The organism is Ferrimonas aestuarii (genome assembly GCF_005116665.1).
GTDB classification, from domain to species: domain Bacteria; phylum Pseudomonadota; class Gammaproteobacteria; order Enterobacterales; family Shewanellaceae; genus Ferrimonas; species Ferrimonas aestuarii.
In genome coordinates, this window is record NZ_SWCJ01000008.1 from 1 (window position 1) to 57,671 (window position 57,671).

50 protein-coding genes and 1 pseudogene are annotated in these 57,671 nt (G+C 51.7%); 33 read left to right on the forward strand and 18 right to left on the reverse strand.

Translation table 11 applies throughout. The features are described from left to right. Positions 1-187 precede the first annotated feature (187 nt). Together FCL42_RS11695 and hda are read left to right on the forward strand one after the other, a co-directional pair. A complete protein-coding gene (locus FCL42_RS11695) occupies positions 188-1,261 on the forward strand; it encodes a DUF2066 domain-containing protein (protein ID WP_136863603.1) in 1,074 nt (357 codons plus the stop codon). 64 nt (positions 1,262-1,325) lie between these two features. Continuing rightward, positions 1,326-2,033 (forward strand): DnaA inactivator Hda, encoded by a 708-nt coding sequence (hda, locus tag FCL42_RS11700; protein WP_136863604.1) that lies wholly within the window; start codon positions 1,326-1,328, stop codon positions 2,031-2,033. 210 nt (positions 2,034-2,243) lie between these two features. On the opposite strand, the gene FCL42_RS11705 is transcribed toward hda, so the two are convergent. The 4 genes from FCL42_RS11705 to bepA are packed head-to-tail and all read right to left on the reverse strand — an operon-like array spanning position 2,244 to position 6,386. Continuing rightward, a complete protein-coding gene (locus FCL42_RS11705; protein WP_136863605.1) occupies positions 2,244-4,151 on the reverse strand; it encodes a hypothetical protein in 1,908 nt (635 codons plus the stop codon). A gap of 16 nt (positions 4,152-4,167) precedes the next feature. Beyond that, positions 4,168-4,536, reverse strand: coding sequence for a DUF2069 domain-containing protein (locus FCL42_RS11710; RefSeq protein ID WP_169308371.1), 369 nt, complete (start codon positions 4,534-4,536; stop codon positions 4,168-4,170). Position 4,537: 1 nt separating this feature from the next. After that, positions 4,538-4,879, reverse strand: a complete 342-nt coding sequence (arsC, locus tag FCL42_RS11715) for an arsenate reductase (glutaredoxin) (protein ID WP_136863607.1) — start codon at positions 4,877-4,879, stop codon at positions 4,538-4,540. Between the two features lie 58 nt (positions 4,880-4,937). After that, positions 4,938-6,386 (reverse strand): beta-barrel assembly-enhancing protease, encoded by a 1,449-nt coding sequence (gene bepA / locus FCL42_RS11720; protein WP_229359849.1) that lies wholly within the window; start codon positions 6,384-6,386, stop codon positions 4,938-4,940. A 274-nt stretch (positions 6,387-6,660) separates the two neighbouring features. On the opposite strand from bepA, the gene FCL42_RS11725 reads away from it, so the two are divergent. From FCL42_RS11725 to FCL42_RS11740, 4 genes are all read left to right on the forward strand, one after another. Beyond that, on the forward strand, positions 6,661-6,897 hold the full coding sequence (locus tag FCL42_RS11725) for a sulfurtransferase TusA family protein (RefSeq protein WP_136863609.1): 237 nt from the start codon (positions 6,661-6,663) through the stop codon (positions 6,895-6,897). A gap of 6 nt (positions 6,898-6,903) precedes the next feature. Next, positions 6,904-7,971: an AI-2E family transporter gene (locus FCL42_RS11730; RefSeq protein ID WP_136863610.1), complete on the forward strand. Its 1,068-nt coding sequence runs from the start codon at positions 6,904-6,906 to the stop codon at positions 7,969-7,971. Between the two features lie 3 nt (positions 7,972-7,974). After that, positions 7,975-8,643: a 7-carboxy-7-deazaguanine synthase QueE gene (gene queE / locus FCL42_RS11735; RefSeq protein ID WP_136863611.1), complete on the forward strand. Its 669-nt coding sequence runs from the start codon at positions 7,975-7,977 to the stop codon at positions 8,641-8,643. Between the two features lie 272 nt (positions 8,644-8,915). Then, positions 8,916-9,236 carry an NrfJ gene (locus tag FCL42_RS11740; RefSeq protein ID WP_136863612.1) on the forward strand — a complete coding sequence of 107 codons (321 nt, stop codon included), beginning with the start codon at positions 8,916-8,918 and terminating at the stop codon, positions 9,234-9,236. 110 nt (positions 9,237-9,346) lie between these two features. Here the strand turns inward: FCL42_RS11740 and FCL42_RS11745 are convergent, their stop codons facing one another. Beyond that, complete coding sequence (locus FCL42_RS11745) at positions 9,347-10,714, reverse strand: L-serine ammonia-lyase (protein ID WP_136863613.1); 1,368 nt, start codon at positions 10,712-10,714, stop codon at positions 9,347-9,349. A 300-nt stretch (positions 10,715-11,014) separates the two neighbouring features. On the opposite strand from FCL42_RS11745, the gene ycfP reads away from it, so the two are divergent. Then, positions 11,015-11,554, forward strand: a complete 540-nt coding sequence (ycfP, locus tag FCL42_RS11750; protein WP_136863614.1) for an alpha/beta hydrolase YcfP — start codon at positions 11,015-11,017, stop codon at positions 11,552-11,554. Between the two features lie 64 nt (positions 11,555-11,618). On the opposite strand, the gene FCL42_RS11755 is transcribed toward ycfP, so the two are convergent. Then, positions 11,619-12,782 (reverse strand): hypothetical protein, encoded by a 1,164-nt coding sequence (locus FCL42_RS11755; protein WP_136863615.1) that lies wholly within the window; start codon positions 12,780-12,782, stop codon positions 11,619-11,621. A gap of 239 nt (positions 12,783-13,021) precedes the next feature. Between FCL42_RS11755 and FCL42_RS11760 the strand changes: the two genes are divergently transcribed. Continuing rightward, positions 13,022-13,282 carry an acylphosphatase gene (locus FCL42_RS11760; protein ID WP_229359850.1) on the forward strand — a complete coding sequence of 87 codons (261 nt, stop codon included), beginning with the start codon at positions 13,022-13,024 and terminating at the stop codon, positions 13,280-13,282. Between the two features lie 97 nt (positions 13,283-13,379). Here FCL42_RS11760 and FCL42_RS11765 read toward each other — a convergent pair whose 3' ends face one another. Next, on the reverse strand, positions 13,380-14,723 hold the full coding sequence (locus FCL42_RS11765; RefSeq protein ID WP_136863742.1) for a cytochrome C biosynthesis protein: 1,344 nt from the start codon (positions 14,721-14,723) through the stop codon (positions 13,380-13,382). A gap of 237 nt (positions 14,724-14,960) precedes the next feature. Next, complete coding sequence (gene rne, locus FCL42_RS11770) at positions 14,961-18,251, reverse strand: ribonuclease E (RefSeq protein WP_136863617.1); 3,291 nt, start codon at positions 18,249-18,251, stop codon at positions 14,961-14,963. 533 nt (positions 18,252-18,784) lie between these two features. Here rne and rluC point away from each other — a divergent pair. Together rluC and FCL42_RS11780 are read left to right on the forward strand one after the other, a co-directional pair. Then, a complete protein-coding gene (gene rluC, locus FCL42_RS11775) occupies positions 18,785-19,753 on the forward strand; it encodes a 23S rRNA pseudouridine(955/2504/2580) synthase RluC (protein ID WP_136863618.1) in 969 nt (322 codons plus the stop codon). A 34-nt stretch (positions 19,754-19,787) separates the two neighbouring features. Beyond that, positions 19,788-20,432, forward strand: coding sequence for an HAD family hydrolase (locus FCL42_RS11780; protein ID WP_136863619.1), 645 nt, complete (start codon positions 19,788-19,790; stop codon positions 20,430-20,432). Positions 20,433-20,523: 91 nt separating this feature from the next. Here FCL42_RS11780 and FCL42_RS11785 read toward each other — a convergent pair whose 3' ends face one another. Continuing rightward, complete coding sequence (locus tag FCL42_RS11785; RefSeq protein WP_136863620.1) at positions 20,524-21,492, reverse strand: DUF5692 family protein; 969 nt, start codon at positions 21,490-21,492, stop codon at positions 20,524-20,526. A 167-nt stretch (positions 21,493-21,659) separates the two neighbouring features. Between FCL42_RS11785 and FCL42_RS11790 the strand changes: the two genes are divergently transcribed. Continuing rightward, on the forward strand, positions 21,660-22,544 hold the full coding sequence (locus tag FCL42_RS11790; RefSeq protein WP_136863621.1) for a LysR family transcriptional regulator: 885 nt from the start codon (positions 21,660-21,662) through the stop codon (positions 22,542-22,544). A 67-nt stretch (positions 22,545-22,611) separates the two neighbouring features. Here FCL42_RS11790 and FCL42_RS11795 read toward each other — a convergent pair whose 3' ends face one another. Next, complete coding sequence (locus FCL42_RS11795; protein WP_136863622.1) at positions 22,612-23,901, reverse strand: citrate synthase; 1,290 nt, start codon at positions 23,899-23,901, stop codon at positions 22,612-22,614. Between the two features lie 398 nt (positions 23,902-24,299). On the opposite strand from FCL42_RS11795, the gene sdhC reads away from it, so the two are divergent. From sdhC to sucD, 8 genes are all read left to right on the forward strand, one after another. Next, positions 24,300-24,674 carry a succinate dehydrogenase cytochrome b556 subunit gene (gene sdhC, locus FCL42_RS11800; protein WP_136863623.1) on the forward strand — a complete coding sequence of 125 codons (375 nt, stop codon included), beginning with the start codon at positions 24,300-24,302 and terminating at the stop codon, positions 24,672-24,674. Further along, complete coding sequence (gene sdhD, locus FCL42_RS11805; RefSeq protein ID WP_136863624.1) at positions 24,668-25,015, forward strand: succinate dehydrogenase, hydrophobic membrane anchor protein; 348 nt, start codon at positions 24,668-24,670, stop codon at positions 25,013-25,015. The genes sdhC and sdhD overlap by 7 nt, the downstream gene beginning before the upstream one ends. Then, complete coding sequence (sdhA, locus tag FCL42_RS11810) at positions 25,016-26,770, forward strand: succinate dehydrogenase flavoprotein subunit (RefSeq protein WP_136863625.1); 1,755 nt, start codon at positions 25,016-25,018, stop codon at positions 26,768-26,770. Positions 26,771-26,782: 12 nt separating this feature from the next. Further along, positions 26,783-27,490 carry a succinate dehydrogenase iron-sulfur subunit gene (locus FCL42_RS11815; protein ID WP_136863626.1) on the forward strand — a complete coding sequence of 236 codons (708 nt, stop codon included), beginning with the start codon at positions 26,783-26,785 and terminating at the stop codon, positions 27,488-27,490. A 186-nt stretch (positions 27,491-27,676) separates the two neighbouring features. Continuing rightward, positions 27,677-30,487, forward strand: coding sequence for a 2-oxoglutarate dehydrogenase E1 component (gene sucA / locus FCL42_RS11820; protein ID WP_136863627.1), 2,811 nt, complete (start codon positions 27,677-27,679; stop codon positions 30,485-30,487). A gap of 21 nt (positions 30,488-30,508) precedes the next feature. After that, a complete protein-coding gene (gene odhB, locus FCL42_RS11825) occupies positions 30,509-31,705 on the forward strand; it encodes a 2-oxoglutarate dehydrogenase complex dihydrolipoyllysine-residue succinyltransferase (RefSeq protein WP_136863628.1) in 1,197 nt (398 codons plus the stop codon). Between the two features lie 89 nt (positions 31,706-31,794). After that, entirely contained in the window at positions 31,795-32,961 is a 1,167-nt protein-coding gene (gene sucC, locus FCL42_RS11830) for an ADP-forming succinate--CoA ligase subunit beta (RefSeq protein WP_136863629.1), read from the forward strand. Next, positions 32,961-33,833 carry a succinate--CoA ligase subunit alpha gene (sucD, locus tag FCL42_RS11835; RefSeq protein ID WP_136863630.1) on the forward strand — a complete coding sequence of 291 codons (873 nt, stop codon included), beginning with the start codon at positions 32,961-32,963 and terminating at the stop codon, positions 33,831-33,833. Before sucC ends, sucD begins: the two co-directional genes overlap by 1 nt. A gap of 84 nt (positions 33,834-33,917) precedes the next feature. Here sucD and FCL42_RS11840 read toward each other — a convergent pair whose 3' ends face one another. Then, on the reverse strand, positions 33,918-34,490 hold the full coding sequence (locus FCL42_RS11840) for an acetate uptake transporter (protein ID WP_136863631.1): 573 nt from the start codon (positions 34,488-34,490) through the stop codon (positions 33,918-33,920). A gap of 441 nt (positions 34,491-34,931) precedes the next feature. On the opposite strand from FCL42_RS11840, the gene FCL42_RS11845 reads away from it, so the two are divergent. The 4 genes from FCL42_RS11845 to glnS all read left to right on the forward strand — a co-directional run bounded on the left by FCL42_RS11845 (position 34,932) and on the right by glnS (position 39,841). Beyond that, the gene (locus FCL42_RS11845) at positions 34,932-35,162 is read left to right on the forward strand and encodes a FeoA family protein (protein ID WP_136863632.1); all 231 of its coding nucleotides are present in this window, start codon (positions 34,932-34,934) and stop codon (positions 35,160-35,162) included. 2 nt (positions 35,163-35,164) lie between these two features. After that, positions 35,165-37,411, forward strand: coding sequence for a Fe(2+) transporter permease subunit FeoB (gene feoB, locus FCL42_RS11850; protein WP_136863633.1), 2,247 nt, complete (start codon positions 35,165-35,167; stop codon positions 37,409-37,411). A gap of 80 nt (positions 37,412-37,491) precedes the next feature. Further along, positions 37,492-38,037, forward strand: coding sequence for a NapC/NirT family cytochrome c (locus tag FCL42_RS11855; RefSeq protein WP_229359852.1), 546 nt, complete (start codon positions 37,492-37,494; stop codon positions 38,035-38,037). Positions 38,038-38,167: 130 nt separating this feature from the next. Next, positions 38,168-39,841, forward strand: coding sequence for a glutamine--tRNA ligase (gene glnS, locus FCL42_RS11860; RefSeq protein ID WP_136863635.1), 1,674 nt, complete (start codon positions 38,168-38,170; stop codon positions 39,839-39,841). Positions 39,842-39,950: 109 nt separating this feature from the next. Here the strand turns inward: glnS and fur are convergent, their stop codons facing one another. Then, entirely contained in the window at positions 39,951-40,373 is a 423-nt protein-coding gene (fur, locus tag FCL42_RS11865) for a ferric iron uptake transcriptional regulator (protein ID WP_136863636.1), read from the reverse strand. 233 nt (positions 40,374-40,606) lie between these two features. Between fur and cobB the strand changes: the two genes are divergently transcribed. Further along, positions 40,607-41,338 (forward strand): Sir2 family NAD+-dependent deacetylase, encoded by a 732-nt coding sequence (gene cobB / locus FCL42_RS11870; protein WP_136863637.1) that lies wholly within the window; start codon positions 40,607-40,609, stop codon positions 41,336-41,338. Positions 41,339-41,389: 51 nt separating this feature from the next. Here the strand turns inward: cobB and pepE are convergent, their stop codons facing one another. Beyond that, entirely contained in the window at positions 41,390-42,097 is a 708-nt protein-coding gene (pepE, locus tag FCL42_RS11875; protein ID WP_136863638.1) for a dipeptidase PepE, read from the reverse strand. Between the two features lie 478 nt (positions 42,098-42,575). Between pepE and htpX the strand changes: the two genes are divergently transcribed. After that, positions 42,576-43,451, forward strand: coding sequence for a protease HtpX (gene htpX, locus FCL42_RS11880; RefSeq protein WP_136863639.1), 876 nt, complete (start codon positions 42,576-42,578; stop codon positions 43,449-43,451). 236 nt (positions 43,452-43,687) lie between these two features. Then, positions 43,688-44,005: a cytochrome c3 family protein gene (locus FCL42_RS11885; protein ID WP_136863640.1), complete on the forward strand. Its 318-nt coding sequence runs from the start codon at positions 43,688-43,690 to the stop codon at positions 44,003-44,005. A 51-nt stretch (positions 44,006-44,056) separates the two neighbouring features. On the opposite strand, the gene bcp is transcribed toward FCL42_RS11885, so the two are convergent. Together bcp and FCL42_RS11895 are read right to left on the reverse strand one after the other, a co-directional pair. Continuing rightward, positions 44,057-44,524 carry a thioredoxin-dependent thiol peroxidase gene (bcp, locus tag FCL42_RS11890; protein WP_136863641.1) on the reverse strand — a complete coding sequence of 156 codons (468 nt, stop codon included), beginning with the start codon at positions 44,522-44,524 and terminating at the stop codon, positions 44,057-44,059. Between the two features lie 2 nt (positions 44,525-44,526). Continuing rightward, on the reverse strand, positions 44,527-45,081 hold the full coding sequence (locus tag FCL42_RS11895; RefSeq protein WP_136863642.1) for a glycine cleavage system protein R: 555 nt from the start codon (positions 45,079-45,081) through the stop codon (positions 44,527-44,529). Between the two features lie 400 nt (positions 45,082-45,481). On the opposite strand from FCL42_RS11895, the gene dapA reads away from it, so the two are divergent. The 3 genes from dapA (at position 45,482) to FCL42_RS11910 (ending at position 48,056) form a co-directional block, all read left to right on the forward strand. Further along, entirely contained in the window at positions 45,482-46,360 is an 879-nt protein-coding gene (gene dapA, locus FCL42_RS11900; protein ID WP_136863643.1) for a 4-hydroxy-tetrahydrodipicolinate synthase, read from the forward strand. An 18-nt stretch (positions 46,361-46,378) separates the two neighbouring features. Continuing rightward, on the forward strand, positions 46,379-47,464 hold the full coding sequence (bamC, locus tag FCL42_RS11905) for an outer membrane protein assembly factor BamC (RefSeq protein WP_136863644.1): 1,086 nt from the start codon (positions 46,379-46,381) through the stop codon (positions 47,462-47,464). Positions 47,465-47,594: 130 nt separating this feature from the next. Beyond that, positions 47,595-48,056 carry a globin family protein gene (locus tag FCL42_RS11910; RefSeq protein WP_136863645.1) on the forward strand — a complete coding sequence of 154 codons (462 nt, stop codon included), beginning with the start codon at positions 47,595-47,597 and terminating at the stop codon, positions 48,054-48,056. Positions 48,057-48,070: 14 nt separating this feature from the next. On the opposite strand, the gene FCL42_RS11915 is transcribed toward FCL42_RS11910, so the two are convergent. Next, the gene (locus FCL42_RS11915) at positions 48,071-48,346 is read right to left on the reverse strand and encodes an HU family DNA-binding protein (protein WP_136863646.1); all 276 of its coding nucleotides are present in this window, start codon (positions 48,344-48,346) and stop codon (positions 48,071-48,073) included. A gap of 599 nt (positions 48,347-48,945) precedes the next feature. Between FCL42_RS11915 and FCL42_RS11920 the strand changes: the two genes are divergently transcribed. From FCL42_RS11920 to rplY, 3 genes and pseudogenes are all read left to right on the forward strand, one after another. Beyond that, a complete protein-coding gene (locus tag FCL42_RS11920; RefSeq protein ID WP_136863647.1) occupies positions 48,946-50,439 on the forward strand; it encodes a L,D-transpeptidase family protein in 1,494 nt (497 codons plus the stop codon). A gap of 124 nt (positions 50,440-50,563) precedes the next feature. After that, positions 50,564-51,115 (forward strand): DUF882 domain-containing protein, encoded by a 552-nt coding sequence (locus FCL42_RS11925; RefSeq protein ID WP_136863648.1) that lies wholly within the window; start codon positions 50,564-50,566, stop codon positions 51,113-51,115. A 199-nt stretch (positions 51,116-51,314) separates the two neighbouring features. Next, a pseudogene (rplY, locus tag FCL42_RS11930) lies at positions 51,315-51,599 on the forward strand (50S ribosomal protein L25); the annotation flags it as partial. A 351-nt stretch (positions 51,600-51,950) separates the two neighbouring features. Here the strand turns inward: rplY and FCL42_RS11935 are convergent. Further along, positions 51,951-55,769, reverse strand: coding sequence for a S8 family peptidase (locus tag FCL42_RS11935; protein ID WP_136863650.1), 3,819 nt, complete (start codon positions 55,767-55,769; stop codon positions 51,951-51,953). A gap of 171 nt (positions 55,770-55,940) precedes the next feature. Between FCL42_RS11935 and FCL42_RS11940 the strand changes: the two genes are divergently transcribed. Continuing rightward, the gene (locus FCL42_RS11940) at positions 55,941-56,846 is read left to right on the forward strand and encodes a LysR family transcriptional regulator (protein WP_136863651.1); all 906 of its coding nucleotides are present in this window, start codon (positions 55,941-55,943) and stop codon (positions 56,844-56,846) included. A gap of 63 nt (positions 56,847-56,909) precedes the next feature. Here the strand turns inward: FCL42_RS11940 and FCL42_RS11945 are convergent, their stop codons facing one another. Then, on the reverse strand, positions 56,910-57,557 hold the full coding sequence (locus FCL42_RS11945; RefSeq protein ID WP_169308372.1) for a UPF0149 family protein: 648 nt from the start codon (positions 57,555-57,557) through the stop codon (positions 56,910-56,912). Between the last annotated feature and the right edge of the window lie 114 nt (positions 57,558-57,671).

Here is a 57,671-nt window from a genome sequence, read left to right on the forward strand (position 1 = left end):
ACCTATAACAACTTGAGACCGCACCTTAGCCTGGGAATGAAAACCCCAAACGAGGTGCATGGAAAAGCCAGTTGCTGATGCAACTGGCTCTAACTGAAAAGTGTCAACGCATTTCAGGACGACACAGGGCAATATAGCAAAAGGTTGTGATACACTTTTTGACTTAAGTTTGTGAGTAGGACCTAACGTGAAATCACTGTTTTATCTCGTTTCAATGCTGTTGCTGGCGGCCAGTGTGCAAGCGGTCGAAGTGACCCAGTTGTATCAAACTGAAGTGACGGTTAATGACCGTTCTCGGGGAGAGCGTCAGCGAAACTACCCAAAGGCGTTGACGCAAACTCTGGTAAAACTGACCGGTGATGCCCAAATCGGCAGCGATCCCCGCGTTAAGAAGATGCTGGCCTCTGCAACAGGCTACGTGAGCAAGTTCGAGTACCTCTCCAGTCCACTGCGGTTGCAGGTGAATTTTGACCCGTCGCAACTGCTAAAGACCATGCGGCAGCAGCGACTGCCGATCTGGGGCAACCAGCGGCCTTTGACTCTGGTGTGGTTGGCTACGGAAGATGAGTCCGGCGATCGCCAGATGTTTTCTGAGCAGTTACCGCCGGCCACATTGGCACAGTGGCAACAAAGCGCTGACGATAAGGGCTTGCCGTTGTCTCTACCCCTGATGGATCTGGAAGATGCCATGCGGGTGAGTGTGAATGACGTATGGGGCTTCTTTGTGGATCCCATTGCCGATGCCAGCCAGCGCTATCGTGCGGATTTCTTTGCGTTGGCCAAATTGTCGCCAACCGACGAGGGCTGGGAATATTGGGTAACCTTGTATCCTTACGAGGCCCCCGCTTCTGAAGATCGGTATGGTTTTGGCAACGTTCGCCGCAGCGTGATGCAATCCAGCGGTGTGTTGGCGGATGACGTGGCAGCCAAACACGCACTGCAGGCAGATATCGCCGATTACTTCGCCCGCCGTTATGCCTCCGTTGCTTCTGAAGAGAAGGGTCAAAAGCAGCTCACCTTTGTGCTTTCCGGTCAGATGGAGGAGCTGATTGAAATTGAGCGCTATCTGAATCAACAAAGCAGTATCTCCAGCGCTACCTTGGTGTCACTGAAAGATAACCAAGTGAGCTTCGAGATTGAGGTGGTGGGTTCGCTGCAGGCGCTGAGACAGATCTTAGAGCTCGATCCTAAGGTGGAAGCGCTGCCAACTGACGATCAATTGGTCGAACGGTCTCTGTATCGTTGGATTGGCCAGCCCTGAAATTGGGTGGCTCCCGTCGCCATGATACAATGAGTTCAGTTTATTACAGGAAACCAAGTAACACGTGAAATCCAGTTCTCCCATTCAGCTTTCGCTGCCGGTTCATCTACCTGACGATGAGACCTTTGGCAGTTACTACCCGGCGGCCAACCAGCAACTGTTGGAAGCCATCAGGCAAGTTGCCGAAGGGCAGGGGGAAACGGTCACCTACCTTTGGGGCTTACCTAAATCTGGACGAACCCATCTGTTACACGCCGCCTGTGCTCATGCCAGGGAGCTAAAACGGCAAGCGTTTTACCTACCTTTAGGGATTCACGCCAGCATGTCTCCAGCGGTGCTAGAGGGGCTAGAAAATCAATCGCTGATCTGTCTTGATGACATCGATTCTGTGGCTCGAAACCCGTTTTGGGAAGAGGCGATTTTTGACCTTTACAACCGCATTGCCGAGCAGGGGCGCTGCCGTTTGATTGTCTCTGGTCGTGCTGCAGCAGGTCAGGCTGGCTTCCTGTTGCCGGATCTGGTGTCGCGCCTAAACTGGGGCGTTCACTATCAGGTACAAACCTTGACCGACGATGAGAAACTGACTGCGCTGCAACGCCGAGCCAAGGCTCGCGGCTTGGAGCTTCCTGAAGACGTAGGGCGATTTTTGTTGACGCGATTGGCGCGGGACCTGCGTACGCTGTTTGAAGTGTTGGACCGATTGGATAAAGCGTCGATGCAGGCGCAGCGTAAGCTGACCATTCCTTTCGTCAAAGAGACGTTGCACCTTTAATACCAATTCAACTAAAGATCTAGTCATTATTGCTTGTTTAAATTGCCTCACTCTTCGTTGCTCAATTTGTTGTTAGAACCACTAGCAACGGCATTGAGCGTCTAGATTGAGACAATTTACTCGGCGCACTAAGCTGATTATCTCCTTAATTGAATTGGTATAAGTCAGATAATCGAAGGGCCGCATAATGCGGCCCTTTTTGATGTTTGGCTAGGGTTTCAATTGCCAGGTGGGCCCTCGGTCGCTATGGCGAGCGGCGCCTTCTTTGCCAACGTATTGAGAACCCAAGGCGTGGTTAGGCTGAGCCAATCTCAGAGCGGAGCTGCCTAAAACCAGGTTGGCATTCCAGCTAAGTCCCGAAATCATCGGTGTAGGTGCGGGCAGTCCATTGATGATGCTGTCGCCGTTTGCCGATGGCAAAATCTCTTCTAACACCAGTGGCAAGCGAGCTTTGACCCGAGATTCACCGATGCGACCCCGCTGGCCCCACTCCACTAAGATGCTATCGCCGGTTATCTGCTCCGGCAGATTGGTGACCGCTATGTCGCGCTCAATGCCATAGCGGTGGCGCATCATCGCCTCCTCAAACAGCATGGCTAAGTCCTCTCTTGAGGTGGAGTAGGCGTAGTCGTCGCTGGCGCGGTCGTTACCAAAGAAGTTGGCGATGTCATCAGGCTGATAGGCTTTCTGAGCTGCGGAGGCAGACTCGCCGCGGAACAGAACGTCACCTAGGGCGTGCATCTCGGCACTGGTCAGTGGCGATTGGGCCGTAAGCCTATCGGAGATCAGTTCACTGTTGTTGCTGCGCTTAAAGAACTCTTGCAGCAGCGACGGCTCGGTGATGTCGTTGTGAATCGACTTGGGGAAGAAGTCATTGGCGTGCGCCAACTCATGATAGAGCAGGCTGGCAAAATCTGGCTCGAGTTGGGTAAGCGTGCGCTGCAGCTCAAACTCCGGTGCAAAATAGAGGCTGGCATAGTTGTTGTTCTTGGTGTAGCGCCAAGGGATCAGAAACTGCAGCTCACTGCCAAATCCGGAGCGATAATCGGGGTCTTCATTGATGGTGGCCATCTGCCAAGGCTGTTGCCACAAATCGCTGGGGTCCAGATAGATAGCACCAGACACCACCCAGTAGAACGACGGTCTGATGTCATAGCTAATGACAACCGCCGTCACCCCGGCGAGCAGTTGCTTGAAGTCGCCACTTTGATCTTTTTCCTGCAAAAATGCCTTAAAGGCATCCCCCATCCACGGGTGGGACACCACCACGCGATCCATCACCTCATCCAAACTGGGGTTACTGGTCTCTTGGCCAATCAGGGGTAATTCGTTAACGCCACAAACGCTGTTTTGAGTAAATTGGGTGGAATAGACGCAGCGCTCCAGTGCACTTTTCCAAGGAGAGTTGGCATTCCATGCTTCAACACGAGTGATGGGTTCGTCGAACAGGGCGTCATTCACCGGAGGCAGTTCATCGGTGATCAGCACTAACGCCTGATCTTGGTAGCTGTTGCCACCACTGGTTGCCGTGACTTCGATGATCACCACCGCGTCTTGGCTGACGTTGGGGGCAGTGAAGGTCGCCAGTTCTGGATTCTCGAAGTTAAGATCCGAGATGGTTGGTCCTGAAACTTGTCGCCACTGGATATTGCTGGCTGCGGCGGTGTGGTTGCCGCTACGACCTAAACGCAGGGACACGCGTCCCCCTTCCGGAGTGACCTGATCACCTCGTATGCGTACGTCGTCGCCAGCGCGATCGGCATTTAGAGTTAGGTTGCCCGAGATGAGCTCGCCGCTGCGATTACTGATGCGATAGCTAAAGCCATAACTGCCGGCTTGGGGGGCATCAAATGCCAATAAAGGGGAAGTGGGGTTGGTGATGTTAACGCTTTGGCCACTGGTCTGCTGCCACTGATAGTCAAGCTCGCGGGCCAGATAACCGTCGTAGACCAGCGCTGCAGACAGCGAGCCTTGACCTTGCTCTTCAACCACACTTACTCTGGGAGAGCTCGGGGGCGTTGTGGGTGGATCCACTGGAGTGGATGAACTTCCGCCACTGCCGCCTCCACAGGCGGTTAACATGGCCGTCAGGGTCAATAAAGGAAGCGTTCGGTTCATCCTGAACTCCTTGTGTCTATTTGCGTTTCTTAAGACTTAAGCCTAGTTCTCGACCTCGTTGTCGGGCATAGAAACTGCTCGCGAATAACCACGATAACAGCAGAAGCGTAGCGATAAAAGGCCACAGTCGTTGCTCTTCACTGGTCCAGATGGCAGTAAGGCTTGAGAGCAGATAGAGGCAGGCGATAAAGCCTGACCACGCATGGGTGTAGGGTTTCCCCTTGAGTAGCCCTGGCAATGGCAACACTAAAGGCAGCAGCATCAGGGCTTGAAACCCAATTGAGTAGCCAAGACTCGGGCTGAGAACCAGATACCACAGAGGAATGAAAACGAGGCAGCTTAGGTAGCTGCCCAAGGCGATCTTGCCTAAAGCCGATGTGGTCATCTTATTTGAAGATCTCCAGCACTTGCTCTGGCGGGCGTCCGATGGCGGCTTTGCCATTGTGAACCACGATAGGGCGCTCAATCAGCTTTGGGGTAGCCAGCATGGCGGCAATTAGGGCGTCGTCGTTGGCTTCGCTAAGGTTCAAAGCCTTGTATTCCGCCTCTTTGGTGCGCATCAGTTCCCGTGGTGCCAGCTTAAGTAGTGACAGCACTTGCTTAAGCTCTGCTTCCGTTGGCGGCGTTTTGAGGTATTCAACCACGTCAGGAGTGATGCCGTTGTCGTTGAGAAGTTGCAGGGTTTGGCGGCTCTTGGAACAGCGAGGGTTGTGCCAAATTTGGGTCATGAAGATCGTCCTGTGATCGATAAAGTTGAGGCCCATTTTACGGGCCTCAAACGGTTTTTTAAAGGGACTTTGCTTCCTGAAGGGATTTGCGCAGCTCTTTGATTCGCGCGTCAATTCGGGCTTTTTGCAGCGGGTCGTTGCCCGTTTGGCGGTAGGCGTACTGCAGCTGTTCAATGGCTTTCTCGTAGCCTCCTGATAGGGCGATAAGCTCCGCTTGCACCATATGTTGATTGGCGATCATCCCCAGCTTTTTGTAAACCCCAGAAAGGATATCGTAGGCAATCACGTTGTTCTTATCCAACACCAGTTGCCGCTCCAGAATGACTCGCGCTTGGTCATCGTCGCCTTTGGTGTGAAGGGCATTGGCTAAGTTGAGTTCAATGACGCTGTTGTCCGGGCGAAGCTTACGGGCGTTTTTGAGCATGGCGATGGCCTTCTCAGGTTTGCCTTGAGCCATGTAAACGTCGGTCATGGTGTCTAAATAAAACAGGTTTTGTGGACCGTTGCTGAGCAGTGTTTCCATGATCGGCTGAGCTTCATCGGGCTTATCTAGCGCCAAATGGGTCAAGGCGATGCCATAGTTTGCAGCCTGGATTATCACGGGGTCGCCGCTGTTTTTCTGTTTTTCAAAAAGGTACAGCGCATGGTTTTTGTCCAAGTTGCTGTAGCGCACGCTGGTTCTGGCTTTAGCTAGGTGAAACAGCAGGCTTTCTGGAATTGGCCGATAGGGGTAGAGCGCGGCGCGAGCCCGGGCATCGGCGATACGAGATTCTGGCAAGGGGTGAGTCAGCAGCATCTGCGGCGGCTTAGAGGCAAAGCGGTATTTGGCCGCCATTTTACCAAAGAAGCTCGGGACGCCATTGGGATCAAAGCCTGCGGCCACCATGGTTTTAATGCCGATGCGATCCGCCTCTTTCTCATTGCTTCGGGTGAAGTTAATGGAGGATTGTTGGCTCAGGGCCAAGGTGGATTGCAGTGCGGCCATGCCCGCTTCTGGTGAGGCCATGGCTAAGATGATGGAGCCGATGACACCGACCATGGTAGCGGGGGCGGTTCGCTTTTGGGCTTCGATGGCGCGAGCTAAGTGACGCTGTGTGACGTGGGAGATTTCGTGCCCAAGAACTGAGGCCAGCTCACTTTCGTTATCGGCGGCATCGATGATGGCGGTGTGAATTCCAACATGACCACCAAAGAACGCGAATGCGTTCATTTCGCGGCTGTTGACCCAGAAGAAGGTAAAGGGGGTTTTGACGTTATCGGCAACGGCAACCAGACGATTGCCAATGTCAGATAAGTATTCGGTCATGACCGGATCATGAACGATGGGAAGCTGGCCCCGCAGCATCCGCATGTAAAAATCACCAATCTGGCTCTCTTTGTCGATGGTCAGGGTACTGGCGGCAGCGGTTCCCAGCTCAGGCAGCTCCGGCTGCGATGCTTGGGCGGTGGCTCCGATCCCGATGGCAAAGATGGCGGCGGCTAATGTCGATGTAATGGTTTTAATCACGTATTTATTTGTCCCTACAAGCATTAGTGTCAGTGTACGAGGCTGGGCTTTTAATGGCTAGCATGGCGTGAAAGCCGATTGACACGGGCATTCAGTTCCTAAGTTCCGGGAGAATCAACCGTACTGCTTTAGTGATCTTCTTTTACTATTTTTCATTCTTTTAGTTTGCCAGAACCTTAATAAGGTTCAATTTTGTTTACAGAATCTTGCGTTGGTGGTTTGTAGTTTTGAGGCGGGGACGGGATAATGTGGCGGATTTTGTCAGGGGGAAAGGATGTCCGAAGTCGATCTGCGTCATTTGCAATGTCCCATGGCCTTTGTTCAGGCCAAGCTCGCATTACGCGCTATGACTCCTGAGAGTCGATTGAAACTGCGTTTGCGTGGCAGCGCCACCGTGTCCGATCTTTTGCGCTACGCAAGGAGCCAAGGTTACGCCATTGAAACACAAACGTGCCATGATGACTGTAATGACATCACGTTGATTGCCCCCAAGTTTTTAGAAAAGGTCTAACAAGTAATGTGGAATTTGGTCCGCAGCTGGTATCGGGAAAAGTTCTCGGATCCGCAAGCTGTCACTCTAGCGATGATCCTAGCCGTTGGCTTTGCGGTCATCTATTTCTATGGGCCGTTGATTACGCCGCTGTTGGTGGCGCTAGTGCTGGCCTACATGCTGGAGTGGCCCGTGGCTCAGATGGCCAGCCGAGGCATTCCCCGAGTGATAGCGGCGTCCATCGTGTTGATGCTGTTTCTTGGCGCCATGGCGATGTTTATGCTGATCGCGGTGCCGCAGATTTGGCATCAGGGTGAAAGTTTGGCGCGGGAGCTGCCGGATATGTTCGCTTGGCTGCAGGCCAAGGTGTCCACTCTGCCTGAGCTGTATCCAGAGCTCATTAGCCAATCTCAAATTGACGAGCTAATGCAAACCCTCAACAGTCGGTTGTTGGCCTGGGGCCAGCAGGTGCTGCAGGTGTCGTTAGGCTCGTTAGTCAACTTAGTGGCGCTGGCGGTGTACGCCATCTTGGTGCCGCTATTGGTGTTCTTCTTCCTTAAAGATAAACGCGAACTGCTCAAAGGGTTTACTCGTTTTGTGCCTGATAACCGTGAGTTGGCACAGAAGGTGTGGGCAGAGATGAACGGCCAGATCGTTAATTACATCCGCGGCAAAGCCATTGAGATCTTGATCATCGGTGTGGCCAGTTACCTAACCTTCTGGTTTATGGATCTGCGCTACGCGGCGTTGTTGGGGCTGGCTGTCGGCTTATCGGTGCTGATCCCCTACATTGGTGCCACCATTGTTACCATTCCGGTGGCGCTGGTGGGACTGTTCCAGTGGGGCTGGACGCCGCAGTTTGGCTATCTGCTGTTGGCTTACGGCATTATTCAGGCGCTAGATGGTAACGTGCTGGTACCGATTTTGTTCTCGGAAGCGGTGAATCTCCATCCTGTCGCCATCATCGTTGCGGTGCTCATTTTTGGTGGCCTGTGGGGGTTTTGGGGAGTGTTCTTCGCCATTCCTCTGGCAACACTGGTGAAAGCGGTGGTGAACTCATGGCCATCGTCGCGGACCCATCAGGTGGAGACCTAATCGATGCTGGCGGTAAATGAAGTGTTTGAAACCATCCAAGGTGAGGGTGGTTTTACTGGCGTTCCGGCGGTTTTTGTTCGTCTTCAAGGCTGCCCAGTTGGTTGCCCTTGGTGCGATACTCGCCACACTTGGGAGCAGCTACCTCAGGATGAAGTGGCAGCAAACGAAGTGCTAACTATCAGTGGCGATACTCCGAAGTGGGCTAACTACTCGGCGCAGCAGTTGGTGGATGTGCTGACCGATGGTCGATTCACGGCTCGGCACTTGGTGATAACTGGTGGTGAACCCTGCTTGTTCGATCTTACTGAACTGACGGCCAAGATGAGTGATTGCGGTTGGCAATGTCAGATTGAAACCTCAGGGTGTGCAGAGGTGCGTTGTGATGAGCGCACCTACGTTACGGTATCCCCAAAGATCAACATGAAGGGGGGATTGCCGGTATTGACCCAGGCCCTTGAGCGTGCCGATGAGATAAAGCATCCAGTTTCGATGCAGAAGCACATCGATGAACTGGATCAGCTGCTTGAGCCCTGTACTTTGGCTCGAAAACCTCAAATCTGTTTGCAGCCCATTAGCACCCAGAAGCGAGCCACTGAGCTCGCCATTGCTACCTGTATTGCTCGAAATTGGCGGTTGTCGGTTCAAACCCACAAGTATTTGAATATCGATTGATAAAAAGCCGCGCCAAGCGGCTTTTTTATTGGCCAGCTAGAGTATGCTGATGATGGTTGAGCCCCGCTTTCGAGACGCTCAGCCTGCTTAACGCTCAAGATTGTTTGTACCTTGTCATGTCCTCTTCTAATACCTTGTTTTCACAAAAAGTTCCCCTATCAAATAATTGTCGCGATTTTTGTGATGGTGCTTGCAGAGCTGAAGGTTGGCGTGGCAAGGCATAGGCGAGGGTGCTTTAATGAAGCAAACTAGATACGCGTTCAAGGATAATTATGTTTAAGCAGATTGTGAAACTGGCGACCACTGCCGCTTTGGCTCTGGGTTTGGCATTTGGTGCTCAAGCTCATGCAGATGCCCACGGTAAAGGCATGCACTCAGGTGAAGTTCTAGATACCGTAAACGGCGGTGGCTACACCTACGTTCAGATTAAGGAAGAGGGCAAGCTGATCTGGGCTGCGGCACCTCAAACCGACGTGAAAAAAGGCGATGTTGTTGAGTTTGACGAGCAGATGAGCTTCCCAAGCTTTGAAAGCAAAACCTTGAAGCGCAGCTTCGCGCCTCTGATTTTTGCTGGCAAAATTGCCGTGAAGTAATGGTCGTTGCCAGGTTGCATCTGGTGCGATAGCAAAGGCCCAACTCATTGAGTTGGGCCTTTTTGCTGTTTATGGCATTTAGTTTTAGGCGCTGCTTATGACTAATATGGCTAACACTCGACGATGTTAACTGCCAGACCGCCTTTGGCGGTTTCTTTGTATTTGGTCCGCATGTCTTGACCGGTTTCCCACATGGTTTTAATCACTTTATCTAGGGATACCTTATGTTGGCCATCGCCTCGGCACGCCAATCGATACGCATTAATCGCTTTGACGGCGCCCATGGCATTTCGTTCGATGCAGGGCACTTGAACCAAACCTCCAACGGGATCGCAGGTTAGCCCTAAGTTGTGCTCCATGCCGATCTCAGCCGCACACTCAACGACCGCCGGGGTACCGCCCATGATCTCCGTCAAAGCACCTGCCGCCATCGAACAGGCAACACCCACTTCGCCCTGACAGCCGACTTCCGCTCCGGAAATGGAGGCGTTCTTTTTGTATAGGATACCGATGGCGGCCGCCGTTAATAGGTACCGGCAGGCGATCTCTTCATTCACAGGCTGCACAAACTTATCGTAATAGCACAGTACGGCGGGAAGAATACCGGCAGCGCCGTTGGTGGGGGCGGTCACCACACGGCCTCCCGCGGCGTTCTCTTCGTTCACCGCGAGGGCAAATAGGTCAACCCAGTCCATGACGTTGAGCGGATCATTACTGTCGGACTCCACCGCGAGTCGACGATATAGGGTTGATGCGCGTCGACGTAGCTTAAGTCCTCCGGGGAGCAAGCCCTCCTGACGACAGCCTCGATCGACACAGGCTTTCATGGTCAGCCAGATCTGCCACAGCTGTGCTCGAACCTCTGATTCTTTGGCCACGGCCGTTTCGTTAGCCATCATCAGACCCGCGATAGACAAGCCGTTGTTATTGCAGTGGCCTAAAAGCTCCGCGGCACTGTCGAACGGATAGGGGATCTCAATGTTCTGGCTGGCGACTACCGGTTGTGCGATTTCGCTTTTATCCAGTACAAAGCCACCGCCGATGGAGAAGTAGGTTTGCTCGTAGAGGACATTGCCCTCTTTGAGCGCCTTGATGGTCATGGCATTGGCGTGCTGCGGCAGGGTTTTACGGCGGTGATAGGTGATGCCATTGGCTCGGGTAAAACTCACGTCACGCTCACCGTTGAGTTTCAGGCTCTGCATGGTCTCTACTTCGGCCAGCATGGCATCCACTTTATCGGTGTCTACGGATTCTGGCGCTTCGCCCAATAAGCCGAGTACCACGGCTTTACCGGTTCCGTGCCCCTTGCCGGTTTGCCCCAAGGAGCCAAACAGCTCGCACTGCAGCTCATCGGCCTCGGCAAACTGTTGATGTTGTTTCAGGCTGTCGATGAAGCGGTTGGCGGCACGCATAGGGCCAACGGTGTGAGAGCTTGAGGGGCCAATGCCGATACTAAACATATCGAATACACTGATCATATTGCGTTCCCTGTAGAGTTAACTGCTACCCAAGTGCCGGTGCAGTGATGTTTTCAGTATGGCCCAGATGGTAACTTAGGTCTGAATAAAGCAAAATCCTACCTGTTGTATTTAGCATAAAATATCGAATATTCACCTTTGGCTGGAGTTTCGGTGAGGAAGTAGGGCGTAGGTGGGGTAAAGTTTTACTGCTTTAACAATAGACTAGCTCTTAGTCGCTTATGCTAATGATTGCAGCCTTGGGGTTGTACTTGAGATTGTGAGCGCTATATTGAGTCAAGGTCTTTTATGGGGGTCGTTATGATCATCTATTTCCACGGCTTTGATGCCACAAGCCCAGGTAACCACGAGAAGGTACTTCAGCTTCAATTTGTTGATGAAGACGTGCGATTCATTAACTACTCTACCCTCCACCCTCGCCATGATATGCAGCACCTTTTAAAAGAGGTTGATAAGCAAAAACGCTTTAGTGACGACCAAGACGCCATCATCGTTGGTGTGGGGTTAGGGGGATTTTGGGCTGAACGCATTGCATTTTTGAGCGGGTTGCGCTCGGTGATCGTCAATCCAAATTTATGGCCTGAAGAGAATATGCAAGGGCTGATTGACCGCCCTGAGGAGTATCAGGACATCAAGCAGAAATGCGTTAGCGAGTTCCGCTCTAAAAATGGCGATGGCTGCCTGTGCATTTTGTCTAAGCAGGATGAGATCCTGGATACCGGTCGCATCAGCGACGAGTTATCACAGTTCTACAACGTGAACTGGGATGAGCATCAAAAGCATAAATTCAAAGATCTGTCTCATCACTTAAAGGCGATCGCTGAGTTTAAAAAGCGATAATCTTAAAATCTATTATGGAAAGGGCGGTGACAATTCACCGCCCTTTTGCTTATTGGCAGCGCATTTATTCGGTATCACTTGCGTCCGCTACCTGAGCCTCTACTTGTGATGTAGGCCGCGCTTTGGCGTAATTAACCGCATCTTGAATCAGCTTAGGAAGGTCGTCAAAGCTGATGTTGGCAACGGTTGTGGGGACGTTTTTGATAGCATGCTCTAAGGCCAGCCGGCGCTGGGTTGGCGTCAATGCGGTTCGGTCCGCCAATCGATAACGAATTAACTGGGCGATCACCGCTTTTTCTTCCATATTATTGGCCATCACTTTCTCAAGTTCATATTGATGACGAAGGTCGTCTACCTCAGTTAATGCCACGTCTCCGATTCGGATGGACTCTTTCAAAATAGCCTCAAAAAAGTTATCGGATAGGGTATTGCTGTGGGCCAACATCTGGTCGACGATGTCTGTTTGACTGACTTTGGAAAGATCCGGGTTACCTAAGATGGTGTAGCCGGTGATCTGAGGTTGGATGATGGTGTCTTTGATCCACATCTGCGACATCATTGAGCCTATCTGCTGCTGGATCATGGCAATGGAGTCAGGCGTTAAGTCCAGTTGCGTAAAGCCTGCGGCGTTGGCTCCTAAGCGGTTGATGCCGATAAGTTGCAGTTGCAAGGTGCCCTCAAGCTCGGACGCTGATGCGGCAGCGTCGAGTGCGGTGAGACTTAAGGAGCCGTTAGCTTTGGCCGTATAGTAGTCAGCGGTTACTCGTACGCCAGCACCAATAAGGGGCAGAATGTTTATTTTACGCTGCTCGCAGCTTGCAGGAGCCTTCTGAAGGCAATTGTCGGCGTTATTGATGGGCACCGTTAATGACAGAGGGTATGACGCGTACTGAATGGTGTCGTAGATGGTCCGGTAGTGTTTTTTCTCTCCACCCAGCCCAAATAGCCCCGTCGAACCGATGGAGGCGGATTGAGTCAGCTGCTTGGTGTACATCTTTGAAGTGCTGCTTGGCAGCGCCAACAGATCCCGGTCAAACCCCAGTTGACTCTGATCTTTGTGCATGGATGAGGTGGTAGAGGCTGGTAAAGAGATGGGGTAATCCAGCGAGTAATAGTTTGCGCTTTGAAGTTGACTACGCTTAGCTTCGGGCTGTGTTGCTAGCTCTTGGTTCGATGAGCATCCAGATATCGCTATTATCGCCAATAGCGCCAGTGGTAGTTTGTTCATGGCTTTTCCCTAACCTGTTACTACGATCCTCGTGAGTTCTAATTTACCTAATAATGCTGACTAAAAATAGCTCAGCCAGCGGTGTATCGTTATTGGTGAAGGCCGTCCGCTTAAGCCTTTGCACCAGAGACCCACAACGGGTTATTGACGTTGATTTTTAATCGACTTTGGTTGGTCGGCAATTACGAGGCTACACTGAAGTTACTGGGTGTCATTTCGGGGGCTGAATGAAGCGTTTGATGATGAAAGTTAGCGGTCGGGTGCAGGGAGTCTGGTATCGCGCCAGCGCACAAGAGACGGCGCTTAAGTTAGGCGTGACCGGTTATGTTCGCAACTTGGACGATGGCAGCGTTGAGATGTTGGCTCAAGGTGCCGATAAGGCGGTTGATGCCATGCTGGACTGGGCTTATGAAGGGCCGCCCCAGGCGCAGGTGGCTGATGTGATTGTTTCTGACTATGACGGGTCAGACCTCTATCTGGATTTTGAAGTAACCGAGTGACTTTGATTGTGGTAACGACACCAATGAACAACCATCCATAAAAAAACCGAAGCCGGTTTCGGCTTCGGTTTTGCGTTATCGCGAGATAAATCTCGGTTTATCTTGCCTGCCATTTGCGTTTGATGGGTACCACAATGGCGGTGATAACGATGGCACCAATAATCATGCCTACAGCCACCAGCGGGCTTTGCAGAGAGTTTGGCTCAACGGCCAGCGTACCACCTAAGCCAAGCATCATCACACCAGACATCAGCTTCAGTACTTCACCCTCTTTTTCGGTAAGTTTGCGCTTGCCCATGGTCATGGCAAATACGGTGACAATGGCCGCCAGAGGAATGACGTAAACTACGTTGTATAGCACCAGATACATGTATCTGGTGGCGTCGCTCAGCTCATGCATCGACAACACACTGGTGTAGATCATCGGGAAGCCAGCGGTACAGAGTAGCTCATAAGCGTTGGCTAAGATCGCCAGTACGGTACTGCCGACGATCATCGCCCCTAGGCTGGAAGCGGATGAAAGCTTGCCCATGCGCTTAATCAGGCCGGTGCGATTGGAGGCCGACATCGACAGCGATACATCCCCTTTACTGAAGAAGAACTCTTTGACGTTGATGACGCCCGCCACAATAGCCAATAAGCCGGCGCAAAGAATAATCCAGCCGCCGTCGGAGCCATTGCCCAGTAACTGGAACAGGTTTAACCAAGCGGTCATAAATAGGAAGTAGATGAAGCCGGAGAAGAATACGAAGATGCCTCCGACGATCAGCATGCGCGAGCGGCTCTTGGCGTTAACCATCACGCTAAGTAGGAACAGCAGCACGAAGAAGGCACAAGGGTTAAAGGCATCAACGCCAGCTAGCGCTACGGTCAGCATGGGTAGGGAGAGTGACTGGGGGTCAACCGCACCAAGTAATGGGATCTCGACTTTCTGTACGGCAGGTTGGACTTCGCTAAAGCCCTCGAAACCACAGCTGCCGCCATCGCCCTCTTCACAGGTTGCTCCTAGGTTTAGAGGCATATCCATCGAGATGTCTTCAGCGGCCACAGGAGGCGTTTGGCTGAGATCGCCGCCCAAACGCTGGAAGCAGTTGCGCAGTTGAGTCTCTAGAAATTGCCCTGTGGTGGAAACGCCGGTAAAGCCGACAATGGCTTGGCCACACACCGCCATAAAGGGCACAGAGGTTGGGTTGCTGTTGGTCAACTCCGCAATGTGCTGCCAATGCTCCTGTGTTCCTGGATCGGAAACCTTGTAATCCTTCAGCGTGATCCACGGGTAGTGGGGCATCAGGGTGTCGGTAATAAAGGGGTGAGCCTCGGCACAATGAGGGCAAGTTTCTGACCAGAACAGGTACAGATTCACTTGCGGTTCACCGTTGGGCGTTTTCTGATACCAATCGCTATCCGCAGCAAAGGTTGAAGCGGATAAGATCGTTATCATCAATGCATAAAAAATGTGTTTCACCTAAACAGGCTCCTAGCTCAAACAGATTGCCTAATTAGAAGGGATTAGAGTGGTTTAAGTTTCTGTAGCATATAGAGGTTTTGACAATCTGTTAACTACTGCCCGAATTTTTTTCACTTGTGAAAAACTATTTCGATTTTTCTTCTAATTTCTTTGAGATATAAAAAAACGGCAGTGCGTGAACACTGCCGTTTTTGCGTCGGAGATTGCGAGTTATTCGCTGTCTTCCGGCTTAGTCATCTCGGCGTTGGAAGAGAAGCGGTAACGGCTTTGAGCAAAGTCGTTTGGCTTGGCTTCGGCAGCCGGTTTTTGTTCTGCAGCAGACACTGGGGCAGAGTCAAACTCAGGCACTTCCACCTCTGGAGTGGCCGCTTGAGAGAACGCAGCCTTAGCAAAACGGCTGGCTGGTTTTACCGGCTCCGCTTTTGCTTCTACTGGCGCAGAGGCTTTTTCAGCCACAGGCTTAGGCTCGGCCGCTGGCGCAGAGGCTTTTTCAGCCACAGGCTTAGGCTCAGCCGCTGGCGCAGAGGCTTTTTCAGCCACAGGCTTAGGCTCGGCCGCTGGCGCAGAGGCTTTTTCAGCCACAGGCTTAGGCTCGGCCGCTGGCGCAGAGGTTTTCTCAGCCATTGGCTTAGGCTCGGCCGCTGGCGCAGAGGCTTTTTCAGCCACAGGCTTAGGCTCGGCTGCTGGCGCAGAGGCTTTCTCAGCCACAGGCTTAGGCTCGGCCGCTGGCGCAGAGGCTTTTTCAGCGACTGGCTTAGGCTCGGCCGCTGGCGCTGACGCTTTCTCAGCTACTGGCTTAGGTTCAGCCGCTGGCGCAGAGGCTTTCTCAGCGACTGGCTTAGGCTCGGCCGCTGGCGCAGACGCTTTCTCAGCGACAGGCTTAGGCTCGGCTGCTGGCGCAGAGGTTTCTGCCGCGAACATATCCAACTGAGTTTCTTGTCCTGCATCCGTTGCTTCTGGGTAGCGAGCGGTTACTGGGTCTTTTTGAGCCTTACGCTCGATATCCTGAGCATCGCTGCTGCCATTTGGCTCGTCATCGCGCTGGCGGCGACGACGTTGACCGGCGGCGCGCAGGTGGCGAGGGCTGCGACGGCTGCGGCGCTGGCTTTCACGCTCTTCGCCTTCTTGGTTGTCTTGCGCTTTGGCAGGTGCTTCCTCTGGAGCATCCACTTTTGCTTCAACAACTGGCGCGATCACAATTTCAGCCTCTACCGCTTTGGTATCAACGTCTTCAACCTTAGGTGCTTTAGGCTTAGGGTTACGTTTCGGCGCTTTAGGTTCCTGAGCTTTTGGCTCTTTTGCCGGTTGCGCTTCTGCTGCCTGCGGTGCGTTTTCGTTTTGCAGGCGAACGGTCTTGTCTAGCTTGCGACGTTGACGACGTTCTTTGACGATTTCACGCTTTTCAGGTTGAGCTGCCGTTTGATCAGTCTCTACCTGCTTGTTGTGATCGACGTTCTCATCTTTACGACGGTTACGACGGTTACGAGGCTGCTTGTCTTCACGCCCCTCTTTGCTGCGCTTTTCAGTATGCTCTTTGTTTGGCTTATTGCCGCGACGTGTGTCTTGAGTATTTTGCTGTTCTTCATCGCGATCACGGTTACGGTTGCGGCCGCGCTCATTGCGATTGCCACGCTCGTTGCGATCACCGCGCTCATTGCGGTTACCGCGCTCGCCACGTTCACCGCGTTCACCACGATTGCGATCGTTTCGGTTGTTGCGACGACGATCGTTACGACGACGGCTGTCACCACTCTTACTATCACGAGAAGATTTGCCTTTCTTCTCCTCTTTGGGCTCTTCACTGGAGAACAGCGCTTTGAGGCCTGCGGCCAGCTTAGCGAACAGAGAAGGCTGCTCTTCTTGCTTCTTCGCTTTTGGCTCAGGTTTTTTAGGCTTTTCCGCGACTGGCTTCGGTGCTGCCATAGTGCGAATGGCTGGACGGTCGGCAACCTGCTTTTCCAGCTTGCGAGGTTCGTACAGCACTGGCTCTGGCGTTTCAGCGATCTGGTAGCTGGCTTCGGTAATGGTGTCGTCTTTGCGATGACGAGTCACGATGTAGTGTGGTGTTTCCATATGAGGGTGAGGAATCACATACACTTCAACTTTGTGGCGCTGCTCGATGATACGAATGGCTTTACGCTTTTCGTTTAGCAGGAAGGCCGCTACGTCAGTTGGAACCTGAGCTTCAATCTGAGCGGTGTTGTCTTTGATCGCTTCCTCTTCCATCAAGCGAAGGATGGACAGGGCCAGAGACTCGGTACCACGTACCACGCCTTGTCCACTACAGCGAGGACAGATGTTGGCAGAGGACTCACCCAGAGAAGGACGCAGGCGCTGACGGGACATCTCCATCAGGCCAAAGCGAGAGATACGGCCAATTTGAACTCGGGCACGGTCTTGACGGACGGCATCACGCAGGCGGGTTTCCACTTCGCGCTGATGGCGGGCAGGACCCATGTCGATGAAGTCGATCACTACTAAGCCACCTAGGTCACGCAGGCGCAGCTGACGAGCAATTTCATCGGCCGCCTCTAGGTTGGTCTGCAGCGCAGTCTCTTCGATATCGCCACCCTTAGTTGCGCGGGCAGAGTTAATATCGATGGCAGTTAGCGCTTCGGTTGGGTCGATAACAATCGAGCCGCCTGACGGCAGACGCACTTCCCGTTGGAACGCAGATTCAATCTGAGTTTCAATCTGGTAGTGGGTGAACAGTGGCACTTCCGCTTTGTACAGCTTAACGCGGTTGACGTAGTCAGGGCGCACCAGGTTGATGTGCTCAATGGCTTCCTCGTAGATGCGCTGGTGATCCACCAGAATTTCGCCGATATCGCGGCGTAAGTAGTCTCGAATAGCACGAACGATGACGTTACTTTCCTGATGGATCAGGAAAGGCGCATCGCGAGAGTCGGAAACCTGTTTGATTTTGTCCCAGTGGTTCAGCAGAACTTTAAGATCCCAGTCAAGCTCTTCGGCCGCTTTGCCCACACCAGCGGTGCGTACAATCAGCCCCATGCCTTGAGGCACTTCCAGCTTACTTAGGGCTTCCTTAAGTTCGGTGCGCTCATCGCCTTCGATACGACGGGAGATGCCGCCGGCACGAGGGTTGTTAGGCATTAGCACCAGGTAGCTACCGGCTAGGCTGATAAAGGTGGTCAAGGCGGCGCCTTTGCTGCCACGCTCTTCTTTATCAATCTGAACGATAACCTGCTGGCCTTCTTTGATCACCTCTTTGATGTTTGGGCGACCTTGGAAGGAGTAGCCTTCAGGGAAGTATTCGCGAGCGATCTCTTTCAGCGGCAGGAAGCCATGACGCTCGGCGCCATAGTCTACAAATGCGGCTTCTAGGGAAGGTTCTACGCGGGTGATTTTGCCTTTGTAGATGTTGGCTTTTTTCTGCTCATGACCTGGGCTTTCAATATCCAAGTCGTACAGACGCTGCCCATCGACTAAGGCAACACGCAACTCTTCTGATTGAGTTGCGTTGATTAGCATTCTTTTCATTGTTGGTGACTCTATCCAAATTGTCAGTCACCGTTTCAGGTCGAGCATCCGTATCTACCGGAGTCCCAGCGCATTGTAGGCAGTCTCACGACTGGTTGACTGGGATTCGCCCATCAACACATTAAGTTGTCACAAAGCGGGCTGTAGGCTTGCCACAGATGGTCTTATCCGCTTTGGATTCTTTGGTTGTGCAGCAAACGGCTGCGACCAAAACGCCTTGGCGTTTTGGCTTGGTATACTTCCGGTTATCCGGACTCGAGGCCTGAATCGGGTTCCGATTTCATTCCTATTAAAGGGGTCAACTGCCGTTTTTTTGTGCTTGGCTCCATCGGTAAAGCTTAAACCGCAGTGGAGGCGATAGGGCACGAATTTGCTATTAGAAATTCTTAGCAGGACCAAAAAATATGCAATCAAGTCAGTTTGCTTCTGCATGCTTGACTGCATCGGTAGGAATATAGCAACTCAATGCTCAAGCGGCAATCTACAATATGAAGATTATCGATGATTTGCGGTTTCGTAGTACAATAGCGGCCATGACTGATTCAAATAAAGCCAATTCACCCAAGGTGCAGTGGGTGACCGTCGATCCTGACTATCAAGATCAACGTATCGATAACTTTTTAAGAACTTTCCTTAAGGGCGTTCCTAAAAGCCTCATTTACCGTTTGCTGAGAAAGGGCGAAATCCGGGTAAATAAAAAGCGCATCAAGCCAGAATATAAACTGCAGGGCGGTGATGAAATTCGTATTGCTCCGATTCGGGTGTCTGAAAAAGACCCAGAGCAGCAATTGCCGTCGGCCAAATTGACCAAGGTTTCCTCCCTTGAGAAGCAGATCGTCTATGAAGATAAGTTGATCATGGTGATCAACAAACCTTCGGGCATTGCGGTTCATGGTGGCAGCGGCGTCAACTTTGGTGTCATTGAAGCGCTCAGAGCACTGCGTCCCGAGGAGAAAAATCTCGAGTTAGTGCATCGTCTTGATCGGGCGACCTCTGGGCTGCTGATGCTGGCGAAGCGCCGCTCGGCACTGAAGCATATGCAGAATCAACTGCGTAGCAAAACCATGAATAAGCAGTACTTGGCCTTGGTCAAAGGCAAATGGCAAGACCGGGATCGTTTGGTCAGTGAGCCGCTGCTGAAAAACACCCTGAAGTCCGGCGAACGCCTAGTGCGGGTGGACAGTGAAGGCAAGCCATCGGAAACCCGCTTTCGCACCGTAGAGCGTTACGGCAGAGAGGCTACCTTGGTGGAAGCGAGCCCGATTACGGGGCGTACCCACCAGATTCGAGTGCACGCTCAGTGTAAAGGTCACCCGATCGCCTGCGATGATCGCTATGGTGACGATGCCTTTGACGGCAAAATGCGCAGCAAGGGGCTAGATCGTTTGTTCCTTCACGCACACAAGCTGAAATTCATCCACCCAGGGGATGACACCACCATTGAACTGGAAGCGCCGCTGGAACCAAAATTAAAGAAACTGCTCAATTCACTTAAAGGCTAATTCGTAAGGCCCAAGCACACTATTTAGGGATCACATGACAGATAAACTGGTTATTTTTGATTGGGACGGCACCTTGATGGATTCCGTTGCTCGCATTGTCGATTGTTGGCAGCGAGCGGCGGCGGAGCTTGAACTGGAGCACCTGAGTGCGGATACCGTCAAAGGGGTGATCGGATTAAGTGTGGAAGCGGCCATTGATACGCTCTACCCTGGACTGGATGCGACGACTGCCGACAGGTTCAAAGACCGCTATCGCGACTGGTATCTCAATCTAAGCGAGGTGGAAACGCCGCTGTTTAGTGACGCTGAGTCTACTTTGGTTGGGTTACAGCAGCGTGGCTTTACCTTGGCGGTGGCCACCGGCAAAGGTCGTCAGGGGCTAGATCGGGTTCTTGATGCATCGGGCTTAGGTCACTACTTTGCTGCAACCATTACGCCAACGGAAGCGGCATCTAAGCCGGATCCACAGATGATCAATCAATTGCGTCAGCGGTTAGGGGTTGAGGCGCAGCATACCTACATGGTTGGGGATGCGGGCTTTGATCTGGCGATGGCCAATAACGCCGATGTGAATGGTATTGGCGTGAGTTTTGGTGCGGCCTCAGTGGAAAAATTGCTGGAGTATCGTCCGATTAAGGTGGTCGACAGTTTAACGGATCTGTTGACGGTGCTGGATTAGTCGATAGTTTCTGATTGAGTCAAAGTAACGAAAATGCCGCCATGAGGCGGCATTTTTTGTGCTTGTTGTTTAGAGCCTTAGCTCATTGGGTTTACGCAACGGCGGCCTTGGTGCCTTTATCGGCATTGTCTGAACTGTACTTCAAAGCAGCAACCTCTTTGTAGCCAGTGAGATCGGTGTACAGCTCGTCTTTGGTTGGACGCAGCTTACGGGTGCGGATGCGATGCACTTGGTAAGCAAATACGGCAACGTTGGCGGCGAAGCTCAGCAGCGATACCACCCACAGTGCCGTTACGCTGCCGGAGGATTTCACCGCGTACTGTGAGGTGTCAACGAAGTGAGGGAAGGTCATTACAAACATCATCCAGAAACCTAAGGTGTGGGCACGGTGTTGCAGCCACGCGCCTTTCTGAATGAAGAACGCGGGGATGGTGCAGGACAGCAGCAACATCACGCCAGCGTAGAAGGAATGGTCTGGCACGCAGTTGTAAACGTAGGCGAAGTTCCACAGATCATAAGCGATGATCCAGAACCACAACATGTCGGGCCACAGCATGTCTTTAGACTTCTTAGAGCTGATGAAGATACCTGCCCAGCCACAGATGGTGATGATGTTCAAAATACCGGCGATGCCGTTGAAGATGTTCCATGCGCCCCCTTGAATCATCATGCCATCTTGCATGCTCGGTAGGCCGAAAGTGGAGACCTGAAAATCGCGTAGTACCGCTTCAAAGATGTTGACCCCGAGAATCAGTGCAGGGAAGAACAGCATGAAGGAGTTGGTTTGCAGTTTTTTAATGTAGCGCAGTGCCATAAAGCCAACGCAGCCTGCTAAGCAGGAATACACCTTAGCCCAGTGAAACCAGGTACCCACGGTGGAGCCTTCTGCGCTGGTGGTGTCTTGCCATACGGTAAAGGTTAGAACGATAGGCAAAATGATAAAGCTGATAATACCCGCCCACATGCTTCGCCGAGAGATCTCATTTAGGACGATGAGTCCGGCTAACACAGCCAGACCGGCGAGGATCTGCTGTTGAGATAGGGGTTCGAATAAGAACATGATTACACCTCTTCCAATGGTCAAATTACGGCTTAAAAGAGAAACAATCTCAATGAGATATGAGTTGATTCACAAATAGAACTTTTGCTCTATTCTAGGGGTGTCTATGGGGGCATGGTAGGGGCTAATATGAGCGGTAGATGAGCTAAAAACAGGACACCATGACCATGCCGAATTTGGATGATCTGCAGGTTTTTTGTCAGGTAGTACGGTACAAGGGCATCAGTGCAGCGGCCAAAGCCGGGGGCATGCAACGCTCAAAAGTGAGTCGGCGCTTGCAGGAGTTGGAGCGAAAATTAGGCTATCAACTACTGATTCGAACCACCCATACCATCGAGCTTACGGAGCAAGGCCGGTGGCTGTATGAGCAAACCAACTCTCATCTGACGGTACTCGAAGAGGTGATGACGGTACTTGAGGAGCAAAATCGAGAACCCAAAGGCACATTGCGCATTGCCATCCCTCCGGTATTGGGGGTCACCGAATTTTTTACCGACGTTATTGAACACTACACCAGCCTCTACCCTAAGGTCGCGGTGGAGGTGGAGCATCAAAAACAACCCATTGATCTACGCCGGACTAATACCGACATCCAAGTGTTGCCAGTATACTCACAAGCGGTGGATGATGATCTGGTTCAGCAATATTTTCTTGAGCTTCCTTGTGCCATGGTAGCGAGTGTGGAGTATGTGAACCGATTTGGTGAGCCGCACTGCCTCGATGATCTGCGTCATCATAAGCTGTTAGGCAGCCGTTATAGTAAAATGCAGTTGCCTGAGAGCTTTAATTACTTCGTTTATAGCGAAGATCTTCACCTGTTACGTAATCTTGCCCGAGATGGCAAAGGTATCGCCATGTTGCCAACGGTAATGTTAAAACGTGGATTTGAAGAGGGCATATTAAAGCCACTGTTGACCGATCATCGCTTTAGCGATCTAAAGACCACCCTTATCTACGCTTCCCAGCCGTATCTGTCGCAGCGGTGCCGTAAGATGGTACAGCTTTTGAAAAAGACCGCTGAGAAAGAGGGCTTAATCAGCTATCCGGCTTGATGGCGCCTAAAAACAAAAAGCCCTAACCGGAGTTAGGGCTTGGTTTAATCGTTAGCGTAAATAGCGATTATTTACGGTCGCTAACGTTGAGGTAGTCACGGCGAGTTTTACCGGTGTAAAGCTGGCGAGGACGACCAATCTTGTGACCAGGCTGACCCAACATCTCCTGCCAGTGAGCAATCCAGCCAACCGTACGAGACAGGGCGAAAATCACGGTGAACATGGAGGTAGGAATGCCGATGGCCTTCATGATGATACCTGAGTAGAAGTCGACGTTCGGGTAGAGCTTCTTCTCAACAAAGTACTCATCTTCCAGAGCGATGCGCTCAAGTTCCATGGCCACGTCCAGCAGCGGATCTTGAATGTTCAGCTCTTTCAGCACTTCGTGACAGGTTTCGCGCATTACAGTCGCGCGAGGGTCGAAGTTCTTGTACACCCGGTGACCGAAGCCCATCAGACGGAACGGATCGTTCTTGTCTTTGGCTTTGGCAATGAACTCAGGAATGCGATCCACGCTGCCGATTTCGGCCAGCATTTCCAGACAGGCTTCGTTCGCTCCGCCGTGGGCAGGACCCCACAGTGACGCCACGCCCGCTGAGATACAGGCGAATGGGTTGGCACCAGAAGAGCCAGCCAAACGCACGGTGGAAGTGGACGCGTTCTGCTCGTGGTCCGCGTGCAAAATGAAGATGCGATCCATCGCTTTCTCGATGACCGGGTTCACTTTGTACTCTTCACAAGGCACAGAGAACATCATGTGCAGGAAGTTACCTGCATAAGAGAGGTCGTTGCGAGGGTAAACGAACGGTTGGCCTAAGTTGTATTTGTAGGCCATGGCTGCCAGTGTCGGCATTTTGGAGATCAGGCGGAATGCACAGATCTCACGGTGCAGTGGGTCGTTTACGTCCAGCGAATCGTGGTAGAAAGCGGACAGGGCACCAACAACACCACACAGAATCGCCATTGGGTGGGCATCGCGACGGAAACCCTTAAAGAAGGTGGAGATCTGCTCGTGAACCATGGTGTGGTTACGAATGGTGCTTGAGAATTTTTCCAGCTGAGCTTTGTTTGGAAGCTCTCCAAACAGCAGAAGGTAGCAAACCTCTACATAGCTTGAACGAGTGGCCAGCTGGTCAATTGGGTAACCGCGGTGCAATAGCACACCTTTACCGCCATCGATGAAAGTGATTTCTGATTCACAGGAGGCGGTGGCCATAAAACCAGGGTCGAATGTGAAGAATCCTTCCTTCCCGAGGCTACTGATGTCGATAACATCGTGACCTGCTGAACCGGAGTGAACCGGAAGTTCAATCTCGGATTGACCCTGTACATGAAGCGTGGCTTTAGTGTCAGCCATACTGCGTTCTCCTTACTACATTATTGTTATCTATCCATAACGTTGGCTCCTAGTTTACGAGAGCTGAATCACAAAAAGCAATCGTCTGGTCGGAGGTTTCTCTCTAAAGCGCCGAATTTATAGACTTTTTCTATTGATTGATTTAACAGATTGCCGTGTGCGAAAAATCTCGTTATTCCAGAAAATGTGATGTTTGTAATCAAAATCAGCGATATGTATACTGGCGTCGGGCCGCTGGAAAGAGGCAGTAAGCGGTGAGTTTTTTAAGGGACCACCTTCTAATTACACTCGGCTATGTTATTGCCTATTTCGGTTGAAATGCCTACCTAGGAAAGGTGAAAAAAGCCGCCTTTCGGTGGATATAACAATAATTGCTCAATGGAGCTGAGTGAGCAGCTGTGAATAAGCAAAGACCTGTCTACTTGGATCTAAGCCAGATCCAATTCCCCGCTACGGCGATTGCATCGATTTTGCATCGTGTCAGTGGCGTCATAACCTTTGTTGGTATTGCCATCTTAATGTGGCTACTGGCAACTTCCCTGTCATCCGAGCAAGGCTTTAATGCCGTTAAGTCCTACTTTGACCTCTTTATCGTGAAGTTCGTCATCTGGGGACTGCTAACTGCACTGGCCTACCACGCCATCGTTGGTGTTCGCCATCTTATTCAAGATATGGGGCACTTCGAAGAGATGGATTCCGGTAACGCGTCTGCGAAGATCAGCTTTGCCATCACCATCGTAGTCTCAGTATTGGCGGGAGTTTGGGTATGGTAAATAACGCAGCCAGTTTTGGACGCAGCGGCGTTCAAGATTTCGTTTTGATTCGCGCCAGTGCCTTGGTACTGCTGGCATACACACTCTATCTGGTGGGCTATCTGGTTATGACGCCAGATCTTACCTTCACGCTTTGGCAAGAGTTCTTCGGAAGCATCATCACAAAAGTTTTCACCCTTTTGGCGCTGTTTAGCGTACTAATTCACGGGTGGATTGGTTTGTGGCAGGTGGCAACCGACTACATCAAGCCGCCTCGACTGAGAGCGTTTAGCTTGTTTGCCATCAATGTTGTACTGCTGGCCTATTTGGCCACAGGTATTGTGATTCTGTGGGGTGTGTAAGTGAGTATTCCAGTTCGCGAATTTGACGCAATTGTTATTGGTGCTGGTGGCGCAGGCATGCGCGCGGCACTGCAGATTTCTCAAGAAGGCAAGACCTGTGCGCTGCTTTCTAAAGTGTTCCCAACCCGTTCCCATACGGTGTCCGCTCAAGGTGGCATCACCGTAGCGCTGGGCAATGCCCACGACGATAACTGGGAATGGCACATGTACGATACCGTAAAAGGCTCCGATTACATCGGTGACCAAGACGCCATCGAATACATGTGTAAGACCGGCCCGGAAGCCATCATTGAGATGGAAAACATGGGCTTGCCGTTCAGCCGTTTTGAAAACGGCAAGGTATATCAGCGCCCATTTGGCGGCCAGTCGAAGAACTTCGGTGGTGAGCAGGCCGCTCGTACCGCCGCCGCCGCTGACCGTACCGGCCACGCGTTGCTGCACTGCCTGTATCAGCAAAACGTTAAGAACAAAACTGAGGTGTACTCTGAGTGGTACGCCCTCGACTTAGTTAAAAATGAAGATGGCGCCGTAGTGGGTGCTACCGCCATCGACATCGAAACCGGCGAAATTGTTTATTTCAAAGCCAAGGCCACTGTACTGGCCACTGGCGGTGCAGGTCGTATCTACGCCTCTACTACCAACGCCCACATCAATACCGGTGACGGAGTTGGTATGGCGCTGCGTGCTGGAGTGCCAGTGCAAGACATGGAAATGTGGCAGTTCCACCCAACCGGCATCGCTGGCGCTGGGGTACTGGTTACCGAAGGCTGTCGTGGTGAAGGCGGCTACCTGCTAAACAAAGACGGCGAGCGCTTCATGGAGCGTTATGCCCCGAATGCGAAAGACTTGGCTGGCCGTGACGTAGTAGCACGCTCCATCATGACCGAAATCCGCGAAGGTCGCGGCTGCGATGGTCCATGGGGCCCTCACGCCAAGCTGAAGCTGGATCACCTGGGCGAAGAGGTGTTGGAATCTCGCCTGCCGGGCATCTGTGAGCTGTCTCGTACCTTCGCTCACGTCGACCCTGTAAAAGAGCCAATCCCCGTTATCCCAACCTGTCACTACATGATGGGCGGCGTACCGACCAACGTAAATGGTCAGGTAATCGATGCCGAAGAAAACCCAGTACATGGTCTTCTGGCAGTGGGCGAAATCGCCTGCGTATCGGTGCACGGTGCCAACCGTTTGGGTGGTAACTCGCTGCTGGATCTGGTGGTCTTCGGCCGCGCAGCAGGTAAGCACCTTGGCGCAACGTTGGATGCTCAGCCAGAACAAAAGGATGCCACCGAAGAGGACATTCAAGCTTCTTTGGCTCGCCTGAACCGCTGGGAAAACAATGAGAATGGCGAAGACCCTGCGCAGATCCGCAAAGATCTGCAGCAGTGTATGCAGATGAACTTCTCAGTATTCCGTCAGGGCGACTCCATGGCAGAAGGTCTGAAAGAGCTTAAAGCCATCAAGGCGCGTTTGCAGAACGCCAAGCTGGATGACCGCTCTAAGGCGTTCAACACCAACCGCATCGAGTGTTTGGAGCTGGACAACCTGATGGAGACCGCCATCGCAACGGCGGAAGCGGCTAACTACCGTACCGAAAGCCGTGGCGCGCACTCACGTGAAGATTACCTTGAGCGTGACGATGCCAACTGGCTGTGCCACACCATCTACAACCCGCTGAACGGTGAGATGAGCAAGCGTGAGGTGAACATGACACCTAAGCTGCGTGAAGCCTTCCCGCCGAAGAAGCGTACCTACTAAGGAGAGCGAGACATGAATTTGCAAGTATCGGTCTATCGCTACAACCCGGACGTAGACGTAAAGCCTAAGATGCAGGACTACACCCTGAACCTTCCTGAGGGCTCAGACGTGATGGTGCTGGACGTGTTGTTGATGCTTAAAGAGCAGGATCCAACTTTGGCATTCCGCCGCTCTTGCCGTGAAGGGGTATGTGGCTCCGACGGTTTGAACATGAACGGCAAAAACGGCCTAGCCTGCATCACGCCAATCTCGGCGTTTAAAGGCAAGAAGCTGACCATTCGTCCACTGCCTGGTATGCCGGTTGTGCGAGATCTGGTTGTGGACCTGACTCAGTTCTACAAACAGTATGAAAAGGTCAAGCCTTACCTTATCAACGATGGTAAGAACCCTGGCCGTGAAAACCTGCAATCACCAGAAGAGCGCGCCAAGCTGGATGGTCTGTATGAGTGCATTATGTGTGCTTGCTGCTCCACCGCGTGTCCATCGTTCTGGTGGAACCCAGATAAGTTTGTGGGCCCAAGTGGCTTGCTGCACGCCTACCGCTTCTTGGTGGACAGCCGTGATACGGCTACCGATGAGCGTTTGGCGGAACTGGATGACGCCTTCAGCGTATTCCGCTGCCACGGCATCATGAACTGCGTTAACGTTTGCCCTAAGGGATTGAACCCAACCAAAGCCATTGGCCACATCAAGTCAATGCTGCTGCAGCGGGCTGTTTAACCTTGTACGATTTTGCTTATCGAAGCATATGAAGTAACAGGTCACCTCTTGTGCTGCCAAGGCGGTGACCTTTTTGTATGATTGCTTAGCCACAGCTTGTCCCATCTTCGACTAAAAGCCAGTGGCACAAACAATAAGATTGCCGTAAAACGGCGCAAGCCAAGCTTGGTTTATAAAGGAATACACATGCAACAAGGCTCATTGCAAGAGTGGCTGGACAGTTCCCATCTAGCCGGTGCCAATGCAAGCTATATCGAAGAGCTGTACGAGAGCTATCTGGAAAATCCAGATGCGATTTCGCTGCAGTGGCGGGACATCTTCGATACCCTACCTGCCAATGGACAGGCTGAAGAAGCGAATCATCGCCGCATTCAAGATTATTTCCGACAGGTAGCCATGGAGCAGACCAGCTCCGTGAAAACCGCAGTAGACCCAGACCTGACCGCAAAACAGGTTAAAGTACTGCAGTTGATTAACGCCTACCGTTTCCGTGGCCATCAGGCCGCTAACCTAGATCCTCTGGGTTTGTGGAAACGCCTTCCTGTGGTTGAGCTGACCCCAGAGTTTCACGGCCTGACCGAAGGCGATATGGAGCGCGAGTTCAATACTGGCTCCTTCGCATACGGCTCAGACACCATGAAGCTGTCGAGCCTGCTTAAAACCCTGCAATCGACTTACTGTGGCTCCATCGGCGCCGAGTACATGCACATTACCGACACCGAAGAGAAACGCTGGATTCAGCAGCGTCTTGAGCCGGTGGCGGGTAAAGCCAGCTTTGATGACGAGCATAAAAAGCGCATCCTTTCCGGCCTAAACGCCGCCGAAGGGATGGAAAAATATCTGGGGGCCAAATTCCCAGGTGCCAAGCGTTTCTCCCTTGAAGGGGGCGATGCGCTGATTCCAATGATGCGTGAGCTTATCTACCGCGCTGGCGACCACGGCACCAAAGAGGTGGTGGTCGGCATGGCGCACCGTGGCCGACTGAACGTATTGGTTAACATCCTCGGTAAGAAGCCTGCGGATCTGTTCGATGAGTTTGCCGGTAAGCACGACGAAGGGCTGGGCAGTGGTGACGTGAAATACCACCAGGGCTTCTCTTCTGATTTCGCAACCCCATCTGGCAACGTCCACCTGGCGCTGGCGTTTAACCCTTCTCACCTTGAGATTGTAAACCCAGTGGTCATGGGCTCAGTTCGTGCTCGTATGGATCGCCTAGGCTGCGAAAACGGCCAGAAGGTGATGCCAATTACCATTCATGGTGATTCGGCCATTGCCGGTCAGGGTGTGGTGCAAGAAACCTTCAACATGTCCAAGACCCGTGGCTTCAGTGTTGGCGGTAGCGTACGCATCGTGGTCAATAACCAAGTGGGCTTTACTACCTCTAATCAGGAAGATACCCGCTCAACTGAGTATTGCACCGACATCGCCAAGATGGTTCAGGCGCCGATTTTCCACGTTAATGCCGATGACCCAGAAGCGGTGGCGTTCGTGTCTCAGCTGGCGGTGGACTACCGTTACGAATTTGGCCGCGATGTGGTGATCGACCTTATCTGTTATCGCCGTCACGGTCACAACGAAGCGGATGAGCCTAATGCGACTCAGCCGCTGATGTACCAAAAAATTAAGAAGCACCCAACGCCGCGTAAGATCTACGCCGACCGTCTGGTTGACGCCAAGGTGATGGCGGATAGCGACGTAACCGAAATGGTGAACGGCTATCGTGACCAGCTGGATCACGGTGAGTGCGTGGTTCCTGAATGGCGAGTGATGGAGCAACACTCTGTCGACTGGCGTCCGTTCTTGGGCCACAACTGGGATTGTGACTACGAGTCCACCATTCCGATGGCCAAATTGACCGAGCTGGGTAACACCCTGTGCGATCTGCCAGAAGGTCATAAGCTGCAGTCTCGAGTGAACAAGATCTACACCGACCGCAAGGCAATGGCCAATGGTGAAAAGCTGTTGGACTGGGGCATGGCGGAAACCTTAGCCTACGCCACCTTGCTGGAGAGCGGCACTCGCATCCGCTTGACCGGTCAAGACTCTGGCCGAGGCACCTTCTTCCACCGTCATGCGGTGCTGCACAATCAGAACGATGCCAGCGCTTACATGCCGCTGCGCCACCTGAGTGACGACCAAGCGCCGATTGAAATTTATGACTCGGTGCTGTCTGAAGAGGCGGTACTGGCCTTTGAATATGGCTATGCCACGGCAGAGCCAGCCACCTTGACCATGTGGGAAGCCCAGTTTGGTGACTTCGCCAACGGCGCTCAGGTGGTGATTGACCAGTTCCTAAGCTCAGGTGAGCAGAAGTGGGGCCGCCTGTGTGGCCTAACCATGTTGCTGCCACACGGCTATGAAGGTCAGGGCCCTGAGCACTCCTCCGCGCGTCTGGAGCGTTTCCTACAGATGTGCGCCGACCACAACATGCAGGTGTGCGTGCCATCGACGCCGGCTCAGGTGTATCACATGATTCGCCGTCAGAGCATTCGTCCGATGCGCCGTCCTCTGGTGGTCATGTCGCCGAAGTCTTTGCTGCGCCACCCATTGGCGGTAAGCAGCTTGGAAGAGCTGGCTGAAGGCACCTTCCAGAACGTAATCGCTGAGATCGACGAGCTGGATCCTACCAAGGTTGACCGCGTGGTGTTCTGCTCAGGTAAAGTCTACTTTGACCTACTTGAGAAGCGTCGCCGTGAAGAGCTTACTAACGTTGCCATCATTCGAGTCGAGCAGCTGTACCCATTCCCGCACCCAGAGATGGAAGCGATTTTGGAACAGTATCAGCATGTGACCGACTTCGTATGGTGTCAGGAAGAGCCGCAAAACCAGGGCGCGTGGTACTCAAGCCAGCACCACTTCTGGCAGGCGATTCCAAAACGGGCCACCCTCACTTACGCCGGGCGTCAAGCATCGGCCGCCCCAGCGGTGGGTTACCCGTCATTACATAACAAACAACAACAGGCGCTGGTGAATGCCGCCCTGAATATTGAAGAATAATTGCACAAGGAAAGTTTACCTATGAGCATCGAAATTAAGGTTCCCGTACTGCCAGAGTCCGTTGCCGATGCCTCCATCGCCACTTGGCACGTTCAGCCAGGCGATAGTGTTAGCCGCGACCAGATCTTGGTCGACATTGAGACCGACAAAGTGGTACTGGAAGTGCCTGCACCAGAAGATGGTGTGATGACTGAAATCACCCACGGCGAAGGCGATACCGTTCTGGGTGAGCAGGTGATTGGCCTGTTCAAAGCCGGCGTGGCACCAGGTGCGGAAGTGAGCAAAGAGGAGGCGGAAGCCAAATCTGAAGCTCCGGTTGCCGAAGCACAAGATGAGAGCAACGACAGCCTGAGCCCTTCAGTTCGTCGCCTGATTGCTGAGCATAACTTGGATGCCAGCCAGATCAAGGGCACCGGTGTTGGTGGTCGCATCAGCAAGGAAGACGTGGAAGCCTTCCTGAAAGCCAAGCCTGCCGCTCCAGCGGCTCAGGAAGCGGCCCCAGCGGTTGAGCTGTCTGGTCGTACCGACAAGCGTGTTCCTATGACTCGCCTGCGTAAGCGCATCGCCGAGCGTTTGCTGGAAGCGAAGAACTCCACCGCCATGCTGACCACCTTTAACGAGGTCAACATGAAGCCGATCATGGAGCTGCGCAAGCAGTATCAAGACATCTTCGAGAAGCGTCACGGCATCCGCTTAGGCTTTATGTCCTTCTATGTTAAAGCGGTTGTGGAAGCGTTGAAGCGCTACCCACAGGTGAACGCCTCGTTGGATGGCGATGACATGGTGTACCACAACTACTTCGACATCAGCATTGCGGTTTCCACCCCTCGTGGTCTGGTAACCCCAGTTTTGCGTGACGCAGATAAGCTGTCGGTAGCTGAGATCGAAAAGGGCATTAAAGACTTAGCGATCAAAGGCCGTGACGGCAAGTTGACCGTGGAAGAGCTGACCGGCGGCAACTTCACCATCACCAACGGTGGTGTATTCGGCAGCCTGATGTCTACCCCAATCATCAACCCACCTCAAAGTGCCATCTTGGGCATGCACGCCATCAAAGACCGCCCAATGGCGGTAGATGGCAAGGTCGAGATTCTGCCGATGATGTATCTGGCGCTCTCTTATGACCACCGAGTTATCGATGGTAAGGAATCCGTAGGCTTCCTGGTTACCATCAAAGAGCTATTGGAAGATCCAACGCGTCTGTTGTTGGATATCTAATTAAACGGGGCCGTTTTTAAGAACGGCCAACCCCCCATGCCCGGTCAGGATTTCTGGCCGGATTATAAGAAGTTATATGGATAGAACATATGAATCTGCATGAGTATCAAGCTAAGCAGCTGTTCGCTGAGTACGGTCTGCCAGTTTCCGAAGGCTACGCCTGTAGCACCCCGCAAGAGGCCGCTGAAGCCGCTGATAAAATTGGTGGCGATAAGTGGGTTGTTAAGTGTCAAGTTCACGCCGGTGGCCGTGGTAAAGCTGGTGGCGTTAAGCTAGCTAGCAGCAAAGATGAGATTCGCGAGTTCGCCCAGAGCTGGTTAGGCAAAAATCTGGTGACCTACCAGACTGATGCCAACGGTCAGCCTGTCACTAAGATTTTGGTTGAGTCTTGCACCGACATCGATCAGGAGCTGTACCTGGGCGCGGTTGTTGACCGTGGCACTCAGCGCATCGTATTCATGGCGTCTACCGAGGGTGGCGTTGAGATTGAAAAGGTTGCGGAAGAGACCCCAGAGCTGATCCACAAAGCCGCTATCGATCCACTGGTTGGCCCTCAGGCGTACCAAGGTCGTGAGTTGGCGTTCAAACTGGGCCTGAAAGGCGACCAGATCAAACAGTTCACCAAGATCTTCTTGGGTCTGGGCCAGATGTTCATCGACATGGACTTCGCACTGCTGGAGATCAACCCGCTGGTTATCACCGATCAGGGCAACCTGCACTGCCTAGATGGCAAGATCAACATCGACTCTAACGCTCTGTACCGTCAGGCCAGCGTTCGCGAGATGCACGATCCATCTCAGGAAGACGCTCGTGAAGCGCACGCAGCTCAGTGGGAGCTGAACTACGTGGCTCTAGATGGCAACATCGGCTGCATGGTAAACGGCGCCGGTTTGGCCATGGGTACCATGGACATCGTGAATCTGCACGGCGGCCAGCCAGCTAACTTCCTGGATGTGGGCGGCGGCGCTACCAAAGAGCGTGTTACCGAAGCCTTTAAGATCATCCTGTCCGACGACAACGTTAAAGCGGTTCTGGTGAACATCTTCGGCGGCATCGTCCGTTGTGATCTTATCGCAGACGGCGTTATCGGCGCAGTAGAAGAGGTAGGCGTTAAGGTTCCTGTTGTGGTTCGCCTAGAGGGTAACAACGCCGAACTGGGTCAGCAGCGTCTGGCTGAGTCGGGTCTGAATATTATTGCTGCTACCAGTCTGACCGACGCCGCGCAGCAAGTTGTACGAGCTGCGGAGGGTCAGTAATGAGCGTTTTAATCAATAAAGATACCAAGGTAATCTGCCAAGGTTTCACCGGTGGTCAGGGAACTTTCCACTCTGAGCAAGCCATCGCTTACGGTACTCAGATGGTCGGTGGTGTGTCTCCTGGTAAAGGCGGCACCGAGCACCTAGGTTTGCCGGTATTTAACACCGTACGGGAAGCGGTAGAGGCCACTGGCGCTACTGCTACCGTTATCTACGTTCCAGCACCTTTCTGTAAAGATGCCATCTTGGAAGCCATCGATGCGGGCATTGAGCTTATCGTCACCATCACCGAAGGCATCCCGACTCTGGACATGCTTGAAGTAAAAGTGAAGCTGGATCAAGCGGGCGTTCGCATGATCGGCCCTAACTGCCCAGGCGTTATCACCCCAGGTGAGTGCAAAATCGGCATTATGCCAGGCCACATCCACAAGCCAGGTAAAGTGGGCATCGTATCTCGTTCCGGCACTTTGACCTACGAAGCGGTTAAGCAGACCACTGACGAAGGTTTTGGTCAGTCTACCTGCGTTGGTATTGGTGGTGACCCAATTCCAGGTTCTAACTTCATCGACGTTCTGGAGATGTTTGAGAAAGATCCTGGCACCGAAGCGATTGTGATGATTGGTGAGATTGGTGGTACTGCAGAAGAGGAAGCGGCGGCCTACATCAAGGCTAACGTAACCAAGCCTGTGGTTTCCTACATCGCCGGTGTTACTGCGCCTCCAGGTAAGCGCATGGGCCACGCTGGTGCCATTATTGCCGGTGGTAAGGGAACTGCAGACGAGAAGTTTGCTGCTCTGGAAGATGCGGGCGTTCGTACCGTACGTTCACTGGCTGACATCGGCAGCGCACTGCGTGAAGTAACTGGCTGGTAATCGGCTATCAAAGGTCAGTGCTCACTCACTGGCCGATAGGGGAAACGGGCTCTGGTAACAGGGCCCGTTTTTTATGGACTGAAGTTATTTCTTCAGTTCACCAATTGGCATAACGGTGCGGCCGTATTCGCCGTTGATGATGGTGGCCATGGCCAGGTAGATGGCACTGGCACCACAGATGATCCCTTCAAAACCGGCGATGGTGCCGATAAGCTCGCTGCCGGTGAAGTCACGGGCGGCCAACAGGAAGAATAGAACCGTCAAGCTACCGAAGATAAACTGCTTAACACGGGGGTAGTTCGCTAGGGTGGCGATGAACATAAACAGAGTGAATAGACCCCAAAGACCCAGATACCAACCCATGAAGTGGGCTGAGCTACCATTCACGCCAATGCCCATGTTAGGCATCACAATCAGAGCCACCAGAGTCAGCCAGAACGAGCCGTAGGAGGTAAAGGCAGTAGTACCAAAGGTATTGCCGTTACGGTATTCCATGATGCCAGCCATGATCTGAGCGATGCCACCAAAGAAGATGCCCATAGCCAAAATCATACTGTCGATAGGAAAGTAACCGGCGTTGTGGATGTTTAGCAAAATGGTGGTCATACCGAAGCCCATCAAACCTAATGGGGCTGGGTTAGCAATCTTTTGTGACATGATGTCCTCAAAGTAAAAGGAGATACCCTAGGGGCAAAAAAGAGGCGGCATTATAGTCAGTCGGTGAATCAGATGCGTGACGCAGATCACGCCAATGATGTCGAAATGTTAATAGCGTCAAAACTTGGAAGCCCGCCATGTTCGGTTTTTCACCACGGTGACGGCGATCACATTTTTCTGTATTCACCCCTTTGCCTCTTAAATTGGACAATTGCGCTTTTTGGGGGAATTTGTCGATTTTGGCGCACACTGCCACATCAATAACCGAATTGAGTTCGAAATCATCAAAAGGTGCTGGATTATCTTTGCTTTATAGGGTGCAGATGCTTAGGTTTTCGTCTTTCTTTGCAAGAAACGCAGAGTTTGATCAAGGATTTTTCGGTTCATCTATGTATACTTACTGCAAATGAAAGTAATTACTATTTAGTTCAGGTTTCAAACATGGTTGTGTTGGATTTAGGGCAAGGTCAGAGTGGCTGCGTAACCCAACTGGGTGACGACTCTTTGCCTTTGGCGTTGAAGCGTCGCTTAATGGCGCTGGGCTTCACCCGTGGGAGCAAGATCACCATGGTGCGCAGTGCACCACTAGGCGGAGCGGTTCAACTTCAGGTTCGCGGTGCGAATCTGTGCCTGAACAATAAGCTAGCCGCTCAGATTCAGATCGAGGTATAACCATGGCTAAAACGATTCGCTGCGTTGCCGTGGGTAACCCTAATTCGGGCAAATCCACGCTATTTAATGCACTGACCAACAACAATGCCACCGTCGGCAACTGGGCTGGTGTGACCGTCGATAAGAAAGTTGGTCATCTCACCATGGCTAATGCCGAGGTCGAGCTCGTTGACCTTCCTGGCCTGTATGATCTTGAAGCCTCTGGGGCTGAAGGCTTTATCGATGAAAAGATTAGCCGAGATGTGTTGCTAAATGATGACATTGACCTGTTGCTGAACGTAGTTGATGCATCCCAGCTGGAGCGCAACCTCTATCTGACGACTCAGCTGTGTGAGCTGGGTATTCCCATGCTGCTGGTGCTGAACAAAGGTGATGTTATTGAGCATCGCGGTATTGCCATTGATATCGACGCGTTGAAAGCCAAGCTGGGCTGCGAAGTGATGATGATCTCCGCTAAGGCGAGTGATGACATCACTAAGGTAGTTGGGGCATTGGAGCAGCTGTCAGAAAGCAAAACCACTCCCCATCTGTCGATGCCATTGGACGATTCCATCGAGCAAGCGCTGGCATCTTTGGGAAGTGGCCGCGCCAAAGCCATCAGCCGACTGCTGGCTCATGAAGATGATGAAGCAAAGCAGATCTACAATAGACTGATTGCTGATGGCCATAACCCCGCAGAACTGCTGGCTGAGGGGCGTTATCAGCAGATTGGCGATCTGGTCAATGAGGTGGTTACCAAGCCGACCCTGCTTAACTCAGTGACAGAAAAGCTTGATCACTATGCGCTAAGTCCTTGGACTGGCGTGCCAATCTTCCTTGGCATGATGTATCTAACCTTCATGTTCGCCATTAACGTGGGTGCGTCCTTCATCGATTTCTTCGATATCGTTGCCGGTGGCATCTTCGTGGACGGCGTCGCCGAGGTGATGGGCGCTGTGGGTGCCCCAGAGTGGATGACCGTGATCTTGTCTGACGGCGTCGGCGCGGGCATTCAGACGGTGGCGACCTTTATTCCTGTGGTGGCGTTCCTATACATCGCCCTGAGTATCCTTGAGATCTCCGGTTACCTAGCCCGTGCCGGCTTTGTGATTGAAGGGGTGATGCAGAAAATTGGTTTGCCAGGCAAAGCCTTCGTTCCACTGATTGTGGGCTTTGGCTGTAACGTGCCAGCGATCACCGCCACTCGGACCTTGGATACCCGCCGTGAGCGCATCGTGACAGCCATGATGGCGCCGTTTATGTCATGTGGCGCTCGGTTACCGGTATACGCTCTGTTTGTGGCGGCGTTCTTTCCCGACAACGGCCAAAACCTGGTATTTCTGCTGTATCTCATCGGCATTGTTGCTGCGATTCTGACGGGGCTGCTGCTTCGCTATACCCTACTGCCAGGAAACGCTTCTCAAGGCTTCATGGAGCTGCCCGATTATGAGATGCCATCTGTTGGTGCCATCTGCCGTCGTACATGGCAGCGAACTAAGCAGTTTGTGCTTGGCGCTGGTAAGACCATTGTGGTGGTGGTAACCATCCTAAGTGTGTTCAACTCATTGGGTACTGACGGCAGTTTTGGCAACCAAGACAGTGAGAAGTCGGTGCTTTCTGCAGCCTCTCAAGTTGTGACTCCGGTATTTGGCCCTATGGGAGTAAAAGACGACAACTGGCAGGCTACGGTGGGGGTGATCACCGGTATCTTTGCCAAAGAAGCGGTAGTGGGAACCCTGAACAGCTTGTATAGCCAAGGTGCAGCGGAAGAGGGCGGTGAGTTTAGCTTACTGGGCGCACTCAATGACGGCTTGGCGACCATTCCTGAGAATATGTTTGGTATCGCATGGGACGATCCTCTGGGACTGAATATTGGCGATTCCCACGACGTGGATTCCATGGGAGACGAGTTTGGCTTTGAAGCCGCAACTCTGACCAATTTGCAAGCCAACTTTGGTACTCAGGCTGCGGCCTTTGCCTACCTGCTGTTTATCCTAATGTATACTCCGTGCGCTGCGGTACTGGGTGCTATGGCTGGCGAGTTTGGCGGCCGCTGGACTGCGTTCTGTGCAGTGTACACCTTTGTGCTGGCATACTGCGTGGCGACGCTGTTTTATCAGCTATCGCAACTTGCGGTGGCTCCAGGGCACTCCCTGTTCCACATCGGCATCATCGTCACCATCATGGTGTTTGGGGTGCTTTACTTGCGCCGTGCTGGCCGCAAAGTCAACCAAGGTGTAGGTGACATTCCGATCGCCATTAAGGAGTAAGTGGCTAAATCGGTCACTTTTGACTAGCTTCATTACATCAAGGCAGCCATGAGGCTGCCTTTTTTATGAGGAGAAGGTCTATGTGGCAGGTTCCGAAATCCAAATGGCGTTTGGGTATCCCCATTGGCGGTTTGGTGTTTTTAGGACTGGGTGTGCTCGGTACCATTGGCTTCAATGTGTCGATGGAGGTCACCAGTACCGATGCGTTCTGTACCTCCTGTCATGAATCCCCCTCCGCGTGGGTGGCAGAGGAGTGGAAAGAGAAGAGCCATTTTAAGTCAGCTTCAGGCATGGTTGTCGGCTGCCACGATTGTCATATCCCTAAGCCGTTTTTCCAAAAAGTATGGGTGAAAGGCACCAGCGCGTTGTCTCACGTGAGTCATCAGGTGTTTAACCCTTATGAAGACAAAGCGGAATTTGAGTCTAAGCGCAAAGAGCTCGCAGAGCGTGTGTGGGCCAAAATGAAAGCTACCGACTCGCGCGAATGTCGCCACTGTCATGACGTGGAGCGCATGGACTTTGATGCCCAATCGAAGAAAGCGGCGGCAATGCATAAGCGCATTGAAAAGATGGGCCGCACCTGCATCGACTGCCACAAAGGGTTGGCCCACAACAAACCTAAGTAAGGAATGTTGCTGAAGGTACCATTTGCTAAAAAAGTGACCACTGATGAAGTGATTGGGGCTTGCTCACCTCCCTGTGATAGTGGATCATAGTCTGCTTATAGGTTTTTTTTGAAGTTAGTCGAGGGCACCCATGACCCAGCCGGACAACGACGTTCGTCCAAGCAACTTTATTCGCAATATTATCGATGCCGATCTGGCCTCGGGTAAGCACTCTGAGGTGCACACGCGCTTCCCACCTGAGCCAAACGGTTACCTGCATATCGGCCACGCCAAGTCCATCTGTTTGAACTTTGGCATCGCTCAGGATTATCAGGGCAAGTGTAATCTGCGTTTTGATGACACCAACCCTGAGAAAGAGGACGTGGAGTACGTTGAGTCCATTAAGCAGGACGTGCAATGGCTTGGGTTTGAGTGGGATGGTGACATTCATTACTCTTCCGATTACTTCGATACCCTGTATCAGTACGCCATTGAGCTGATCATCAAAGGTCTGGCTTATGTGGATGAACTGAGCCCAGAGGAGATTCGCGAGTATCGCGGCACCCTGACCGCACCGGGTAAGCCAAGCCCATACCGAGATCGCCCCGTTGAAGAGAACCTTGCGCTGTTTGAAAAGATGCGCGCTGGTGAATTTAAAGAGGGTTCTGTCTGCCTGCGTGCCAAGATCGACATGGCATCCTCTTTCATGGTGATGCGTGATCCGGTTCTGTACCGCGTTAAGTTTGCTCACCACCACCAGACCGGTGATAAGTGGTGCATCTACCCGATGTACGACTTCACCCACTGCATCTCCGATGCGCTGGAAGGGATTACTCACTCGATCTGTACGCTGGAGTTCCAAGACAACCGTCGTCTGTACGATTGGGTGCTTGAGAACATCACCATCGATTGTCAGCCACGTCAGTACGAGTTCAGCCGCTTGAATCTGGAATACACCGTGATGTCCAAGCGTAAACTGAACCAGTTGGTGACCAACAATTTGGTAAATGGTTGGAACGATCCTCGTATGCCGACCGTATCCGGCATGCGCCGCCGTGGTTACACTCCCGCTTCCATTCGCGAGTTCTGTAAGCGCATCGGTGTGACTAAGCAGGAGAACACCATTGAGATGGGTTCCCTGGAGTCCTGCATCCGTGATGACTTGAACAGCAACGCCCCTCGTGCCATGGCTGTGCTGGATCCGGTAAAACTGGTGCTGGAAAACTACCCAGAAGACAAAACTGAGATTTTGACGGTGGCTAACCATCCATCGGATGAATCCATGGGCACTCGCGAAGTGCCATTTGGCCGTGAAATTTGGATCGAAGCGGAAGATTTCCGTGAAGAAGCCAACAAGAAGTTCAAGCGTCTTGTATTAGGTAAGAAGGTTCGTCTACGTGGCGGCTACGTGGTATTTGCTGAGCGCGTTGAGAAAGACGAGAGCGGCAAGGTAACCACCATCTACTGCTCCGTTGATTTGGACACTCTGGGTGTGGACCCTGCCGACGGCGTTAAACCAAAGGGCGTTATTCACTGGGTGGCCGCAAATACGGCGATGCCTGCGGAGTTCCGTCTCTACGATCGTCTGTTCACCGTGGAAAACCCAGGGGCGGCTGAGGACTTTGAGTCGGTAATCAACCCTGAGTCACTGACCGTTCAGCATGGTTTCGTTGAGCCAAGCCTAGGCAAAGCGGCAGCAGAGAAGGCGTTCCAGTTTGAGCGTATCGGTTACTTCTGTGCAGATAGCGAAGACAGTCGTGAAGACAACTTGGTCTTCAACCGTACCGTTGGACTGCGGGATACTTGGGCGAAAATCTCAGGCTAAACCTTAGCGTTGACCCATTAAAAAACGGAAGCCTTGGCTTCCGTTTTTTGTATCTAAGGGACTGGCAACCAATGGTTAGAGGCGCAAAGTAGCTGGCCTCTGCCTTAGTTTAGTGGTCGCATTTACCGTCGACGCTCACCCCGTAGAGGTACAAGCTGTGGTTGGTCAGCTTAATGCCGTGTTTGGTGGCAATTTCGTTCTGACGCGACTCGATGGTTTCGTCACTGAATTCGATCACTTTGCCACAGTCTAGGCAAACGAGGTGATCGTGGTGGTGCTGAGAAGCCAGTTCGAAAACCGCTTTGCCGCTTTCGAAGTGGTGACGAGTAACAATACCCGCATCATCGAATTGGTTTAGTACACGGTACACTGTGGCCAAGCCAATCTCTTCTCCTTGATCCAACAGAAGCTTATAAAGGTCTTCTGCCGCAATGTGCTGGTTGCCTGGGCATTGCAGCAATTGCAAAATCTTAACTCGAGGCAGAGTAACTTTTAGGCCTGCTTTTTTTAGTGCTTGGTTTTCATCCGTCATGGCAGTCTCTTACTGTTTGTCGTGGGGTTCGACCCAATCTAATCAACCCATTATAGGGAGCTTAGCCGCAACAATAAACCTTGGAAACAAAAGGGAATTGCGATTCAGCAGTGGATGTGGCAAAAAAAGAGCATGTTAGATGAAGAATCTAGCGCGAAATGCTGACAATTTACGCAGCGGCGCTCACTTTTATTAGCGCAACCAGTTAAAAAAGATGACAGAAGGGATGACGGGTGATCAGAGTAGTGGTGTTAACAGGAGCAGGGATCTCCGCAGAATCTGGCTTGAAAACCTTTCGGGCAGAGGATGGTTTGTGGGAGAAGCATCCAATTGAGGAGGTGGCAACGCCTGAGGGCTACCAGCGCAACCCTCAGTTGGTTCGAGAGTTTTACAACGCCCGTTGGCAGCAATTGGCCACCGCGGACGTCGAGCCCAATCCTGCCCATCGAGCGCTAGCTCAGCTGGAGCAAGCACCAGAGATTGAGTTAACCCTAGTCACTCAGAATATTGATAACCTTCATGAACGTGGCGGTAGCCACCATGTGGTACACATGCACGGTGAGCTGGCTAAGGCTCGTTGCCCATCAAGTCAGCAGGTGTTTCCCATGGCGGAACCGTTTTCCGAACAGGCGCTGTGTACTTGCTGCATGCCTGGAGAAATATTAAGGCCCCATGTGGTGTGGTTTGGCGAGATGCCTTTAGGGCTCGATAGGGTTTATCACGCCCTCTCGCACTGCGATCTGTTCGTTGCCATTGGCACCTCTGGTACGGTTTACCCTGCGGCGGGATTTGTGGATATGGCCAGCCAAGGCCATGCGAAGACACTTGAGGTGAACATTGAACCAACCAAGGTGGGAAGCCACTTCCAATACTCATTGATGGGGAAGGCCAGTGAGACGGTACCGCAGTTGGTTGAGCGATTGCTGTCAGGGCAATGTGTCTCGGAGTTTGCGACCCCTCGTTAGGAGCATCGCCGCGATTTGATAAAAAAGGGAGCTTTCGCTCCCTTTTTAATCTTACAGAAGGAAACTGATGTCGCTGCCAGGAGCGATCTCCTCTTTCTGAGTCGTCCCCTCAAAAAGGTAACCAGGTTTATCACCGGTCAACACCAGAGCGTTGCCTTGTCGGCGAATGGCCGCGCCTTCACAGATCCCCACTACCGGTGCTAATGGATCAACACAGGTAAACTCCTGCAGGCGCATCGAGCGTGACTCGCCGTTATGGCCAGGGGCTAAATAATCGCTGAAATGGGGATTGATCTGGAAAGGAACCAGACCAAGAGCATCAAAGCTTGGTGGCTGAATGATCGGCATGTCGTTGGTGGTACGAATGGTTAGTCCAGCCACGTTTGAGCCGGCGCTCCACCCAACGTACGGCATGCCGTTATTGACCTTATCTCGGATGGCATCCATCAGTTTCAGTCGGTATAGTTCGTGGAGAAGGTGGAAGGTGTTGCCACCGCCAACTAAAACGCCATCAACCTCATCCAGAGCGGCCACGGGATCCGGCGTTTGATGGGCACCAATAACCTGTCCTCCCAAACTGCCTAAGGCCTCGGCCACCTGATTGGTATAATCATCGTAACTAATTGTTACGCCAGCATAGGGGATGAATAGCCAACGACTGCCTGGCTGGATCATCTTTTCCAGCATTGGTAGCGCATGAGCGAGGTAGGGGGTGTCATCGACTCTGGAGCTGCTCAGCAGCAACAACGATTGGCTCATGAAGTGATCTCCTTAATCAAAGCTATGCACCTGATAATAAAGTGCTTAATCTTGATTGTCTCTAACGAATATCACCATTTTAAAAAGCTTTGGGGATCAGTGGGTTAGGGCGGTATGCCAATCTGCCAGGGCGTTAAAATCACTTAGTTATATAAATATAGCCTAATCTGAATAAAACGCTCTATCTTGTGGTTGTGCAATCCAAAATGTGGCATATACTGTATCTGTGTTTTGAATTACACCGTCCCAAACCGATGGAAGACCGCCGCCCCAAACGGTGGTCTTTTTGTTTCTGTTACCGGAGTTTTTAAGGGCATTTTTTTGCAGCTGCTTGGCCTCATCCTCGGCTAATCCGAATCAACAGTGCGATATTTTCAGTTACCTACCTCATTGAAACGTCATACACTCGCCCCAATCTTACTGAATAAGCTGTGGTGCAACTGGGCATCACGTTTAGACGTGTTAATTAGGAGAATAAATGAAACGCGTAGGCCTGTTTATTTTGACCAACTTGGCAGTCATGCTGGTGTTGGGCATCGTATTGACCCTACTGACTTCGGTGTTAGGCATTCAAACTAACAGCGTTGGTTACATCGTCGTACTGGCGGGTGTATTTGGTTTTGGTGGCTCTTTGATGTCACTGCAGATGTCCAAATGGATGGCAAAAAAGTCCATGGGCTTGCAGGTCATTGAGCAGCCTCGTGATGAGCAGGAAGCTTGGCTGTTGGATACCGTGGCCAAACAAGCACAACAAGCGGGCATTAAAATGCCAGAAGTGGCGGTTTACCATGGTGAAGAGATGAATGCCTTTGCCACTGGCCCAAGTCGTAACAACTCATTGGTGGCGGTGTCCACGGGTTTGATGTACGGCATGAATCGTGATGAAGTGGAAGCGGTGTTGGCCCACGAAGTGAGCCACGTAGCCAATGGTGATATGGTTACCATGGCGTTGATTCAAGGGGTGGTAAACACCTTCGTGATCTTCGCAGCGCGGATGATTGCTGGTACTGTCAGTAACGTGATCGGTGGTGACGACGAAGAGAGCGGTGAAGAGGCCAGCTACATGACCTACTTCCTGGTGTCCATGGTGCTTGAGATTCTGTTTGGTATCCTCGCATCCTTCATCGTAATGTACTTCTCTCGTCAGCGTGAATACCGTGCAGATGCCGGTGGCGCAGCACTGGCAGGTAAAGAGAAGATGGTTGCGGCCCTTGAGCGTCTTCGCGGTGGTCAAGAGAGCAACATGCCGGCCAGCATGGCGGCATTTGGCATCAGCGGCAAGCGCAGCATGTCCGAACTGCTAATGAGCCACCCTCCACTGGAAAAGCGCATTCAAACCTTGCGTGAATCGTAATCTTACAGGGGCGATATTTTTCGCCCCTTTTGTTAACTTACTTCAAATTTTGTTCTCATCTGTAAGCTATCTATCTAGAAGTTTTGGCTTTTTTTATGATCTTTTCGAGGTTTTTTTAAAGCCCTCGCTGATAGAGTAAGCGCGCCGATTCTGCTGTAAACGAGTCAATCGTCTATGGTTAAAAGGCATTAAAAAGGGCGGAACGCATCTGCCCAAACTGTGTGAGGATGAGATAAATGTTTAAGAAATTGCTTTGCGCTTTCTTTGGTATGGGCCTAGCGTTCTCTGCTGCTGCAGCGGACGTTATTGCAGATATGCACGCTGAAATGTCTGGTTGTGAAACCTGTCACGCTGACGGCGCACCTTCTGAAGATGGTGAGTACGAAGCGGCTCAATGTGCAGACTGTCATGGCAGCTTAGCTGACATGGAAGGCTCCCACGCTCCACATGATGGCATGTTGGTTTGTACCGATTGCCACATGGTTCACGAGCAAGAAGTTGGCCAGCGCCCTACTTGTGACAACTGTCACGACGACGGTCGTACTGGCAACTAAGCCAGTTTCATGAAAAACCCGCCAATTGGCGGGTTTTTTTTCATCTGCAATTTATTGGGCTTGCAGATAATCCAATACCACTTGGTGGTGGTCTTTGGTTTTGAACTTGTCAAAGCGATGCTCAACGATGCCTTGTTCGTTGATCAGAAAACTGAGGCGATGGATGCCATCATACTCTTTGCCCATGAATTTCTTCGGACCCCACACCCCAAAAGCGTCGGCAATGGCGTGGTCTTCGTCGGACAACAGGGTAAAGTTGAGCTGATCTCGCTCGGTGAATTTGGTTAGGCGCTTTACGGCATCAGGACTGATGCCAACCACTGCGGTATTGAGATCCGCCAATGCCTGATGATGATCTCTCAGCTGTTGAGCTTGAGTGGTGCATCCTGGAGTCATCGCCTTGGGGTAGAAATAAACCAGTACTTTTTTGCCTTCGAAATCACTCAGGCGGACGGTGTTGTCGTTTTGGTCTTGAAGTTCAAATTGAGGGGCGCTGGCGCCTGCTTCTAATGGTGACATAGTTACTCATTCCCTAATTCGTTGTTTTCATTGATGTCCATTCGTCTGATGCGACATTCAAGCTGCAGACGTTCACCTAGGTTACGCATCTCCTGCTCAATGTGATCAATATCGGCGTGTTCCAGCACATTAATAAACAGTTCAACCTGTTGCAATGCTTTGCCGCTGGGATCTTCTTGAGCGTGAGTGCGCATGCCACCAAGGTCTTGGCCCAAGTCATCAATACATTGGGTGATCTGCTTCATGGTGCCGCGGCGGTCTTCACCAATAAATTCAATTGCCAGTCGGGCAATGTGTTGCTCGGCAACGTGCTCGCTGGTGCGCTTGGTAATGGTGAGCAGATCTAATTCGGCAGCTCGGCTGGGGAGCTGCGTTTCCATTAGGGTAATGGAGGAGTGGCTGCCCGCCACGAGCATGATGAGGCTAAACTCATTGCCATAGGTGGCCATTCGACTGTCGATGATGTCGCAATCGCAGCTGGCAGTTAGTTTTGCCAGTTGATTGACGATACCTGGACGGTCGGTTCCCATCGCGGTAACCGCAAGATATTGGGTCATGAATCTGCCTCTTTTTATTCGCCATAATTGAAGTCAACGATTGATGCTAGCACAAATTTTTCCAAGCATAGATGAGAAAAACTTATCATGTTAATAAGTTATTTGTGGGCAATGGCATCCGAAAAAACCTTCGAGACCAATACAGACCTATGGCTGTCCCTTGTCATCCTTCAGGCGCACAAGTACCATAGATTGTTTAATAGAATTAGCCGAAACCGCCTCTTAGATACCCTTTTGCTTCATAGACATAGGAAGTGTTCTGAACATTAGGAAGTATTGAGGAGGGGGTATCTTCAAAGCCTTTGTAAACTCTGATGAGTTAGGCTTGTCAGTTGAGTGATTGAAATCAACCTAGCGTAACGATAAGCAGTAGAGGCCCAGTGGCCTAGGGATAAGTACGATGTTTAGCGGAAGTATAGTGGCGCTAGCGACGCCATTTTTTGACAACGGCAGTGTGGATTTCGATGCCTTAAAGGCTCTGGTTGAGTTTCATATCGAGCAAGGCACTGACGCCATTGTTGCGGTAGGTACAACTGGAGAGTCAGCAACGCTTAACCCAAGCGAGCATATCGAGGTTGTCAAAGCCGTTGTGGAAACCGTTGCCGGTCGCATTGGAGTTATCGGTGGCGCGGGTGCCAATGCCACAGCGGAAGCGGTCGCCTTGACCCGAGCATGCGAAGACGCAGGCGTTGATGCCACGTTATCGGTGACGCCCTACTACAACAAGCCCACACAGGCAGGCCTTGAAGCGCACTTCTCTGCCATTGAAGCGGTGGCGACTAAGCCGATCATCCTTTATAACGTGCCTGGACGTACCTGCTGCGACCTTCTGCCTGAAACAACTGCAAAACTTGCGAAACTTCCAGGCATTATTGGCATCAAAGACGCTACGGGTGATCTGAATCGCTTATCCGAACTGCAAACGCAGTGTCCAGATGACTTCCTGTTGCTAAGCGGCGATGATGCTACGGCAATGGAGTTCATGCTTGCTGGCGGTCACGGCGTGATCTCGGTAACCAATAATGTGGTACCGGCGGAATTCAAGGCCATGTGCCAAGCGGCGTTATCTGGAGATAAAGATCGCGCCGAGAAATCGAATCAGCGTATGAGTGGGCTCTATTCTGCGCTGTTTATTGAAGCCAACCCTATTCCGGTTAAGTGGGCGATGGCCCATATGAACCTGATGCCGCGCGATCACATGCGCCTGCCTTTGACTTCGTTGTCAGAGGAGCATCAACCGACTATTCGAAAGGCGCTGGCTCAGGCCGACGTAGAATAATAAAGGATCCAATTAATAATGAAGCGTTTGTTTTTAGGGGTAGCTATTGCCTCAGTGTTGGCAGGATGCACCACGCCATTAGAGCGTCGTCAGGCCAGTGGAGAGTTTGATTACATTGAGCAGCCTGAGCCTGTAGAGCTTAAGGTGCCAGCAGATCTGACTCCGCCATCGGTGAGCGAAGAGTTCGCTATTCCAGCGAAGACTGAATCGGCACAAGCGCTAGGTCAACGTATTGATGTTCGCCCTCCGCTGCAGGTGTTGCCTTTGGGTGAGTCAATCCGTTTGCAGGAAGGTACCGACAGCATCACGGTTCTGATTGAAGATCAGGCGGGTGACCGCAATCTGAAACAGGAACTGATGACCAATCTGAAAGAGTTTATTGAACACAAGAAGATTGGTGTTGAGAGCATCGATGAGGTAAACGGCGAAATCGTGACCCAATGGGTTGAGACCGTAGAAGAGTTTGGCGGCTCATGGTGGGGTAAAGATGAGTACCGTATGCGTCAAAAATATAAGTTTGATGTGGCGGTTAAAGACAATGGTCGTACTGGCAGCTTGAGTATTGAGTTGTTGGGCCACGAAGAGTTTATTGAAGATGTGGATCAGGACATCAATCTGACCGATTCAGATAAACGTCGATATGCCATTGATATGCTGAACAGCAGCATCTCCTACATGAACTTCAAGCGCCAACAGGAAGCAAAGATAGCTCAAGTGAAGGACGCATCTGGTCTCTCCATCACCTTGGGTAAAGACGCTAACGGCAATGTGACCTATGATACCCCTGCGGACTTTGAGCGAGTGTGGTCTCGCATGGAGAAGCTGCTTCCTGTCATCGGCTTTACCGTGAAAGATCTGGATAAGAGCCAAGGCACTTATTATGTCGATTACGATCCAAATGATGGATTCTGGGCGAGTTTGTGGGGAGACAATGATCTACTGGCGCTGAAGTCTGGTGCCTACCAGGTGAGCGTTCAGCCTGCTGACAACGCAACGCAGATCTCGTTTAAAGACGCGGAAGGTCAGCCTCTGGATAATGAGGTGGTTACCCAGTTGTTCAATCAGTTCTCTGAGTATATGAGCAAGAGTCAGGTCGCTCGTTAAGCCATAGTAGGCCATTGAATTAAAAGTAAATCCGAAGTGGGGTAACTCACTTCGGTTTTTTTTGCTTCTAAAAAGTACAAGGGAATCTGTTTCTATACTGATAGTCGAGACCTCAACGTTAGGACTGAACATGAGTTTGACGCAGCAACAGAAACAATTGGTAAAACACAGCTTTGCTAAGGTGGAGCCCATTGCCGAACAGGCTGCGGCTCTGTTTTATCAGAAGCTATTTGAATACGACCCAAGCTTGAAGCCGCTGTTTGGCAAGTCTATTGACGAGCAGGGAAAGAAACTGATGGCCACGTTGGCGCTGGCCGTGGCTTCGTTGGATGACATCGACGCCTTAGTGCCAACGTTGCAGCACCTGGCGCGGCGTCATCTCGATTATGGGGTCAAGGTAGAGGACTACACCCCAGTAGGCAACGCGCTGCTGTTTGCGTTATCTAAAGGGCTTGGGGCGGATTTTACTCCAGAGACTCGTCAAGCTTGGATTGAGACCTACACCCTTATTGCTACCGTAATGCGCCAAGGGGCGTATCCAGATTACCATCCCCAACGCTTTCGGAACCGAAAGCGCTATCACCATTTGTAGGCGAGCCAAGAGACCTAGTTTTGGATGGCGGCTTTGAAACTGTCGTTGGCTCGAAATGCCGGCAGCGTCCGAAATGGGATCTCGATGGTTTCACCGGTAGTTGGGTTTCTGCCGGTTTTCGCCAGATGATGACGAACTTCAAATACCCCAAGCTTTGGTAGGTAGACCTTTTCCCCTTCATGAAGTGCTTTGGTAATACTGAACTCCATCGCCTTCAAGCAGGCCTGACACTCTTTCTTGGTCAATCCGCTGCGTTCAGCCATGGAGTGAACCAGTTGCTGTCGATTCATCGTGTTCTCGCCATTAGTCAAAGGAGCGGTTTTATAACGGATTTGGCGATGAAAATCGAACAAGCTTCGGCTGTTTGATGGTGGGGTAGTCAAAGTGGGATATTTTTAACCGTCCAGTCTACGATTTGTGGTTTCGCAGCGGGGAATATGACGGATTTATAATAAAAGAAGCGCCGCAAAACCGGGCGGCGCCTTATAGACATGCTTTGGGAACATTAAGCGGCTCTAAGTGTAAGAAAGCTAGTGTTACAGGACTGTGAGCAAATTCACGGCCTAATGAAAGTCGATGATTGTCTTCAAATCCGGTGAATGTGCCTGATTTTATGCTGAAGCAGGGGGTGTTTAGCCAAGATTGCAGTTTTCTGTCACGCTACTCATCCGTTTGTGGATACACTGTCATCTTATTGGAATCTGATTGTCATGAATCTGACATTTAGCGCCCATAGAGTGAAGACATGCAATTCGATGCTCTCTCGTTTGCTGTTTGTCCCTTGCCAATGGCAAGGGATTTTTTATGTCGATAAAACCCCTCCAACTCATTAAACCCTTGCCATACTTCACTGATAGGTTGTCGATGACTGTGCGCCGAGGTGTTGGATGTGAGATGGCTAGTCGTAATGGGATTCGTGTTGTGGGCTATTGGACGGTTATCAGCATCACCACTGTGGTTTGAAACCTCAATTCAGTCTCAGGCTGCAGGCGAGCTTGCTCGGCAACTGCATTTTGTCGCCAGTGCCGAGCTTTCTCCTCAGTTTTCTCAATTAAGTGAGCAATTGGCAGCGCCCAACCTCAGTGCTGAACAACGAAGCGAACTGCTGACCGAAGCTTATCTATTGCTGCGTTCTTTTAACCAGCACCTCGCTTTGCGTGTGTTGACCGAGGTTCCGTTGTTGGACGAACATGTGGCGCTCGAAAGCCAAGAGGGCAGTGTGCTGCAGTTGGCTCACGCCCTGCAAGAACGTCGTATTATCCAAGAAGTGATGGCACTAGAGCCTCAAGGGGTAAATTATCTGTCTGCTCGCCACTGGGTTGAATACCTGCAAAGCTTGGCTCACGTTCAGTGGCCAGATTTTCATGGCAGAGCCCTACTGGAGCCCGGAGACCGTCATGATGAGATCGAACAGGTTCGTTTGGTACTTAAGCTACTCAAAGATTATGACGGTCCTTGGTTAGGGCGGCGATACGATGATGAATTAGTTCAGGCAGTTACCGCATTTCAACGACGTCACGGTTTGGAACCCGATGGGGTCATTGGGCCGAAAACTCGCCACTGGTTAGCAAAAACACCGCAGTTGCGTGCACAGCTACTGTCGCGAAATATCCTTCGTCAGAGTGCCGATAAGGCTCGATTTGCTGACGAACATTGGCTGGTGAACATCCCCGAGTTTCGTCTGCGCTGGAATACCGCAGAAGGCGTAAAGTTTGAATCTAAGGTGGTGGTAGGGCGCAGCAGTCGACGTACCCCGAGAATGGTCTCGGAAGTGGCCAGCATTGTGGTGAACCCCAGTTGGAACGTGCCTCGCTCCATCATCCGCAAGGACATTGTTCGCAGAATCCGTAAGGATGGGGATTACCTCAGCGCCCAGCAGTTTGATGTGTACGACTGGCAAGGTAAGCCAGTCATTCTCACGGCGTCGGAATGGCAGCAAAAAGCCAGTGGCCGATTTCCCTATCGGTTGACCCAGCGCCCTGGAGAGATAAATGCGTTAGGGCGCTATAAATTTCACTTGAACGATTCTGGGGCAATCTATCTGCACGATACTCCCACCAAGGCGTTATTTAACGAAGTGTCTCGAGGGTTCTCATCTGGATGTGTCCGAGTTCAGGATGCGGATATTTTGGCTTATCAATTGGCCCAGTCTCATGGCGTCAACAACAAATTATTCAATCGAGCGTTGAGGAGTCAATCGACACAATGGCTGAAGCTTGCTTCGCCCATGCCTGTGTATATGGTCTACTGGAGTGCATGGATGGGCGTAGACCATCGGCCGCAATATCGCCCAGATATTTACAGTCTAGAGCGTGATCTCGATCACGAAATTGGCATCGCCCAGATTTCGGCTCCGTCTAATAAATCGGCAACAATTCCGTGATTTACTAAAAAATGGCTTTTTTATAGCATTTTTCTCTTATTGATCCTAATCAAGTTCCTGATTAGCGTACTGCCTTACTTAAAAATAGTGATTGCCAAGGTTGGCGTTTGAGTAAGGGGGATCAATGTCAGAGTGTGATACTACGCGTCGTTTATTAGTTAAAGGGTTAGGCGCGTTGGCGGTTTGCCAAGTCTCAGGTGTGGCGTGGGCCGGCGCTCAAACCAAGCCAGAGGTCGACAAAACCCTCTCGTTTTATAATCGCCATACCGGTGAATCCACTAAGCAGTGTTTTTGGCATCAGGGACAGTTTGATCCGCAAGCGTTAGCGGCGTTTGATTCTGTGCTTCGAGATCATCGCAATGGTGAAACCACCGAGATTGACCGAAATCTGTTTGAGCTTTTGCATCGCCTACAAACAAAGTTGGGCACCAACGCCCGCTTTGAAATCATCTCTGGTTATCGAAGCCCTGCCACCAATGCGATGCTGGCGGCTCGATCGAATGGGGTGGCCAAACGCAGCTACCATACCCGAGCCATGGCGGTGGACATCGCCGTTCCAGGAGTAGACACCGCTACCCTTCGTCAAGCGGCCTTGGACCTAAAGCTAGGTGGCGTTGGCTTTTATCCTAAATCGGGCTTTGTGCATGTGGATACGGGGCCGGTGCGACGTTGGTAGGCTTTATTAAATCCTAAATCGTGTAGTTGAGGGCGATGGGCTTGTTGCGTAGGCAATAAAACCGCTCATACCGCTGGCTAAGGCGCAAAAACAGTTTGCACGCTCCAAGAGTCGTGGTAGACTCCGCTCGCATTTTTGCAAACGTGTCATTGCTGGTCGCAAGCAGTGACAACGGTTTTATTAATACAAGGTAATACTAATGTCTTTCGTATTCGAAGCTAAAGTACGTGCTGACCAAGGGAAAGGTGCGAGCCGCCGCCTACGTCACGCCGACAAAATTCCAGCCATCATCTACGGTGGTGAAGAAGCGCCTATCTCTATCGAGCTGGATCACAACCTGATCCTGCAAGCTCAAGAGCACGAGTCTTTCTACACTTCTGAACTGACCATCAACGTTGATGGCAAAGAAGTTAAGGTGAAAGCTCAGGACATGCAGCGCCACCCATACAAGCCAAAAGTTACTCACGTAGACTTTAAGCGCGTTTAATTACGAGCTAGCTTGCGAAAAGGGCACCTTAGGGTGCCTTTTTTGATCCTGCTATTTAAGTAGAGCTGGGGCTAGAAAGGTACAAGTGCGCAAGTAGAACTGGGCTAGAAAGGTATAAGTGCGCTGTTGCAGCGCCCGCAGTACCCATAACAAAGCCAAAAGTTACTCACGTAGACGTTAAGCGCGTTTAATTACGGGCTAGCTTGCGAAAAGGGCACCTTAGGGTGCCTTTTTTGATCTGCCTTGAAAAGTGATAACAAGGTGTGGTTGATGACTGACCATTGAAGTGTGGCGTGAAGCCTTGCTTTTGTATCTAAAACAGCGCCGGAATATTCCGGCGCTTTGTTTTTACAAGGTCTGACGTCGACGCCAGTAGGTGAGCGCTGCTAGCATCACAACAGACCAAGACAGACTGCCGCCGCCGGAACCGCCCGAGCCGGAATTAGAGCCGCTATTGGCGTTGCTGCTTCGGCTGGCGTCCAGCGGGAAAGCGTCATTGGCGTCTTCCACACCATCGTTATCATCGTCGGTATCGGCGTTATTGCCGATGCCATCGAGATCCGTATCTACAGACTCGCTGGCGTCCAGCGGGAAAGCGTCATTGGCGTCTTCCACACCATCGTTGTCATCGTCGGTATCGGCGTTATTGCCGATGCCATCGAGATCGCTGTCCACAGATTCGCTGGCGTCCAGCGGGAAAGCGTCATTGGCGTCTTCCACACCATCGTTATCATCGTCGGTATCGGCGTTATTGCCGATGCCATCGAGATCGCTGTCCACAGATTCGCTGGCGTCCAGCGGGAAAGCATCATTGGCGTCTTCCACACCATCGTTGTCATCGTCGGTATCGGAGTTATTGCCGATGCCATCGAGATCGGTGTCCATGGATTCGCTGGGGTTGAGTGGGAATGCATCCAATGTATCTTCTACGCCATCATTATCGTCATCAGGGTCCAGGCTGTCGATGATGCCATCGCCATCGGAGTCAGCTAGTGACTCATCTCCAGAGCCCAACTCAAAGGCGTATGGGATGATGTTAGTGATGCGGTTACCGCCATTGGTGATTAAGGTCAGCGTTAAGGTAATGGATTCATTGCCATAGCTCAGTGGCAGCTCAAAGTAGTGCCAAGAACCATCATTAGTACCCGTGAGTAACTCTGGATCTTGGTTAGCACGTTGCACCTCAACCGTGAGTTGGCTCAAGCTTGTGTCAGGGTCTTCAATCTGAAGGGCGAGGTTGCCGTTGATTCGGCGGATGGCGTCGGTGAGCTCGTCGCCGTGACGCAGTTGCAGCTGGGCAAAGCCGGGAATTAGTTCGTGTGTCGCGCCGGATAGATCAAAGCTCACGCTGGCATCGGTTTGGGTACCGTTATCGTAGGTTATTACAGCCTGATGACAGTCGTCGATACTGACGATTCTGCCTAGCGCTTCGTTGTTGTACATCTCGGTGAGAGGGGTTGTGTTTCCACATGCACTCAGTTGTCCTTTCTCCATGAAATTGTGATCTCTGGTTCGAATTAACGCCTCCTCAAAGCCGGATGTTGCCTCACCACTAACGCGGCGGAAAGCCAGTAGGCCCTGTGGACCGTTGAATTCCGTTAGCCCAGCCCAATACTGTAAAGGAGATGTGAAATCGAAACGACGATGATCTTGGGAGTGGTAGATCTGCTTGTCATTGTAGCCGTGGTCGATGTATTGCCACTTTGCAATCTGCCCCTCTGAGGTAAAGTTCCACTCACCGGTTGTGGCTACTTTGTGGGATATGTAGTAATTGTCTTTTTGGTGGAAATCGAGATGCCCAAAGTCACCGCTGAATTGGTCATTGGTATAGTAATAATCCAGTTCGACGTCACCTTGCAGCAGGTCGTTGTCAAGGAGCAGCTGACGAGTGCCGATGAAGTGCGGCTTATCGCCTCCTGCGTGATAATTAACGCGGCTATGGTAAGGCGCCAGTTCTAGCGATTGTGCGCCCATACTATCCGTGCTGTCAGCGTGGCGGTATAGGTGGTAAAAGGCTCGTGGCTCGCCATCTCCATCGCTAAAGCCAAAGGCTTCAATACTGGCATTGACCTTGGCGGGAAACTGATTGAAGCCCAGCAACGGCGGCGTTGATGGTTTTGATGTGAACCCAAGGGGGCTATAGATCAGGTGGTCGGCAACGGTAACATTGGCTCGGAACGCCTTGAGGTTCATGCTGCTAAATGGAACTGGCTCCCCATCCTGTGTTACCTCACCTATAGTGAAAAACTGATCGATTTCACTTTTACTAAACACTACCTTGCCTCCGCCTTGAGGGGCGGTTTTATAGTAGAAACCGGCGCGGCTAATGGCCGTTAATTCCGAGGTTGAATCTCTGAAGATCGGAGGCGACGATTCAATGATGAGATGGTTGCTTTCCCCTCGGGATACCAGTAGCGATAGGGGGGCTCCTGTGTCGCTCGGTCGTTCGCCTCGATGTTGCCAATTGCTATTAAATAGGTTAACGGTAAATGCGCCGGATTGGTCTTCGGGGGCGACCTCCACAGTGGCGTAGTTGTCCAGCATCAGAGCCAGTTTCACGCTTTGATTTGTGTGGGTGTCTTGAATGCTAAGATCCGTTTGATAGAACTTGTAATTGCGATCGATAAATGAGGGTTTATCTATGTCGATGATTGCGTTGATGATTTGCGATTGCCCCGGGGCGAGCTCAAACTCGGAGGGAGTCAACACCACTGATACGCCTTGAAACTGCGCTTCCTGAGTGATCAGATACTGGCCATCCTCTTGCCCATGATGGGTTACCGTGAAGGTGTGGGTGCTGTTCGCTTCGGCTTCTGAGGCTAACCCCAAAAATAGAGTGCTTTGGTCCACTTCGACAGTGCTGGCTAACGCAGCATTGATATCGATGCGCCCAACACCAGTACTGTGGTAGCTCCAGCCAAGACGTTTGGCAGTATGCATCAATCGGTGCTTTAACTGTATCGGCGTGAGAGACGGCTGTGCTTGCAATAACAGCGCCGCCGCACCAGCCACGTGAGGGGCGGCCATGCTGGTACCGCTTTTGGTGGCATAACTTTGGTTTGGTGTGGCTGAGTAGATATCTTCCCCGGGCGCTGCCACATCAGGCTTTAGAAAGTTGGCATTGGCAATGGGACCTTTACTGCTCGAGAACGAGAGTTCGTCGGTTTTTGTGGTGTTAGCCACGGTAATGGCATCTTCCGCGGTACCTGGTGAGTTGATGGTTTGCTCATAGAAGTCGTTGCCTGCGGCTACCACCACAACCACACCTCGGGCTACCGCTTCATTGACGGCTTGGCTCAAAGGATCGTCTGGGGAACCATACCCGCCTAAGCTTAAGTTGATGATATCGACGGCATCATCAGTGGCTGGATTTTGATCTGGGTCTAGCGCTCGGTCGATGGCGGCAATGATGTTGGAATCAAATCCGTCACCATAGTCATCGAGCACTTTATAGGCATAAAGTTTGGCATTAGGTGCAACGCCTTGGATGTCGCTATCGTTGCCGCTGGCAATGGCGGCAACGTGGGTACCATGGCCATGAGAATCCATTGGATCGTTATCGTCGTAAGCGAAATCGTAGCCGCCAATCACTTTACAATTGGCACCGATGCAGCCCCCTAAAGCGGTGTGTCGATAATCGATACCCGTATCCAAAATGGCGATGGTGATGCCATCGCCTTTAAGGGCTCGTTGTTGGCTATCACGTTGCTTCCATGCCTCATGAGTGCCGATTAATGGCACACTTTCTGTAAGAGTTGCGTGTTTGATGTTATCTGGAAATACTGCTTTGACTTCAGGCAGTGCTCGCAATTGCGCGACTTGGTACTCAGAAGCATCAACAATAACAAAGTTGCCAGCGCGGGAGTGTTGGCGTATTACGCCATCGACCAATCGGTTGGACGTGAGTTGCTGAGCAAAGCTTTGTTGTTGCTGCACTCTGAAGGTTACTCGTAACGCCGAATCAAACTGGGATTGACTAAGGGTAGCGCTGTTGTTGCTGTCATTCAGTTGCACAATCCATCGGTTGTGATCGCTGGCAGCTTTATCGGAGTTGTGGATCTTTGATTGGTAGGTTTTGTTATCCGATATTGACATCGGTGAGGCGTATATTGCTTCTGGAGTGAAGGCAATTGCCAACAGCCCAGCCCTAAAAAGTGTAGATTTCATGTTTACAATGTTATTGGTTTGTTAATTTGTGGCATTGTATTGAAGTTTGTAGACTGTTTCCACAAGGTTCTGGTTTCTAATTGTTGGTAAACGGGTTGCGTTTATCTGATGATTAAGTCCAAAATGTGAATAGACGCCGATCAATAAGCAATTATTCTAATTTGGGCAACGATGGATCTTCTAAAGTCGATACGGATATTCCGCGCGGTATTGGAGCAGCAGAGCTTTTCTGCCGCAGCGACCTCTCTTAGTCTGGTTCCCTCCGCAGTCAGTCGTCAGGTCAGTGAACTGGAGCGACACCTTGGTGTGCAGCTTCTTCAGCGAACCACGCGTTCGGTACGCTTAACCGATGAAGGACAGCGTTATCTAGCCAAAATGGAGGCGATCTGTACCGAAGTGGATGGGCTGTATGGCACTAACCACAGTCAAGATGACCTTTCCGGTACCATCCGTATGGTGGCACCGGTGTTATTTGGCCAGTCGATTTTGCCCACGGCTTTAGCGGAATTTGGTCGAGAGAATCCTGGCGTCGCCATTGAGCTGCAACTGTTAAATCGGCAATGTAACTTGGTGGAAGAGGGGTACGATTTCGCTATTCGAACCGGTAAGCAGCCTGATAGTGATGTGGTGGCCACCAAGTTGACCACCATGCGAATGCTTACCGGCGCCTCTCCAGGTTACCTGGCGCTAAACGGCACTCCAGAAACCCCAGCGGACCTAGCGACGCACAACTGCCTTATTAACAACGTGCACCGTACACCACGATCTTGGCTGTATCAGCAGCAAGGGCAGCGGATACCAGTAAAGGTCGATGGTGATTTTGAAAGTAACGACAGCCTTTGTATTCGTGCCCAAGCGCAGGCCGATCGAGGCATTGTGCAATTGGCAGATTTTCAGGTGTGGCGAGCCTTTGATACCGGGGCTTTAGTACCGATTTTGAGCGACTTTGAACCGGCGCCGGTGTCGGTATGGCTGATGCACCCGGCGCAGCGATTTTTGCCGAGCGTGCAGCGATCGCTAATGCAATTTTTGAGTGATTATTTGAAACGCAATCAGCTGAAGCGGATGCCAGTCTAATTGATTAAGCTAATCATGCCCGCAGTTGCGGGCATGATGTTTAGGGGGCTGAAGAGGTGCTGGTTAATTGAGGCTATTGCCCTCATTGGGGTTCACCATGGCATTTACCGGTTGGTTGTCCTCATCGAGCTCCATCTGGCTCCAGCCGTGCATGTAATCCATCGCCTCTTGAATCGCTTCTAGCAGCATTTCGGGGGCTGGCTCTGCGCCGTCACGCCATGCTAAGGCATGCTCCTCTTCGCTGCCTAAGGTGGCCAGATAACCCATCATGTGGCTGCAGGACTCAACTTCTTCCAGCTGCTCAGGGCAACACACCTCTTGCCATTTCTCTCTTAACACCATGTAGCCGGTCATAAAGCCAGCACACCAATGGCGAAGATCTTGGGGGATACGGCGCTGTTTGACCTCGTCGAGCAGAGCGTTGCACTTAGGCGAGATAACCTGTCCTTTTTCTACCACTTCGGTGTGAAGTTGGTTGTAAAGGGTAAACAGCATCTCCATGATCTTATTCTCAAATGGCCACAGCTCTTTCTCTGGCTTGACGTTGGCGATGTGAGCGCTCCAGATCCCTGGATCAATGGTTTTGGGGAAGCAGTGAATGTGGGCCAAGTAACCTCGGCTTTGCATCAAGGTCATGCCACCGAATTGAGCGGCCTCGTCCAGAACCTCGGTCAGTTTCTTCTCTTGGGATTTGGTTAACTTTTCATTCATCGAGTTATGTCGCATTGCGCAGAGAATTTGCGTGAATAATGCCAGCAATTTGAGGCGAAAGTCATGTTTCAGCTCAAGGTTATGTAGTACTCGTCCACAAATTGACCATGATTC

Excerpts from the sequence above, each read along its gene's own strand:
- ycfP (WP_136863614.1), top strand. The coding sequence starts at position 11,015 with ATGATCATCTATTTCCACGGCTTTGATGCCACAAGCCCAGGTAACCAC.
- fur (WP_136863636.1), bottom strand. The coding sequence starts at position 40,373 with ATGACGGATGAAAACCAAGCACTAAAAAAAGCAGGCCTAAAAGTTACT.
- rne (WP_136863617.1), bottom strand. The coding sequence starts at position 18,251 with ATGAAAAGAATGCTAATCAACGCAACTCAATCAGAAGAGTTGCGTGTT.
- odhB (WP_136863628.1), top strand. The coding sequence starts at position 30,509 with ATGAGCATCGAAATTAAGGTTCCCGTACTGCCAGAGTCCGTTGCCGAT.
- FCL42_RS11795 (WP_136863622.1), bottom strand. The coding sequence starts at position 23,901 with ATGGCTGACACTAAAGCCACGCTTCATGTACAGGGTCAATCCGAGATT.
- glnS (WP_136863635.1), top strand. The coding sequence starts at position 38,168 with ATGACCCAGCCGGACAACGACGTTCGTCCAAGCAACTTTATTCGCAAT.
- bamC (WP_136863644.1), top strand. The coding sequence starts at position 46,379 with ATGAAGCGTTTGTTTTTAGGGGTAGCTATTGCCTCAGTGTTGGCAGGA.
- feoB (WP_136863633.1), top strand. The coding sequence starts at position 35,165 with ATGGCTAAAACGATTCGCTGCGTTGCCGTGGGTAACCCTAATTCGGGC.
- FCL42_RS11710 (WP_169308371.1), bottom strand. The coding sequence starts at position 4,536 with ATGACCACATCGGCTTTAGGCAAGATCGCCTTGGGCAGCTACCTAAGC.
- rluC (WP_136863618.1), top strand. The coding sequence starts at position 18,785 with ATGACTGATTCAAATAAAGCCAATTCACCCAAGGTGCAGTGGGTGACC.
- FCL42_RS11725 (WP_136863609.1), top strand. The coding sequence starts at position 6,661 with ATGTCCGAAGTCGATCTGCGTCATTTGCAATGTCCCATGGCCTTTGTT.
- FCL42_RS11895 (WP_136863642.1), bottom strand. The coding sequence starts at position 45,081 with ATGACCCAATATCTTGCGGTTACCGCGATGGGAACCGACCGTCCAGGT.
- FCL42_RS11945 (WP_169308372.1), bottom strand. The coding sequence starts at position 57,557 with ATGAATGAAAAGTTAACCAAATCCCAAGAGAAGAAACTGACCGAGGTT.
- FCL42_RS11855 (WP_229359852.1), top strand. The coding sequence starts at position 37,492 with ATGTGGCAGGTTCCGAAATCCAAATGGCGTTTGGGTATCCCCATTGGC.
- FCL42_RS11740 (WP_136863612.1), top strand. The coding sequence starts at position 8,916 with ATGTTTAAGCAGATTGTGAAACTGGCGACCACTGCCGCTTTGGCTCTG.
- FCL42_RS11760 (WP_229359850.1), top strand. The coding sequence starts at position 13,022 with ATGATGAAAGTTAGCGGTCGGGTGCAGGGAGTCTGGTATCGCGCCAGC.
- sucC (WP_136863629.1), top strand. The coding sequence starts at position 31,795 with ATGAATCTGCATGAGTATCAAGCTAAGCAGCTGTTCGCTGAGTACGGT.
- FCL42_RS11915 (WP_136863646.1), bottom strand. The coding sequence starts at position 48,346 with ATGAATCGACAGCAACTGGTTCACTCCATGGCTGAACGCAGCGGATTG.
- FCL42_RS11705 (WP_136863605.1), bottom strand. The coding sequence starts at position 4,151 with ATGAACCGAACGCTTCCTTTATTGACCCTGACGGCCATGTTAACCGCC.
- FCL42_RS11730 (WP_136863610.1), top strand. The coding sequence starts at position 6,904 with ATGTGGAATTTGGTCCGCAGCTGGTATCGGGAAAAGTTCTCGGATCCG.
- queE (WP_136863611.1), top strand. The coding sequence starts at position 7,975 with ATGCTGGCGGTAAATGAAGTGTTTGAAACCATCCAAGGTGAGGGTGGT.
- FCL42_RS11815 (WP_136863626.1), top strand. The coding sequence starts at position 26,783 with ATGAATTTGCAAGTATCGGTCTATCGCTACAACCCGGACGTAGACGTA.
- FCL42_RS11845 (WP_136863632.1), top strand. The coding sequence starts at position 34,932 with ATGGTTGTGTTGGATTTAGGGCAAGGTCAGAGTGGCTGCGTAACCCAA.
- FCL42_RS11925 (WP_136863648.1), top strand. The coding sequence starts at position 50,564 with ATGTCAGAGTGTGATACTACGCGTCGTTTATTAGTTAAAGGGTTAGGC.
- FCL42_RS11745 (WP_136863613.1), bottom strand. The coding sequence starts at position 10,714 with ATGATCAGTGTATTCGATATGTTTAGTATCGGCATTGGCCCCTCAAGC.
- FCL42_RS11785 (WP_136863620.1), bottom strand. The coding sequence starts at position 21,492 with ATGTTCTTATTCGAACCCCTATCTCAACAGCAGATCCTCGCCGGTCTG.
- pepE (WP_136863638.1), bottom strand. The coding sequence starts at position 42,097 with ATGAGCCAATCGTTGTTGCTGCTGAGCAGCTCCAGAGTCGATGACACC.
- bcp (WP_136863641.1), bottom strand. The coding sequence starts at position 44,524 with ATGTCACCATTAGAAGCAGGCGCCAGCGCCCCTCAATTTGAACTTCAA.
- FCL42_RS11790 (WP_136863621.1), top strand. The coding sequence starts at position 21,660 with ATGCCGAATTTGGATGATCTGCAGGTTTTTTGTCAGGTAGTACGGTAC.
- FCL42_RS11885 (WP_136863640.1), top strand. The coding sequence starts at position 43,688 with ATGTTTAAGAAATTGCTTTGCGCTTTCTTTGGTATGGGCCTAGCGTTC.
- htpX (WP_136863639.1), top strand. The coding sequence starts at position 42,576 with ATGAAACGCGTAGGCCTGTTTATTTTGACCAACTTGGCAGTCATGCTG.
- FCL42_RS11780 (WP_136863619.1), top strand. The coding sequence starts at position 19,788 with ATGACAGATAAACTGGTTATTTTTGATTGGGACGGCACCTTGATGGAT.
- FCL42_RS11940 (WP_136863651.1), top strand. The coding sequence starts at position 55,941 with ATGGATCTTCTAAAGTCGATACGGATATTCCGCGCGGTATTGGAGCAG.
- FCL42_RS11910 (WP_136863645.1), top strand. The coding sequence starts at position 47,595 with ATGAGTTTGACGCAGCAACAGAAACAATTGGTAAAACACAGCTTTGCT.
- dapA (WP_136863643.1), top strand. The coding sequence starts at position 45,482 with ATGTTTAGCGGAAGTATAGTGGCGCTAGCGACGCCATTTTTTGACAAC.
- sucD (WP_136863630.1), top strand. The coding sequence starts at position 32,961 with ATGAGCGTTTTAATCAATAAAGATACCAAGGTAATCTGCCAAGGTTTC.
- arsC (WP_136863607.1), bottom strand. The coding sequence starts at position 4,879 with ATGACCCAAATTTGGCACAACCCTCGCTGTTCCAAGAGCCGCCAAACC.
- sdhD (WP_136863624.1), top strand. The coding sequence starts at position 24,668 with ATGGTAAATAACGCAGCCAGTTTTGGACGCAGCGGCGTTCAAGATTTC.
- FCL42_RS11840 (WP_136863631.1), bottom strand. The coding sequence starts at position 34,490 with ATGTCACAAAAGATTGCTAACCCAGCCCCATTAGGTTTGATGGGCTTC.
- FCL42_RS11765 (WP_136863742.1), bottom strand. The coding sequence starts at position 14,723 with ATGATAACGATCTTATCCGCTTCAACCTTTGCTGCGGATAGCGATTGG.
- FCL42_RS11755 (WP_136863615.1), bottom strand. The coding sequence starts at position 12,782 with ATGAACAAACTACCACTGGCGCTATTGGCGATAATAGCGATATCTGGA.
- sucA (WP_136863627.1), top strand. The coding sequence starts at position 27,677 with ATGCAACAAGGCTCATTGCAAGAGTGGCTGGACAGTTCCCATCTAGCC.
- FCL42_RS11935 (WP_136863650.1), bottom strand. The coding sequence starts at position 55,769 with ATGAAATCTACACTTTTTAGGGCTGGGCTGTTGGCAATTGCCTTCACT.